The sequence below is a fragment of the Shewanella inventionis genome, assembly GCF_019931735.1.
Classification (GTDB): domain Bacteria; phylum Pseudomonadota; class Gammaproteobacteria; order Enterobacterales; family Shewanellaceae; genus Shewanella; species Shewanella inventionis.
Window position 1 is genome coordinate 4,152,345 of the sequence record NZ_CP082926.1, and the last position, 57,671, is coordinate 4,210,015.

The 57,671-nt window shown below is 43.4% G+C and carries 51 protein-coding genes, 1 tRNA gene and 1 pseudogene (2 of these 53 cut by a window edge); 17 read left to right on the top strand and 36 right to left on the bottom strand.

What is annotated here, in order from left to right; translation table 11 throughout:
• Both K8B83_RS18535 and K8B83_RS18540 read right to left on the bottom strand, forming a co-directional pair.
• A protein-coding gene (locus K8B83_RS18535; RefSeq protein ID WP_223418626.1) for a general secretion pathway protein GspB crosses the window boundary here: on the bottom strand, window positions 1–97 show its 5' portion. It extends 938 nt beyond the left edge of the window; only the first 97 of its 1,035 coding nucleotides appear in the window; its start codon is at window positions 95–97; the stop codon falls past the left edge of the window.
• Window positions 97–1,757: pseudogene (locus K8B83_RS18540) on the bottom strand (AAA family ATPase). Before K8B83_RS18540 ends, K8B83_RS18535 begins: the two are co-directional and overlap by 1 nt.
• Before the next feature lie 130 nt (window positions 1,758–1,887).
• Between K8B83_RS18540 and K8B83_RS18545 the strand changes: the two are divergent.
• Entirely contained in the window at window positions 1,888–3,120 is a 1,233-nt protein-coding gene (locus tag K8B83_RS18545; RefSeq protein WP_223418628.1) for a multifunctional CCA addition/repair protein, read from the top strand.
• A gap of 279 nt (window positions 3,121–3,399) precedes the next feature.
• Window positions 3,400–3,666, top strand: coding sequence for an Lpp/OprI family alanine-zipper lipoprotein (locus K8B83_RS18550; RefSeq protein WP_124017059.1), 267 nt, complete (start codon window positions 3,400–3,402; stop codon window positions 3,664–3,666).
• Window positions 3,667–3,965: 299 nt separating this feature from the next.
• Here K8B83_RS18550 and K8B83_RS18555 read toward each other — a convergent pair whose 3' ends face one another.
• The 4 genes from K8B83_RS18555 to folB form a co-directional block, all read right to left on the bottom strand.
• Window positions 3,966–4,805: a putative RNA methyltransferase gene (locus tag K8B83_RS18555; RefSeq protein ID WP_223418630.1), complete on the bottom strand. Its 840-nt coding sequence runs from the start codon at window positions 4,803–4,805 to the stop codon at window positions 3,966–3,968.
• 95 nt (window positions 4,806–4,900) lie between these two features.
• The gene (locus K8B83_RS18560) at window positions 4,901–5,698 is read right to left on the bottom strand and encodes an undecaprenyl-diphosphate phosphatase (protein WP_188740105.1); all 798 of its coding nucleotides are present in this window, start codon (window positions 5,696–5,698) and stop codon (window positions 4,901–4,903) included.
• A gap of 32 nt (window positions 5,699–5,730) precedes the next feature.
• On the bottom strand, window positions 5,731–6,246 hold the full coding sequence (folK, locus tag K8B83_RS18565) for a 2-amino-4-hydroxy-6-hydroxymethyldihydropteridine diphosphokinase (RefSeq protein WP_223418631.1): 516 nt from the start codon (window positions 6,244–6,246) through the stop codon (window positions 5,731–5,733).
• A gap of 45 nt (window positions 6,247–6,291) precedes the next feature.
• Entirely contained in the window at window positions 6,292–6,645 is a 354-nt protein-coding gene (gene folB, locus K8B83_RS18570) for a dihydroneopterin aldolase (protein WP_188740107.1), read from the bottom strand.
• A gap of 266 nt (window positions 6,646–6,911) precedes the next feature.
• On the opposite strand from folB, the gene plsY reads away from it, so the two are divergent.
• Entirely contained in the window at window positions 6,912–7,538 is a 627-nt protein-coding gene (plsY, locus tag K8B83_RS18575) for a glycerol-3-phosphate 1-O-acyltransferase PlsY (protein WP_188740108.1), read from the top strand.
• A 24-nt stretch (window positions 7,539–7,562) separates the two neighbouring features.
• On the opposite strand, the gene tsaD is transcribed toward plsY, so the two are convergent.
• Window positions 7,563–8,579, bottom strand: a complete 1,017-nt coding sequence (gene tsaD, locus K8B83_RS18580; RefSeq protein WP_223418632.1) for a tRNA (adenosine(37)-N6)-threonylcarbamoyltransferase complex transferase subunit TsaD — start codon at window positions 8,577–8,579, stop codon at window positions 7,563–7,565.
• A 321-nt stretch (window positions 8,580–8,900) separates the two neighbouring features.
• Here tsaD and rpsU point away from each other — a divergent pair, with 321 nt between their 5' ends.
• From rpsU to K8B83_RS18605, 5 genes are all read left to right on the top strand, one after another.
• Window positions 8,901–9,116 carry a 30S ribosomal protein S21 gene (rpsU, locus tag K8B83_RS18585; protein WP_006080725.1) on the top strand — a complete coding sequence of 72 codons (216 nt, stop codon included), beginning with the start codon at window positions 8,901–8,903 and terminating at the stop codon, window positions 9,114–9,116.
• A 7-nt stretch (window positions 9,117–9,123) separates the two neighbouring features.
• Window positions 9,124–9,567: a GatB/YqeY domain-containing protein gene (locus tag K8B83_RS18590; protein WP_188740110.1), complete on the top strand. Its 444-nt coding sequence runs from the start codon at window positions 9,124–9,126 to the stop codon at window positions 9,565–9,567.
• Between the two features lie 89 nt (window positions 9,568–9,656).
• Window positions 9,657–11,384 (top strand): DNA primase, encoded by a 1,728-nt coding sequence (gene dnaG / locus K8B83_RS18595; RefSeq protein WP_223418634.1) that lies wholly within the window; start codon window positions 9,657–9,659, stop codon window positions 11,382–11,384.
• Between the two features lie 150 nt (window positions 11,385–11,534).
• A complete protein-coding gene (gene rpoD, locus K8B83_RS18600) occupies window positions 11,535–13,388 on the top strand; it encodes an RNA polymerase sigma factor RpoD (RefSeq protein ID WP_223418636.1) in 1,854 nt (617 codons plus the stop codon).
• A gap of 517 nt (window positions 13,389–13,905) precedes the next feature.
• Window positions 13,906–13,982: transfer RNA gene (locus tag K8B83_RS18605), tRNA-Ile, on the top strand.
• A gap of 323 nt (window positions 13,983–14,305) precedes the next feature.
• On the opposite strand, the gene K8B83_RS18610 is transcribed toward K8B83_RS18605, so the two are convergent.
• The 14 genes from K8B83_RS18610 to K8B83_RS18675 all read right to left on the bottom strand — a co-directional run bounded on the left by K8B83_RS18610 (window position 14,306) and on the right by K8B83_RS18675 (window position 31,625).
• Window positions 14,306–15,028, bottom strand: a complete 723-nt coding sequence (locus tag K8B83_RS18610; RefSeq protein ID WP_223418638.1) for a DUF599 domain-containing protein — start codon at window positions 15,026–15,028, stop codon at window positions 14,306–14,308.
• A gap of 75 nt (window positions 15,029–15,103) precedes the next feature.
• The gene (locus K8B83_RS18615; protein WP_223418640.1) at window positions 15,104–15,763 is read right to left on the bottom strand and encodes a pseudouridine synthase; all 660 of its coding nucleotides are present in this window, start codon (window positions 15,761–15,763) and stop codon (window positions 15,104–15,106) included.
• A gap of 84 nt (window positions 15,764–15,847) precedes the next feature.
• Entirely contained in the window at window positions 15,848–17,965 is a 2,118-nt protein-coding gene (locus tag K8B83_RS18620; RefSeq protein WP_223418642.1) for a methyl-accepting chemotaxis protein, read from the bottom strand.
• Between the two features lie 128 nt (window positions 17,966–18,093).
• The gene (gene gabT / locus K8B83_RS18625; RefSeq protein ID WP_223418643.1) at window positions 18,094–19,371 is read right to left on the bottom strand and encodes a 4-aminobutyrate--2-oxoglutarate transaminase; all 1,278 of its coding nucleotides are present in this window, start codon (window positions 19,369–19,371) and stop codon (window positions 18,094–18,096) included.
• An 11-nt stretch (window positions 19,372–19,382) separates the two neighbouring features.
• Complete coding sequence (gabD, locus tag K8B83_RS18630; RefSeq protein WP_223418645.1) at window positions 19,383–20,831, bottom strand: NADP-dependent succinate-semialdehyde dehydrogenase; 1,449 nt, start codon at window positions 20,829–20,831, stop codon at window positions 19,383–19,385.
• A 72-nt stretch (window positions 20,832–20,903) separates the two neighbouring features.
• Window positions 20,904–22,190 carry an NAD(P)/FAD-dependent oxidoreductase gene (locus tag K8B83_RS18635; protein ID WP_223418647.1) on the bottom strand — a complete coding sequence of 429 codons (1,287 nt, stop codon included), beginning with the start codon at window positions 22,188–22,190 and terminating at the stop codon, window positions 20,904–20,906.
• A 188-nt stretch (window positions 22,191–22,378) separates the two neighbouring features.
• A complete protein-coding gene (locus K8B83_RS18640) occupies window positions 22,379–23,194 on the bottom strand; it encodes an ABC transporter permease subunit (protein ID WP_188740119.1) in 816 nt (271 codons plus the stop codon).
• Window positions 23,191–24,090, bottom strand: coding sequence for an ABC transporter permease subunit (locus tag K8B83_RS18645; protein ID WP_188740120.1), 900 nt, complete (start codon window positions 24,088–24,090; stop codon window positions 23,191–23,193). Before K8B83_RS18645 ends, K8B83_RS18640 begins: the two co-directional genes overlap by 4 nt.
• Window positions 24,087–25,223 (bottom strand): polyamine ABC transporter ATP-binding protein, encoded by a 1,137-nt coding sequence (potA, locus tag K8B83_RS18650; RefSeq protein WP_188740121.1) that lies wholly within the window; start codon window positions 25,221–25,223, stop codon window positions 24,087–24,089. Before potA ends, K8B83_RS18645 begins: the two co-directional genes overlap by 4 nt.
• Window positions 25,224–25,380: 157 nt before the next feature.
• Window positions 25,381–26,481 (bottom strand): polyamine ABC transporter substrate-binding protein, encoded by a 1,101-nt coding sequence (locus K8B83_RS18655; protein WP_188740122.1) that lies wholly within the window; start codon window positions 26,479–26,481, stop codon window positions 25,381–25,383.
• A 257-nt stretch (window positions 26,482–26,738) separates the two neighbouring features.
• On the bottom strand, window positions 26,739–28,124 hold the full coding sequence (locus K8B83_RS18660; protein WP_223418648.1) for an aspartate aminotransferase family protein: 1,386 nt from the start codon (window positions 28,122–28,124) through the stop codon (window positions 26,739–26,741).
• A 126-nt stretch (window positions 28,125–28,250) separates the two neighbouring features.
• A complete protein-coding gene (locus K8B83_RS18665; RefSeq protein ID WP_188740124.1) occupies window positions 28,251–29,606 on the bottom strand; it encodes a glutamine synthetase family protein in 1,356 nt (451 codons plus the stop codon).
• Window positions 29,607–29,608: 2 nt separating this feature from the next.
• Window positions 29,609–30,373, bottom strand: a complete 765-nt coding sequence (locus tag K8B83_RS18670) for a gamma-glutamyl-gamma-aminobutyrate hydrolase family protein (protein WP_188740125.1) — start codon at window positions 30,371–30,373, stop codon at window positions 29,609–29,611.
• A 703-nt stretch (window positions 30,374–31,076) separates the two neighbouring features.
• On the bottom strand, window positions 31,077–31,625 hold the full coding sequence (locus K8B83_RS18675; protein ID WP_188740126.1) for a cupin domain-containing protein: 549 nt from the start codon (window positions 31,623–31,625) through the stop codon (window positions 31,077–31,079).
• Window positions 31,626–31,855: 230 nt separating this feature from the next.
• On the opposite strand from K8B83_RS18675, the gene K8B83_RS18680 reads away from it, so the two are divergent.
• Window positions 31,856–33,163, top strand: a complete 1,308-nt coding sequence (locus K8B83_RS18680; RefSeq protein ID WP_223418650.1) for an NAD(P)/FAD-dependent oxidoreductase — start codon at window positions 31,856–31,858, stop codon at window positions 33,161–33,163.
• A gap of 1,053 nt (window positions 33,164–34,216) precedes the next feature.
• Here K8B83_RS18680 and K8B83_RS18685 read toward each other — a convergent pair.
• The 3 genes from K8B83_RS18685 to K8B83_RS18695 form a co-directional block, all read right to left on the bottom strand.
• Window positions 34,217–34,375: a hypothetical protein gene (locus tag K8B83_RS18685; RefSeq protein ID WP_188740128.1), complete on the bottom strand. Its 159-nt coding sequence runs from the start codon at window positions 34,373–34,375 to the stop codon at window positions 34,217–34,219.
• A 332-nt stretch (window positions 34,376–34,707) separates the two neighbouring features.
• Complete coding sequence (locus K8B83_RS18690; RefSeq protein WP_188740129.1) at window positions 34,708–34,887, bottom strand: hypothetical protein; 180 nt, start codon at window positions 34,885–34,887, stop codon at window positions 34,708–34,710.
• A 360-nt stretch (window positions 34,888–35,247) separates the two neighbouring features.
• A complete protein-coding gene (locus tag K8B83_RS18695; protein ID WP_188740130.1) occupies window positions 35,248–35,655 on the bottom strand; it encodes a GFA family protein in 408 nt (135 codons plus the stop codon).
• Window positions 35,656–35,821: 166 nt separating this feature from the next.
• Here K8B83_RS18695 and K8B83_RS18700 point away from each other — a divergent pair, with 166 nt between their 5' ends.
• Both K8B83_RS18700 and K8B83_RS18705 read left to right on the top strand, forming a co-directional pair.
• Window positions 35,822–36,061 carry a type II toxin-antitoxin system ParD family antitoxin gene (locus K8B83_RS18700; RefSeq protein WP_188740131.1) on the top strand — a complete coding sequence of 80 codons (240 nt, stop codon included), beginning with the start codon at window positions 35,822–35,824 and terminating at the stop codon, window positions 36,059–36,061.
• Window positions 36,061–36,354, top strand: coding sequence for a type II toxin-antitoxin system RelE/ParE family toxin (locus K8B83_RS18705; protein ID WP_188740132.1), 294 nt, complete (start codon window positions 36,061–36,063; stop codon window positions 36,352–36,354). Before K8B83_RS18700 ends, K8B83_RS18705 begins: the two co-directional genes overlap by 1 nt.
• 79 nt (window positions 36,355–36,433) lie before the next feature.
• Here the strand turns inward: K8B83_RS18705 and K8B83_RS18710 are convergent, their stop codons facing one another.
• The 7 genes from K8B83_RS18710 to K8B83_RS18740 form a co-directional block, all read right to left on the bottom strand.
• Window positions 36,434–37,327, bottom strand: a complete 894-nt coding sequence (locus K8B83_RS18710; RefSeq protein ID WP_188740133.1) for an NAD-dependent epimerase/dehydratase family protein — start codon at window positions 37,325–37,327, stop codon at window positions 36,434–36,436.
• Window positions 37,328–37,465: 138 nt separating this feature from the next.
• Entirely contained in the window at window positions 37,466–37,702 is a 237-nt protein-coding gene (locus K8B83_RS18715; protein ID WP_188740144.1) for a hypothetical protein, read from the bottom strand.
• A 207-nt stretch (window positions 37,703–37,909) separates the two neighbouring features.
• A complete protein-coding gene (locus tag K8B83_RS18720) occupies window positions 37,910–39,622 on the bottom strand; it encodes an amidase (protein WP_188740134.1) in 1,713 nt (570 codons plus the stop codon).
• A gap of 78 nt (window positions 39,623–39,700) precedes the next feature.
• Complete coding sequence (aguA, locus tag K8B83_RS18725; protein ID WP_188740135.1) at window positions 39,701–40,813, bottom strand: agmatine deiminase; 1,113 nt, start codon at window positions 40,811–40,813, stop codon at window positions 39,701–39,703.
• A 391-nt stretch (window positions 40,814–41,204) separates the two neighbouring features.
• A complete protein-coding gene (locus tag K8B83_RS18730) occupies window positions 41,205–42,038 on the bottom strand; it encodes a sulfurtransferase (RefSeq protein WP_188740136.1) in 834 nt (277 codons plus the stop codon).
• Between the two features lie 51 nt (window positions 42,039–42,089).
• The gene (locus tag K8B83_RS18735; RefSeq protein WP_188740137.1) at window positions 42,090–42,506 is read right to left on the bottom strand and encodes a VanZ family protein; all 417 of its coding nucleotides are present in this window, start codon (window positions 42,504–42,506) and stop codon (window positions 42,090–42,092) included.
• A 150-nt stretch (window positions 42,507–42,656) separates the two neighbouring features.
• The gene (locus K8B83_RS18740) at window positions 42,657–44,153 is read right to left on the bottom strand and encodes an aldehyde dehydrogenase (protein ID WP_188740138.1); all 1,497 of its coding nucleotides are present in this window, start codon (window positions 44,151–44,153) and stop codon (window positions 42,657–42,659) included.
• A 347-nt stretch (window positions 44,154–44,500) separates the two neighbouring features.
• Here K8B83_RS18740 and K8B83_RS18745 point away from each other — a divergent pair, with 347 nt between their 5' ends.
• The 5 genes from K8B83_RS18745 (at window position 44,501) to K8B83_RS18765 (ending at window position 49,450) form a co-directional block, all read left to right on the top strand.
• Window positions 44,501–45,853: an aspartate aminotransferase family protein gene (locus tag K8B83_RS18745; protein ID WP_223418651.1), complete on the top strand. Its 1,353-nt coding sequence runs from the start codon at window positions 44,501–44,503 to the stop codon at window positions 45,851–45,853.
• A gap of 29 nt (window positions 45,854–45,882) precedes the next feature.
• Window positions 45,883–47,382: a CoA-acylating methylmalonate-semialdehyde dehydrogenase gene (locus tag K8B83_RS18750; protein ID WP_223418653.1), complete on the top strand. Its 1,500-nt coding sequence runs from the start codon at window positions 45,883–45,885 to the stop codon at window positions 47,380–47,382.
• 9 nt (window positions 47,383–47,391) lie between these two features.
• Entirely contained in the window at window positions 47,392–47,769 is a 378-nt protein-coding gene (locus tag K8B83_RS18755; protein ID WP_223418655.1) for a cupin domain-containing protein, read from the top strand.
• A gap of 124 nt (window positions 47,770–47,893) precedes the next feature.
• Window positions 47,894–48,616 carry a TorF family putative porin gene (locus tag K8B83_RS18760; protein WP_223418657.1) on the top strand — a complete coding sequence of 241 codons (723 nt, stop codon included), beginning with the start codon at window positions 47,894–47,896 and terminating at the stop codon, window positions 48,614–48,616.
• Window positions 48,617–49,105: 489 nt separating this feature from the next.
• Window positions 49,106–49,450, top strand: coding sequence for a DUF3634 family protein (locus K8B83_RS18765; protein ID WP_188739486.1), 345 nt, complete (start codon window positions 49,106–49,108; stop codon window positions 49,448–49,450).
• A 234-nt stretch (window positions 49,451–49,684) separates the two neighbouring features.
• On the opposite strand, the gene K8B83_RS18770 is transcribed toward K8B83_RS18765, so the two are convergent.
• Complete coding sequence (locus tag K8B83_RS18770; RefSeq protein ID WP_188739485.1) at window positions 49,685–51,997, bottom strand: AAA family ATPase; 2,313 nt, start codon at window positions 51,995–51,997, stop codon at window positions 49,685–49,687.
• A 2,509-nt stretch (window positions 51,998–54,506) separates the two neighbouring features.
• Here K8B83_RS18770 and K8B83_RS18775 point away from each other — a divergent pair.
• Window positions 54,507–54,686, top strand: a complete 180-nt coding sequence (locus tag K8B83_RS18775) for a hypothetical protein (RefSeq protein WP_188739484.1) — start codon at window positions 54,507–54,509, stop codon at window positions 54,684–54,686.
• Window positions 54,687–55,369: 683 nt separating this feature from the next.
• On the opposite strand, the gene K8B83_RS18780 is transcribed toward K8B83_RS18775, so the two are convergent.
• The 4 genes from K8B83_RS18780 to K8B83_RS18795 form a co-directional block, all read right to left on the bottom strand.
• Window positions 55,370–55,867 (bottom strand): DUF3833 domain-containing protein, encoded by a 498-nt coding sequence (locus K8B83_RS18780; protein WP_223420116.1) that lies wholly within the window; start codon window positions 55,865–55,867, stop codon window positions 55,370–55,372.
• A gap of 111 nt (window positions 55,868–55,978) precedes the next feature.
• On the bottom strand, window positions 55,979–56,623 hold the full coding sequence (locus K8B83_RS18785; RefSeq protein ID WP_188739482.1) for a chalcone isomerase family protein: 645 nt from the start codon (window positions 56,621–56,623) through the stop codon (window positions 55,979–55,981).
• Window positions 56,620–57,138 carry a DUF2878 domain-containing protein gene (locus tag K8B83_RS18790; RefSeq protein WP_188739481.1) on the bottom strand — a complete coding sequence of 173 codons (519 nt, stop codon included), beginning with the start codon at window positions 57,136–57,138 and terminating at the stop codon, window positions 56,620–56,622. Before K8B83_RS18790 ends, K8B83_RS18785 begins: the two co-directional genes overlap by 4 nt.
• Before the next feature lie 24 nt (window positions 57,139–57,162).
• Window positions 57,163–57,671 carry the final stretch of an SAM-dependent methyltransferase gene (locus K8B83_RS18795; RefSeq protein WP_188739480.1) on the bottom strand. 730 nt of this gene lie beyond the right edge of the window, so only the last 509 of its 1,239 coding nucleotides appear in the window; its start codon lies beyond the right edge, outside the window — the gene reads right to left on this strand; it ends in the stop codon at window positions 57,163–57,165.

The window sequence follows — 57,671 nt, forward strand, 5'->3', positions numbered from 1 at the left end:
AAGGCAAAGAAGGCTGAATCGACGGCATAGATAACAAATCCGCCACATCACCCTGCTGCTGTTTTTTTCGATTAACGGCATCCAATAAAATAGACATTAACGACTTACCTCAGCGGTACTTAATCTCGGCCCCTGCTGACTTAAATATAAATTAAGCTGTACTAACGTTTGATTACCGGCAATGCCATCTGGTTTTAAACCATGTTGGCGTTGAAATGCAATAAGTTGCTGCTCAAGTTCACTATCAAACTGCGTCAACAACCTTGCCGGCCGTTGGTTGACTAATGCCAAGCTGTTTTCAAGCCATTGCACTTGTGACAAGCTCGAAGTCTGGCCAATCTCACGAGGTAAAACACTATCAGGTTGCCACAAAATTTCGAAGGTGCCGCTAAAATGACGATCAAACCAATCTTTATTTACCCAAAATTGTTGCTCACCTAATTGCAATAAAATCTGTTCAGCTTGGCGCTCAACAATAACACCATAAAACACATTGGCTTGACTGTCTTGCAGGTACACTACCGCAGGATAATTAAGTCGCATAATACTGTGCCAATTCCCCTGCTGTTGATAACAGGCCAATTGTTGTTGCTGAGCAGCCTGACAGGCAGATAAACCAATAATAGGTTGCTTATTCCAAAGGCCAAATAATCCGGCAAATGCATTGTCGATACTGCTACTTTGTAACATAGCTTGACGCAAAATTTGCTGTTCGGCATTCGCAGCTGGCGAAGCTTGTACAGGTTGTTGCACCACAGAATCTGCTACATTGGTGGGCTGGGCATCTTTCATCGTTGCCGATGGTACAGACGCTGTGGCTTGAGGTAATACAGCAGCGGTCTGGTTATTGCTCTCATCTGCCGTGTGATTAAACCAATAAAAAGATAACCCAAACGCCAATACCAGGGCTGCGGCGGCAACAAAAGGCCAGCGTTTATCGTTAGAAATATCAATATCGCCAAGCACCTCAATCGCTGCTTGATTGACCATCTTATGATCTATCGGCACTTTAACTTGGCCATAGCCCGCCATCAAAGCGCGTTCACACAATAAGTTAGTTAATCTTGGGATCCCCCCGAATGCTTATGTAATGCAGCAATGGCCTTGCGGGTAAATAAGGGTTCGTGACGACCCGCGACCTGTAATCTATGTTGCACGTATAAGGCTAGTTCTTCTTTATCTAGTGGCAACAAATGATAACGAGCGGTGATCCGCTGTGCCAACTGCCGTAAGTCTTGACGTTTAAGTAACTGTTGAAGTTCAGGTTGACCAATTAAAATAACCTGCAATAACTTTTTGGTATTGGTTTCTAAATTTGTCAGTAAACGCAACTGCTCTAATACTTCCGAACGCAAATGCTGCGCCTCATCAATAATCAGCACTGTATTACGACCATTTTTATGATTATTGAGTAAATACATGCTGATAAGATCAGTCAGCTGCTTGAGGGTTGGGTTTTCTCCATACTTAATTTCAAGTTCATCGCACAAGGTGGCCAGCAACTCAAGTTCGGTCAGAGATGGGTTAAGAATAAAGGCTGTGTCGGTATTTTCTGGAATTTGCTGTAATAAACAGCGTGACACTGTGGTTTTACCTGTGCCCACTTCGCCGGTTAGCAATACGAAACCACCGGTTTCACCAAGTCCATAGGTTAAGTGAGCCAGCGCTTCACGATGGCGGTCGCTTAAGAACATATAATGTGGGTTAGGCGCAATTGAAAACGGATTATCATTTAATCCATAGAAGGCTTTATACATTCGACCAAAAATCCTTATTTGAAACTGACGGCTCACGTTAATGCTTGTGTCATTACTTGTCAAAAGTTAGCCGTGAAAATCTAACTCTGGTAATATTTAAGCCACTTATTATTACACGTTGTGGTACGCCATGAAGATTTATTTAGTCGGCGGGGCCGTACGCGATAACCTGCTAAAACAAACTGTTGTCGACAAGGATTATATGGTTGTTGGCAGTAGTGTAGAAGAAATGCTAGCACTAGGTTATCAGCAAGTAGGCAAAGACTTCCCGGTGTTTTTACACCCCAAAACGCAACAAGAATATGCATTAGCCAGAACGGAGCGTAAAACCGGTAACGGTTATCAAGGCTTTAGTTGCGATGCCAGCAAAGCTGTAACGCTCGAGGATGATTTACTGCGCCGTGATTTAACCATTAATGCCATCGCCCAAGACGAACAAGGCACACTTTATGACCCCTACAATGGCGCGGCCGATATTGAGGCTAAAATTCTTCGCCACGTGTCTGCTGCATTTGTAGAAGATCCATTACGGGTGTTACGGGTGGCTCGATTTGCCGCTCGCTTTAATCACTTAGGCTTTACTATCGCCTCAGAAACCCAGCAATTAATGACCGACATTGCCAACAGCGGTGAGCTTGAGCACCTGACGCCTGAGCGCGTATGGCAAGAATGCGATAAAGCACTTAGCAGCCAAAACCCACAGATCTTTTTTGAGGTATTAAGACAATGCCAGGCACTTAAGGTGTTATTTCCTGAAATCGATTCGCTTTTTGGAGTACCACAACCTGAAAAATGGCATCCAGAAATAGACACAGGTATTCACACATTAATGGTGCTACAACAAACAAGCTTGTTAACACACAATAAAGCGGTACGTTTTGCTGCCCTAGTTCACGATGTAGGCAAAGCACTCACACCAAAACAAGATTGGCCAAAGCACTATGGTCACGGGCAAAAAGGCTTACCTGTCATTAAAAAAATGTGTGCACGGATCAAGGTCCCAAATGAATATCGGGATTTAGCACTACTCGTTAGCGACCAACATCAAAATATTCATAACGCCTTTGAACTTAAAGCAGAAACCATAATCAAATTGTTCGATAAAGCAGATTTGTGGCGAAAACCACAACGTTTGACCGACTTATTAACCTGTTGTCATGGCGATATCAGAGGTCGCACGGGGTTTGAACAAGCATCCTATCCACAAGCTGAATATTTACAGCAGTGTTATAAGCTAGCAGTCCAAGTCGATGTTCAAGCAATCATTGCTGCAGGCCATCAGGGAGCCGCCATAAAAGCCGAATTACAGTTAGCACGAACTCTGGTTGTTAATAACTTTAAATTACAATTGGTTAAACACTAACAAATATGTTACAAAATGCTGTCAGTTTATTTATGATAAAAAGCGAAAAAATGCATTTTTTAACGGTAAATAGGCAATAAATCACTAAGATTTATATAAAATCGATAAATAATAATCCTTTTTAGCCTACATACTTGCAATTTTCATTTATTTCGCTATTTTAAGTGAATATTCTTTTGTTTGCCTATAGCAAATAAAAAAAACTATGACATAATTACGCCGTTGCAAAGGCACACGCCGTTGCACTATTTAACAACCTATATATTAAGGGATTTACCCATGAACAAAAAAGTACTGATGATTGCTGGTGTTGCGATGACTGCTTTATTAGGTGGTTGTGCTAACACTACTGCTTTAGAAGAAAGCGTAGCAAACCTAGGTAACAAAGTTGATCAACTATCAGCAGAAGTTGGTTCTTTAAAGTCTGAGCAAAGCAAGCTATCTGCCGATGTTAAAGGCGCTAAAGCTGCTTCTATGGACGCACAAGCCGAAGCTAAACGTGCTAACGACCGTTTAGACAACATGGCTTCTTCTTACAAAAAGTAAGAATTGCTATTAAAAATTAGCTTATATTAATAGGTTGATTATTAGGGCTTGATTGTTGATTTACTACCTAGGTAGCTTTCAACATCAAGCCTTAATTATTTGTGGCGTTAATTATTTGTGGCGTTAATGACTTCTGCAAATGAAACATGTCTAAGCATTACCTCTCAGCACCTGCATTACGACGTCATCCATCTCAATTTTTTACTTTATCTATCCTGCATTATTCAGCTATATTCATGACAAACAACCATTAACCAGCCATAAGAGTATCTACATATTGGCTGTTGTTAAGCACGTTACTATTGTTGACGTTTTTTCAATACAATCACTTGCCAATCAAACTCCAGTGAAGATATCGCGGTAGATTTGATTTGATGGATTAACTCATCATTTGCTCGCCATCCAAACACCGACATATCCAATAAAGTGAATGCTTGCTCGCCTGTTACAGGTTGAGTGAAAGTGACCTGCTGCAAAGATTCAACTTCAAGCTCATTCGGTAAATTTAGCTGCAATGGCTTTTCAATTAAATCTGGATAAACTTGCTGCTTTATTTGCCATAAATGACGAACGCCTGGCTGTAACAACACAATTCGGCCATCATCTTTAAGCACTCTAATGCACTCTTTACCCTTTATTGGAGAGTCTAGTACGGTGATCAAATCAATCGACTGGCTTGCAAAAGGGAGCTTCTTCATTGCTGCTAAGATTAATTTTGCCGGAGTTTGTGCCTTAGCTGCTGCAAATATTGCATTCTCAGCATCGGTTATCCCCCAATGCTCACACACAATCCCTGCCTCGGAGACAGCCGGCACCAATTGACGAAGGTAGTAACCGTCTGCACATTGATAATCAAGATGCTCAAACGTATGTCGCTCTGTGCTATGTAACACACTTAACAGGCTTGCATCTAATTGGTTAATCAAGGGTGCAAATAGCCCTGACTCTAACAAAAAATGCCTGGCACGCATTTGCTGGCGCGACAAAACTTGAGGTTTAGTTTTTCTATTACTCAATAACGGCCAATAACCTTGGGCATGTTTATCAAAGTGGTGTTTATTGTCACAATAAAACCCTAACGAAGCTTGATGTTGTTTTATGGGCGTTGCGCACACTGGACATAATAGCGGTAGTGTCATTGTTGACCTTTACTCGAAAATTCGATTATCTGAAATAAAAACAAAAAACGGGTCTGATACCCGTTTTATTAATTTAACAACTGCCTAAAAATGGCCTAAAGGTAAAGCATTCCCAGCAATAAACCACCTAATAATAGGCGATAAATCACAAAGGGTGTCATACCTATCTGGCTAATAAACTTTAAGAAATAATGAATACATAAATAGGCTGCAATAAATGACACCACAATACCTAGGCTAAGGGCTTGGTAATCAATCAATGCTGGGCTTTCGACTAAATCTTTTGTGACCAATAAGGCCGCCCCAAAACTCACAGGGATCGACATTAAAAACGAAAAACGCGCTGCGGCCTCACGAGTTAACCCAAGCATTAATGCTGCGGTCATTGTTGCACCTGAACGCGATGTTCCAGGGATTAATGCCATTGCCTGGGCAAGTCCGATTAACAAGGCCTTTTTCCACCCCATTTGAAACTCATTCAATTGCGCTTTTGACATGCGATCGGCCACCCAAAGCAATATACCAAAAACGATAGTCGTGATGGCAATCACTAAGGTGTTCCTGAAATGGGTTTCGATAAAATCTTTCGCCATAAAACCTGCAATTACAGCAGGAATAGTCGCCAAAATAATCCACCAGGCCAGTTTACTTTCTTGGCTATGAGAGCCAGCCAAACTGCCAAACCAAGATTTAGCTAGAGTCACAATGTCATGGCGAAAATAAATTACTACTGCAAACAATGAACCGGTATTAACTGCAACATCAAATGATAATCCTTGATCAGACCAGCCTAAAAGTTGTGACGGTAAAATTAAATGTGCCGAGCTAGAAATCGGTAAAAACTCAGTTAAGCCTTGAATTAATGCCAGCAGAATAACTTGAAGCGTTTCCATATTTGTCCTTGTGGAGAATCACGATTAACGGGTTATAAAATCATTGTTGTTTGCAGTTCACTTGGAAAATCAAATTCAATGGGCCACAGCTTTTGACTTTGTTTGTCAAATGCCAGCCAAAGAGATTGATAACTTTTATTCACTATTGGGTGGTTTAAATTAGGGGCTATTTCGGCTAATGGCCATAATACAAAGGCATTAAATAAAATTTCACCTCTAGGCAACTCTATTGGTTCATCGCAAACCAAATTGTCATACAGCAGTAAATCGATATCTAAGCTTCGCGGGCTAAACTTTTTTTCACTTTTAATACGGCCATTTGCTTGTTCAATACGCTTAAATGTCGCAACCACGTCAGTAATACTCAACTCAGTTTCTGCAGCTGCTACCATGTTTAAAAAATTGGTGCCTTTAAACCCAACAGCTTCGCTTTCAAATACTCGAGATAATTGCAAGGAGCCGAAAGAGTCTTGCAAATCAAGCAAGCCTGCTTTGAGGTGTTGCTCAGGCGAAATATTTGTCCCTAAGCTGATGTAAATACGTGCCATTGGCGAACCTAAATTGCTAATACGAAAATATAAATAGAAACACTGTTAAATACGGCCACGTTCAATCTCCACCCCAACAGAGGTAGCATGAGGAACCGCACCCGGCTTCATCACAACAACTTTAACCCAGGGCACATTGAACTCATCTTGCAAACACTGGGCAATCATTTCTGCCACAGTTTCTATTAATTCTATTGGTTTTTCAGTGATTAATGCTATCAAACGATTAGACACTGTCTCGTAACACAAAGCGTGTTGATAGTCATCGCTTGCTGCTGCAAGACGATTATCCCATGCCATGTCTAAATCAATTAATAATGTTTGATGAAGCTTTTTTTCCCACTCATAAATACCAATTACGGTTTCTATGGCTAACTGACGTATGAGCACTTTATCCATGCAACTATCCACCTTAAACCACTCAAAAAGACCTTAAGATCAGCCTAATCAAACTTAATTATCAATTATATGCTTAATAATACACATTTGGCCTTTTTCCTAATCAATTTAAACAGTAGGATAGGCGCTATTGTGCAATTAACATCACCTGAATCAATTTATTTGAGCCAATAATGTTAACGTGAAGACCGCATCAGTAGATACTGAAAACTTCGGCCTAATAAACGAATGCGCGATGATACCCTAAGAAGAGTAAGGAAACCAATTTGAACACCGTTATTGTCACAATATTGATGATCATCGCCGCGTACTTAGCAGGCTCGATCTCAAGTGCCGTACTGGTTTGTAAAATAAGAGGTTTGCCAGACCCTAGAACCAGCGGCTCAGGCAACCCTGGTGCCACAAACGTGCTGCGTATTGGTGGAGGGAGCTCTGCTGCATTAGTGCTTTTTTTTGACATGCTAAAAGGTGCCCTGCCCTCTTACCTTGGCTACAAAATCGGTCTTGATGCTGCATCATTAGGTTTTATTGCCATAAGTGCTTGTCTTGGTCATATTTTTCCTATCTTTTTTGGGTTTAAAGGCGGTAAAGGCGTTGCCACTGCATTTGGCGCAATGGCCCCTATTGGTGGCGATTTAGCCCTGTGCCTTATTGTCACCTGGATTGTCTTTTTACTGCTTACACGATATTCATCTGTTGCTGCAATGGCAGCAGCGACTTGTGCGCCTTTTTATACCTGGTGGTTAGACGATAGGTTTATTCTTCCTGTTGCAATGCTTTCAACCCTGATTCTCATTCGCCATAAAGACAATATTGGCCGTTTGCGTATTGGTGAAGAGTCTAAAGTTTCTCGAAAAAAATCCATAAAAAAACCTAACTCCACCAAGAGTTAGGTTTTCATATCGCCAAGCTCAAGTTTAATCAACAGCAGGTAAGGTATCTAAAGGCCAGCGAGGTTGTCCTTTCACTGACAATGGCTCAATCTGCCCGGCACGTAAACGCTGTAGCCCCGCAAAAGCAATCATGGCGCCATTATCGGTGCAAAACTCTCCACGAGGATAATACACTTTGCCACCTAAATTGGTCATCATAACCGCCAGTGACTCGCGTAAACGCGTATTTGCACTCACACCGCCAGCAATAACCAAACGCTTATAACCTGTTTGTTTTAAAGCGCGTTTACACTTAATTGCCAATGTATCTACCACGGCCTCTTCAAAAGCACGGGCAATATTAGCACGGGTTTGATGGTCGTCAGGTTCTGCGGCAATGGTGTTAGCCGTAAAGGTTTTTAAACCTGAAAAACTAAAATCTAGACCAGGCCTGTCGGTCATTGGGCGAGGAAACTTATATCCCGCAGGTAATCCTTGTTGAGCCAGTTTGGCCAAACGTGGCCCGCCAGGATAATCTAAACCCATGAGTTTGGCTGTTTTATCAAAAGCTTCACCAGCGGCATCATCAACCGACTCACCTAACACCTGATAACGACCAATGCCTTTCACTTGCACCAACATTGAGTGGCCACCAGACACTAACAGGGCAATAAACGGAAATTCTGGCGCGTCATCTTCAAGCATAGGCGCCAATAAATGGCCTTCCATATGATGAACCCCTACTGCCGGCTTATTCCAAGCGTAAGCTAATGATCGCCCAACGCATGCGCCCACTAATAAGGCACCTATCAGCCCAGGGCCTTTAGTATAGGCAACACCATCAATTTCATTGAGGCCAGAATTAGCTTCTGCTAAAGCCTGCTTAATCAGTGGTACGATTTTACGAACATGATCACGAGATGCGAGCTCAGGCACGACACCACCATAGTCGGCGTGCAATTTAACTTGGCTGTATAGCACATGCGACATTAAGCCTAATTTATCGTCATACACTGCAATCCCAGTCTCATCACAAGATGTTTCTATACCAATAACCCGCATAATCTCTCGTCTTCATCAAAAATATGGCCGCTAATTCTACCTGTGTCAGCATAAATACTCCAATATTTCGGTGTGTAAGCAATAGCGTGTTGATAAATTAATAAAAATGAAAGCATTAAGGCACCGTCAAAGAGAAAATCAATCAGGGGTTTACAAATGGTCGCTGCTCGGTGTAAAATTCCGCACCATTTTAAATAGCCTTTGGTTTGAGTTGAGACACTGCTGTTTAATGTGCTGGCATTTGTTTTTTAACTCATGACAGACAGTGTTGAACTGTAGACTTAGCCAACCAACATAACTACACCTAAGGGGTGATGGCGTATGCCAATTATTAAAGTACGTGAAAACGAACCATTCGACGTAGCTCTTCGTCGTTTCAAGCGCTCTTGTGAAAAAGCTGGTATTTTAGCTGACGTGCGTGCTCGTGAATTCTACGAGAAGCCAACTACTGCTCGTAAGCGTGCCAAAGCTGCTGCAGTTAAGCGTTTAGCTAAAAAGCTTTCTCGCGAAAACGCACGTCGCGTACGTTTATACTAATCTCATTATGAACTTAACCGATCAGCTAAAAGACCAAATGAAAGACGCCATGCGTGCTAAAGATAAAGTGCGCTTGGGGACAATTCGTATGGCACTTGCCGCCATCAAGCAGATTGAAGTGGATACCCGCGAAACGCTGAATGATGAACAAGCGATAGCTGTATTAACCAAAATGGTCAAACAACGTCGTGACTCGATTGCTCAATATGAAGCAGCCAGTCGCCCGGAGTTAGCCGCAGCAGAAGCTGAAGAGATTCAAGTTATTGAAACTTTTCTGCCAAAACAACTTACCGAAGAAGAAGTCGCAACGATTATCGATGAGACTATCGCAGAAGTAGGTGCTGCAACCATGGCGGATATGGGTAAAGTAATGGGAGCATTAAAATCGAAAGTTCAAGGTCGTGCAGATTTAGGTGCCATTGGTACTTTAATACGCGCTAAATTGAAGTAATCGTTTTTTAATGTTGAATAAGCCGTGCACTTGCACGGCTTGTTTGTTTAAATTAGTTGATAAAGTAAATTCGAGAAACATAGCAATCAATGGCGATACCTCGTGATTTTATCAATGAGCTAATAGCTCGCATTGACATTGTCGATCTAATAGATCGCAAAGTTCCGTTGAAAAAAGCCGGTAAAAACCACTCGGCTTGTTGTCCTTTTCATAGTGAAAAATCACCCTCTTTTACCGTTAGCAGAGACAAACAGTTTTATCACTGTTTTGGTTGCGGCGCCCACGGCAATGCAATTGACTTTGTCATGGAATACGATCGCCTCGAATTTGTTGATGCCATTGAAGAACTTGCAGGACAGCTTGGATTAGCAGTCCCAAGAGAACAAGGCACAGGGAAAAGACCGGATCAAGGACTCAGCCGCGATTTATATGAACTGATGGAAGAAGCCAATCTTTTCTATCAGAGTCAGTTAAGGCAGCATCCAGATAAGAAAAAAGTCGTCGATTATCTCGCATTTCGCGGTCTATCAGACGAAGTAGTGGAACAATTTGGTATTGGCTTTGCGCCAGACGGCTGGGATGGATTGCTTGGGCGTTACCGCCAAAATCAGGCCGCACAAGACAAATTGCTCACTGCAGGCATGTTAATTGCCAACGATAACGGCAAACGTTATGACCGTTTTCGCGACAGATTGATGTTCCCAATCCGTGACCGCAGAGGCCGCGTGGTTGGATTTGGAGGAAGAGTTTTGGGTGACGGTACCCCAAAATACTTGAATTCTCCAGAAACGCCCATATTTCATAAGGGTAATGAGCTTTATGGTTTATATGAACTCAAACAGAAACATCGCGATCCACAGCACGTTTTAATTGTTGAAGGTTACATGGATGTCGTCGCCCTGGCACAATTTGGGGTAGATTACGCAGTGGCCTCACTTGGCACCTCAACCACGGCTGAACAATTTCAGTTGTTAGTGCGTAGTGCAAAACAAGTCATATGTTGTTACGACGGTGACCGAGCAGGACGAGACGCAGCATGGCGCGCGCTAGAAACCGCATTACCGCTGCTAAAACCTGGTGACCAAGTTAAATTTATGTTTTTGCCACAAGGCGAAGACCCTGACACCATGGTCAGAAAAATAGGCAAAGAAGCATTTGAAGCCTTAATGCACAACGCCTTGCTATTACCAGAGTTTTTGTTTGATACATTAAGTAACAATCATGGCTCAGATAAAGGCGCATTGGCCAAACAAGCTATTTCGCTGATCGAAAAAGTACAAGATACTGTACTGCAAAATTTATTGTTAGAAAACCTAGCACACAAATTGGGCATGAACAGTAGCGAAGATTTAAAGAAAAAACTGGGATTTGCCGTAAACAAGGCCAAACCGCTCAACGCAAAAGGCCTACAAGGCCGTGGCACCCCATTAAGGTTAGCCATTGCATTACTTGTTCAAAACCCAAGCCTTGGCTTTGGTTTAATTGAGCAACCGGCATTAGAGCGGCTACAAATGCCTGGTATAGAATTACTAGCACACTTGCTAGAAATAACTCGAGAGCAATCGTTAAACAGCGCACAACTACTTGAACTACATAGAGAGCATGAACAAAAAAGCACTCTAACTAAATTGGCCCAATGGGACCATCAAGTGGCGGATGAAAACGTATTGCCCGAGTTTAAGCAAACCTTGATATGGCTAAACAATCAATATATTGAACAGCTATATCAGGAGCTTAGTCTTAAACAGACGTTAACAAAAGACGAAAAGATTCAGCTAACCAAGCTGATTGCAATAATGAAAGGCACTGCAAAATAGTACCCAATTATTAATCAATAATCTGCGTACAAAACGGTGCCACGGACTAGCTAAGATTAGTCCACACAGTTATAATTGACGATTTGCGCGCCACTTAGCATAGCTAAATGGCCTATCGTTTTATCAGTTACCCAAACTTGGATGATATCTATGGATCACACTCCGCAGTCGCAACTCAAACTGTTGCTCGCTAAAGGTAAAGAGCAAGGTTACCTAACCTATGCTGAAGTGAACGACCACTTACCAGCAGACATGGTCGATTCAGATCAGATTGAAGATATTATCCAGATGATAAATGACATGGGTATCCGCGTTTTTGAAGAAGCGCCAGATGCCGATGACATGATGATGTCGGAAGACAACACAGACGAAGACGCGGCAGAAGAAGCTGCTGCAGCACTCGCTACCGTTGAAAGTGAGTTAGGCCGTACCACAGACCCTGTACGTATGTACATGCGCGAAATGGGTACAGTAGAGCTACTTACTCGCGAAGGCGAAATTGTTATTGCAAAGCGTATTGAAGAAGGTATTAACACAGTACAGAGTTCTGTCAGTGAATACCCTCAAGCTATCGCAATGATCTTAGAGCAATTCGACCAGTACGAAGCTGACGAATTACGCTTGTCTGATATTATCTCTGGATTTATCAATCCTGACGAAGACGATGTTGCACCAACAGCAACAAACGTTGGCTCTGAATTATCTGATGACGATCGTAACGACGACGATGACGACGATGATGATGACGATGACGACGATGACAGCGGTGATGATGAGGATGAAGGCAACAAAGGCCCAGATCCTGAAGAAGCCAAAGAAAAGTTTACTCAACTAAGAGAAGCTTACGAAAAAAGCTTAGCCATTATTGCTGAAAAAGGCCGTGATCACCCTGAAGCTATCGGTTCATTATTTGTTATCGGTGAATTATTCAAAGAATTCCGTCTAGTACCTAAACAGTTTGACCGTTTAGTGAAAAACATGCGCAACATGATGGATCGCGTTCGCGTTCAAGAGCGTCTAGTGATCAAGCTTTGTGTTGAACAAGCTAAAATGCCGAAGAAAAACTTCATTAAAGCATTTACCGGCAACGAAACGAACTTAGATTGGTTTAACGCAGAAAAAGCCAGTACTAAGCCGTACGCTGAAGGTCTTCGAATGATTGAAGACGACGTCGCGCGTTGTGTTGGTAAATTAGCCGCAATTGAAGAAGAAACCGATTTAACTATCGCTGGCATTAAAGACATTAACCGTCGTATGTCAATTGGTGAAGCCAAAGCACGTCGTGCTAAGAAAGAAATGGTTGAAGCCAACTTACGTCTTGTTATCTCTATTGCTAAAAAGTACACCAACCGTGGCTTACAGTTCCTTGACTTAATTCAGGAAGGTAACATCGGCTTGATGAAAGCTGTAGATAAATTTGAATACCGTCGTGGTTATAAGTTCTCAACTTATGCAACTTGGTGGATCCGTCAGGCGATTACTCGCTCGATTGCTGACCAGGCACGTACAATCCGTATTCCAGTACACATGATCGAAACCATCAACAAGCTGAACCGTATTTCACGTCAAATGCTTCAAGAAATGGGCCGCGAGCCGTCTCCTGAAGAATTGGCAGAACGTATGATGATGCCTGAAGATAAAATTCGTAAGGTACTAAAAATCGCTAAAGAGCCAATCTCAATGGAAACCCCAATCGGTGACGATGAAGATTCGCATTTAGGTGATTTTATCGAGGATACCACCCTCGAGTTACCATTAGACTCAGCCACAAGCGAAAGTCTAAAAAACGCAACACACGAAGTCCTAGCAGGCCTAACAGCCCGTGAAGCCAAAGTACTGCGTATGCGTTTTGGTATCGACATGAACACCGACCACACATTAGAAGAAGTGGGCAAACAGTTTGATGTAACACGTGAGCGTATTCGTCAGATTGAAGCTAAAGCGTTACGTAAGTTACGCCACCCTTCTCGCTCAGAAATCTTAAAGTCGTTCTTAGACGAATAAGCTTATTTGAGTTATCTGTGGTAAAAACCTGCTTCGGCAGGTTTTTTTATACTTTTTATTTAAAGCACTAAAAGCTTCTTAACCTCAACTCTGGATAAGAGATGTATTGATAACGATATAAATCAATAGATTGACTAAAATCCACTGTCAAGCTTGTGATTTGTTTTGCTAACAAGGCGAATTAACGCGTCAATAGCTAGCCTATTGCAAGTTAATTCAACGCAGTGAGGAAGGCAAAGGACTGCTTGAAAGGCGTTTGTTATCCAGAGCTGAGGTTTCTTACTCACTTTTAATACAAACAACTCAGCACAATATCATTCGTTGCAGCGAGTTAACGCCATTTACCTTGAGAAAATGGCTATCACAGTTGCCATTATTTGCCTTAAATAGGACAAAACTGCTTAACAGATAACCAATTGAAACAAGATAAGTAAATAGTGCTCAAAACACGGGTGACAAGCGCGAACAAACTTCGTATACTTTCACCCGCTTTCGATAGTGACGACTATCTTAAGTCGGCCCCTTAGCTCAGTTGGTTAGAGCATACGACTCATAATCGTCAGGTCCCCAGTTCAAGTCTGGGAGGGGCCACCAATTCAGATAAGCCGCAGCAATTTATATTGCTGCGGCTTTTTCGTTTATGATTTCTCGGTGCTGTAATAGGTGCTGAAGGCCAAATATACTCTGTATAATCAGTAAACATACCTGTTATATCAATCAGGATAAAAAGCGATCAGAAATTGCAGCAAGCTAATTGTTCTACCTTCAAAATTTATAACAACGTTATAAGCGATGTTAACCAGTAAGAATGATCACATTCTTGTGCTGATTGATATTACTTGGCAACCTAAAAAATCCCCTGTTATTCGAAAATCATTTACCAATTAAACGATAACCATTTATTGAGTGCTTTAACGTTACCCCTTACGCACATACAGTGGGTTTTTCTCTAAATGTGCCTGTGCTGCCGTAATAGCGATAACCGCTTTAGAGTTAAATTCGCGTTGGTATAAGGTGTAAACAACAAATAAGCTGGCCACAATAAACATATATGGATGGATAAACCAGCATAACGCGGCCATTGAATAATAGTAAGAACGCAGGCCATAATTGTAAGAATGAGCGGCCTGATCTTGCACCACCGCCATTTGCCTAGCATAGGCAAATAGGTTTTTATCTGTGCCTGTTTTATCGAGCGGCACGGCCCCAATCATCACGTTAACAAAACCATATTGACGCATAGACCAGGTAAATTGAAAAAACGCTAACACAAAAATACCCGCCAGCATGCCAAGCTTAACTTGGACTAAAGCATGGTTAGGTGGGGCGGTAAACGGAATAGACGCTATAACAGTTTCAAGCTTTTCAACTTGCGAAAATAAGGTCAACACACCCGCGAGTACCAGCAGAGTCGTTGAGGCGAAAAAAGCAATATTGCGCTCTAGGTTTGCCAGTAAAGCAGCTTCAGCTACCCTGACCTCTTTAGCTATCACCTGCGACATCCATAATATTCGCTGTTGGTGCATCACCCTGGCAATACAATTGGTGGTTTTGGCTTTTCGTCTAGCAAAGCTGGTGTATCCAACCCAACTGATTAAAAAAACAATCAAGGCTAATGAGTCAGACCATGAAATCACCATGCAAATATTCCTTTTTAAACTAAATCAATAGATTGATTATGCATCAGTTTTTATCACCCTTAAATGAGTTTTTAGCTAAAAAGGGCTGGTACAAATACATTTCATCTTAGTGTTAGTCACTGGGTGGATAAATTCTAGGGTTGTCGCGTGCAAGAGTAACCGAGATGACATTTGCTGTGATTGCTCATTGCGGTATAAATCGCAGCCTAAAATGGGGTGTCCCATACTCAGGCTATGGATCCGCAATTGATGTGTACGACCTGTCACTGGCGTAAAAATAACCTTTGTCGATTCCCCTTTGGGGTGCCTATCTATTACCTGATATTGGCTATAAGCAGGCTTACCTGTGTTATGGCAAATTTTCATCAACGGAAAGTTGTCGACATCTTTGGCAATGGGTAAATCAATCACCCCCTCATTATCCGCAACAAGTCCTTGCAACATTGCTGTATAGGTTTTGGTAATCGTGCGCTGCTGAAATTGCTGAGTAAGTAAACCGTTTACGTGTTTATTCAGCGCCACCAGCATAATGCCTGATGTGCCAAAATCGAGGCGATGCAATAACGTGGCACTTGGATAATCTTGCACTAAACGATAATGCACTGAGTCTTTATTTAACGGATTTTTACCAGACAGGCTCAATAGCCCTGAAGGTTTGTTGATTAGCAGTATGTGTTCATCTTGGTATAACACCTCAATAACACCGTGACAGGGTGGCGCAATAAATTCAGACATAATATTTTGATCATCAAATTATATCGCGATCATAATTGCAAAGGTGACGACAAGCCACCTTTGCCTTAAGGAATTCGTCACTTACTAAGTACGCAAACGTCCAAGTTGTTGATGCTGCTGACGTACAAGCTCTGCAAGGCTGTCACTGCTTGATTGTGCTTCATCGGCAAGTTGAGATAACTCTGCCGCCGAGTCCGAAATACCGGTAATGTTACGGCTGACTTCTTCTGTTACAGCACTTTGCTGTTCTGCTGCGGTAGCAATATGCGTGACTTGGCTTGATACCTCATCAATTTGCGACACTATTGCATTCAACGACTCCAAAGCCAATTGGGTTTGTTCAACAGCTTTGTTGGCGCCTTGCGCTCCTTTATCAATAATGTTCGACGCGTTTTTCACCTCTTTTTGTAGCGCGTCGATTAAAGTGCTGATCTCATCTGTTGACTGTTGCGTTCTTGAGGCAAGCGTTCTGACCTCGTCAGCCACAACAGCAAATCCTCGGCCCTGCTCTCCGGCCCGTGCAGCTTCAATGGCCGCATTTAACGCCAAAAGGTTTGTCTGCTCTGCAATAGCGCTAATCACGTCTAAAATACGGCTAATGTTACCACTGCTTTGGGCGACTAAATTAACGGCTTGCTGCGCCTGGGCTGACTCTTTAGACATACCTTCAACAAACACCATGGCTTGAGTAAGGCGAGTTTCTCCGGCTTTAACGTTAACCGTCATCGACTCGGTTTCCATTGCGGTTTGCTCAGACGCTTTTGCTACCTCAAGCGCTGTGGCGCTCATTTGATTTACCGCAGTGACCACACTTTCAATTTCGCTGTACTGGCGATTAACGCTTTCACGGGTGTGTTTGGCAATGTCGGCCGACTTGACACTCTCTTGTTGGGAACTGTCTGCCAGTATTTTTAACTCTGAAATTAAATGGCGCAGTTTAGCAATAAAAGCATTAATACCACGGCCAAGGGCGATTAATTCTGCGTGAGCATCCACGTCGACGGTTTGAGTTAAATCCCCCTCTGCACTAGCGAGATTTTCCACTCTGGTTTGGATCATGTTTAGCGGGGCAATAATACTGCGTATTACCACACCAATAATAATCACGGCAATCACAGTCACCGCAATACCAATCATGAGAAGAAGTCCGCCTAACGACGCTTCCATTTCCGTCATGGCGTCATTCATATTATTAACGGCTAAAAAAGCCTGGCTTTTAGGTACTTCAATAATCAAAGACCATGTCGCATTCGCAATCGGTATAGCAATTGGATACCCTACCGCAATGCTGTCTGGCTCGTTGACAAAACCCGATGTGTTATTTAGCGCTAATAATTTTTTAGCGAGTTCTGGCTTAACAGACTCGCTCAATGGACGAGCAAATTTTGTGTAATGGCTTGCAGCAACCACAAAACCTTTTTGGCTAACCAACGTGACTTTAGCTTGCCCTTGATACAGGCTTTTAGACAGTTGCATAATCATGGTTTGAAATAGGGGTAAGTTAATGTCTACGCCAACCAATCCCTTAAATTGATTATCGACCACAACAGGCACAGTTAACGAGGTCATTAATGCATTATTGCCTGGCGTAATTTCATAGAGGTAAGGCTCCATTAAACAAGGCTGTTTTGCATCTTTTGCGCATAAATACCATTCAGCGTCTCTAATGCCAAACTCATTAAGGGTGTCTTTATATTTTTCTGCGGCATCATCAATTTGGATTTGCTCAATGTTGCCATTACTATCTCGGGCATAATATATCTCTAATGTTCCAGAGTTAACCACACTGTGACTGCTCCCCATACGGTAACTATCATCAAGATTATCGTAACCATTAGGCTCAAATTGCGCATACATTGAAGACACTTGTTGGTTTTTTTGCAAAATGGCAGCAAGCGATAGTTCAAGTCGTTCGCGGGTTATCGGATCGGTTTTCGACGTTTGTTCAATTAACCCAGTAAATGAGTATGGAATGCGATACGCCTCGTTAATAAAACCAGCAACGCGCTCACCATATTCACCCGCCCTAGCCGATAACTTATCGTTAATTTCTTGCTGTAAAGCCACTTCAACTTCGGCGGCTAGCGTATTATTTTTCTCTTTGAGCACAACCCACAAACTGATTGAGAGTGTAATGACGGTGGCAATAAACAGTGTTGATGTTATCCATAACAACTTTGACCTAATGGATAATGCTTTCATTTATGCAAACTCCCAATTGAAAATACAGCTAGTACTAAAGTGTAGTCGTGTTTTATATAAAATAACCAAACGGCTAAAAAAAATCCCGCTAAAAGCGGGATTTAATTGATTATTTTTCAAACAGCACCTTAAGACGTAAACACAGCTTGAAATGTGCCATCCATAATCGCTAACCCAACCTCTATTTGCGCATCTGGTGCCGTTAGAGGCACCAAAACGCGAATAACATTACCGTAGGTGCCACAAGACAATAAAATCAAACCACGGCTGCGAGCCTCCGCTAAAATTTTAGCGCTGTATTGCGGTGCAGGCTGGCCATCTTCCATCAATTCAATGGCGATCATCGCGCCTAAACCACGCACATCTGCAATTTGCGGATATTTAGCCTGCATATCGGTTAATGCAGATTTAAGCTTATTGCCAACATCATTTGCACGAGCTAACAGTTGCTCTTCTTCAAACACTTCAATCACTGCAAGGGCAGCAGCACAGGCTAACGGGCTACCGCCGTAAGTGCCACCGAGACCGCCAGCGGTGATAGCGTCCATCACCTCTGCTTTACCAGTAATACCCGACAACGGAAAACCGCCCGCGATAGACTTAGCAAAGGTGGTAATGTCTGCAGCTACACCCATTTGCTCCATCGCAAAAAAGGTGCCTGTGCGGCCAGCGCCGGTTTGCACTTCATCGGCAATAAGCACAATGCCATGGTTGTCGCACAACTCTCGTAAACGCTTCATAAACGATGGCGTAGCAGCGTAAAAACCGCCCTCACCTTGCACTGGCTCTAAAATAATAGCCGCTATGTCACTTGGCTCAGCGTCATTTTTAAAAATACGTTCAATTGACTCAATTGCATCGTCTTCACTCACGCCATGCATTTCACAAGGAAACTCGGCGCGAAACACATTGGCAGACATTAATCCCATACCTTTACTGTATGGCGCGACCTTACCCGTTAGGGCAAGCGCGGCCATGGTACGGCCATGGTAACCTGAGGTAAATGCAATCACACCTGCTCGTTTTGTGTAAGCTCTTGCCACTTTTACGGCGTTTTCTACCGCTTCAGAACCACTGGTAAATAGCGCTGTCTTTTTGGCGAAATCGCCTGGCACTAGGTGATTCAATTTTTCACACACCGCAATATAACTTTCGTAACCTAGTACCATAAAGCAAGTATGCGAAAAGGCATTTAGCTGCTCTGCCACCGCGGCTTTAACTTTAGGATGCAAATGCCCAGTATTGAGCACCGCTATGCCTCCAGCAAAATCAATATACTCGCGACCTTCAACGTCCCACACTGTGGCGTTTTCAGCACGTTCAGTAAAAATAGGGTGAATTTGCCCAACACCTTGAGCTACTGCCGCCTGGCGACGAGCCATTAGTCCATCATTTGTTTTAGTCATTAGCCACTCTCTTAAACTGACATGCAGATATATTTCATTTCAAGGTATTCTTCGATACCAAACTTAGAGCCTTCGCGGCCTAATCCTGAAGATTTAATACCACCAAAGGGTGCCACTTCAGTTGAGATTAAGCCGGTATTCACACCCACCATGCCATACTCAAGTGCTTCTGCGACTTTGTACACAAGGGATATATCACGGCCATAAAAATACGCCGCTAGGCCAAACTCGGTATCGTTTGCTTGCTTAATCACATCATCAACCGTGTCGAACTTAAACAGCGGCGCCAACGGGCCAAAAGTTTCCTCTTTAGCGACCAACATTGTCTTATCGACATCGCGTAAAATGGTAGGCTCAAAGAAAAAACCACCTAAAGTATGGGGCTTGCCGCCAACTACAACACTAGCGCCTTTTGCAACGGCGTCAGCTAAATGGCTTTGCACTTTTGCCACAGCGGCTTGATTGATTAACGGGCCAATATTTACCCCGTCATCTGCGCCGTTACCGACACTGAGCTTGGCTACCGCTGCTGCAAATTTTTGAGCAAACTGCTCGTACACGCCTGCTTGAACATAAATACGATTAGCACATACACAGGTTTGGCCGGCATTGCGGTATTTTGCAATCATGGCGCCTTCAACCGCGGCGTCAATGTCTGCATCGTCAAACACAATAAACGGCGCATTACCGCCTAGTTCAAGTGACAGTTTTTTAAGTGTAGGCGCGCATTGCTCCATTAACTTAATGCCAACGGCGGTTGAGCCAGTAAACGAGAGTTTACGCACTATTGGGCTTTCGCACAGTGTATTACCAATAGCAATAGCGTCACCAGTAACCACACTAAACACACCAGCAGGAATACCTGCACGGTGGGCGAGCTCAGCTAAAGCTAAAGCGGTAAAAGGCGTTTGCGGGGCAGGCTTAACCACCATAGTACAGCCAGCAGCAAGTGCTGGCGCAGCTTTACGGGTGATCATTGCCGCAGGGAAATTCCACGGTGTAATGGCCGCTGTAACACCAACAGGTTGCTTAATTACCGTTAACCTTTTATCAGCTTGATGACCAGGGATCGTATCGCCATATACACGCTTGGCCTCTTCTGCAAACCATTCGATAAACGAGGCGGCATATGTCACCTCGCCTCTGGCTTCAGCTAATGGCTTGCCTTGCTCTGTTGTCATCATGAGCGCAAGGTCGTCGGCATGTTGGTTTATTAATTCAAACCAGCGCCTCAGTTTTTGGCTGCGCTCTTTTGCAGATAGCGCGCGCCAGGCTGGTAGCGCCTTGTTAGCGGCATTGATAGCGACTTGAGTTTCAGCAGCGCCCATAACAGGCACATGGCCAATCAACTCTTGAGTGGCAGGGTTGAGGATAGCAACAGTTTCACCACTGTCTGCACCAACCCAAACACCATCGATATAACATTGCTGGTGCAATAAACTTGGATCATTTAAAATCACAACGCACTCCTACTCAATTTGATAAACAACTTAATTCCTTGTAAATAATCTCAACTTAGTGGTGCGCTTAGACTAAATGCCCAATTTATCGCGCATGGTGTAATACCAGGCCCCTAACGCACTAAAAGGAACACGTAAAGCATGCCCACCTGGGAAGGGGTAATGAGGTAATGCAGCAAAAGCATCAAAACGGGTTGCCTGACCATTGAGCATTTCGGCAATTAATTTGCCAGCCAAATGAGTATAGGTAACACCGTGACCACTGCAGCCTTGAGAGTAATAAATGTTATGCCCAATTCGACCCACTTGCGGTAAGCGCGATAAGGTCATTAAAAAGTTACCCGTCCAGGCGTAATCCACTTTAACGCCTTTTAATTGCGGAAAGGTTTTTAGTAATTTAGGCATAATCAAGGCTTCAACGTTAGCAGGATCGCGAGCGCCATACACAACACCACCACCAAATATGAGTCGTTTATCTCCACTTAAGCGGTAATAGTCTAGGAGGTAATTACAGTCTTCTACACAATAGTCTTGTGGTAACAAGCTGGCAGCAACATCGTCAGATAAAGGCTCAGTGGTGATAACCTGAGTGCCACAAGGCATTGATTTAGCCTGTAACTCTGGCAACAACTTACCTAAGTAAGCATTGCCCGCCACCACCACAAATTTACATTTAACCTGCCCCTTGGCAGTGTGAACCACTGGCGATGCGCCATCGTCGACTTTAATCACTGCCGAGTCTTCAAAAATCAATCCACCCAATGATTCAACGGCACGGGCTTCACCTAATGCAAGATTGAGTGGATGAATATGACCACCGCTTTTATCGAGTAAACCACCAACGTAGAGATCAGTGTCGACCACCTTGCGAATGGCATCTTGATCCATTAACTCTAGGTGATTGTGATGACCATGAGACTCCCACAGTGCTTTTTGAGACCGTAAATGGCCCATTTGCTTGGCGTTCATTGCGGCAAACACGCCACCATCTTTTAAGTCGCAGTCAATATTGTACTTAGCAATACGATCACGAATAATTTGGCCGCCTTCAAATGCCATTTGTCCAAATAATTTAGCCTGCTCTTTACCGACCACTTTTTCGATGCTGTCGATGTCACGGCTAAATGAGTTAACAATTTGTCCGCCGTTACGCCCCGAAGCGCCCCACCCAATTTTGGCCGCCTCAAGGATAACCACTTTCATACCGCTTTCTAATAAATGCAGCCCAGATGACAGCCCGGTATAACCCGCACCAATGATACAAACATCGGTTTCTATTGACGATTCTAAGCGTGGGCGTTCAACTTTATCGTTAGCCGACGCAGCATAATATGAGCTAGTGTGAGGTGTGGCGGACATAGCACTTCCTTTATGGGTTCTAAACAAAAAACAACTACTTCATCGTACACTTAAGCCTATTTAAAAACTAGCTTATAAAACATAATTATTGACACTTTGTAGAATATATTTAACACCCTAGGCGTTGCTGTAGCAAAAAAAAAGCCACACTCAAGGAGCGTGGCTTTTATTCAATCTACAAGGCGACATTACTCCATCGCTTCTCTGGATTTTTTTTCTGATCGACGTGCCAAGTACCAAGATAAGAACGCCACCAAGGACACACTTAAAATGATAATCGTCGCCAACGCGTTAATTTTAGGTGATACCCCTAAACGCACCGACGAAAACACCACCATAGGTAATGTTGTCGAACCAGGACCTGATGCAAAGCTGGCTATCACTAAGTCGTCTAACGACAAGCTAAACGACAAAAACCAACCAGCAACGAGAGCTGGAGATATCATCGGCACGGTTATCAAAAAGAAGGTTTTTAACCGCGTCGCACCTAAATCCATTGCGGCTTCTTCAATCGATAAATCCAACTCGCGCAACCTAGACGACACAACAACAGCAACGTAGGCAGCACAAAAAGTTGAGTGCGCAATCCACACGGTTACCATGCCCCGCTCAGCAGGCCAACCAAGCAAGTCGGCCATTTCAACAAACAGGAGTAACAGCGACAAACCGGTAATCACCTCTGGCATAACCAAAGGAGCGGTGATCATGTTAGACAAGGTGAGTTTTGCCCACGAGCGACGAAAACGCGTCATCACAAAAGCAGCCATGGTGCCAATAATGACCGCCATTGTGGCACTGTAAAACGCAACTCTTAAGCTGGTCCACACTGCCTCAAGGATTTGGGTGTCTTGAAACAGTTCACCGTACCATTTTGGCGAAAACCCACTCCATACGGTTACCAGTTTGGATTCGTTGAATGAGTAAATCACTAAAATAAACATTGGTGCATATAAAAACAGCAAGCCAAACCACAGCATCACTTTAGAGAAACTTAACTTCTTCATACATCGTTCTCCATATTACGTGACTGATAGCGGTGGAATAAGGTAATTGGAATAATTAACAGCGCTAACATTACGATGGCTAACGACGATGCGACTGGCCAATCACGGTTGTTAAAGAACTCTTGCCACAACACCTTACCAATCATTAATGAATCTGGGCCGCCTAACAACTCAGGGATAACAAACTCACCAACAGCAGGAATAAACACCAACATTGAGCCTGCGATCACACCGCCCATAGATAAAGGTAAGGTGATTTTCCAAAAGGTATTAAAACTGCTTGAGCCCAAATCAGATGCGGCCTCAATTAAGCTTAAATCTAATTTCACCAAGGTGGCATATAAGGGCAAAATCATAAACGGCAAGTAAGCGTAAATAATCCCGATATACACTGCAAAGTTAGTATTAAGCATTTGAATGGGTTCAGAAATCACCCCTAACCACATTAACGCATTATTGATTAAGCCATTGTTACTTAAAATGCCCATCCAAGCGTAAATACGAATTAAGAATGACGTCCATGACGGTAACATCACCAATAACAAAAATACGGTTTGCAACCGAGCAGGGGCTCTGGCAATGGCGTACGCCATCGGAAAACCTAAAATAAGGCAGCCTAATGTAGCGACAAACGCCATTTTTAACGACGTGAGATACGCCATGTAATACATTGAATCTTGCAGTAACAAAAAATAGTTACTTAAATTCAAAGTAATATTAAGCATCTCGTCGACGTAACTAAAGGTGGCTTCATAGGGCGGAATCGCAATCGCCGCAGACGAAAAGCTCAGCTTTAATACAATGGCAAACGGCAGCGCAAAAAACATTAATAACCACAGGTAAGGCACACCCATGGTTAAATAGCGCCCTTTGATTATTTTCAGTGGATTCTTCATGAGTTTAATACAACCCCGCTGCTGTCTTCCCAACTGATGTACACCTCTTCCTCCCACGTGGGGTGGTCAGCACGGCGCTCACGGTTAATCATTGAACATTGCACTATTTGGTTGTTTTTAAGCTTAATGTAATACACAGATAAACCGCCAAGGTAGGCAATATCGTGAACAACACCATGGGCCCAGTTGTATTCACTGGCAGGTTTTTCTCGGGTAATAATGGTTTTTTCTGGGCGCAATGCTAAAAAGATATTTTTATTTTCAAGGCTAGTTGAAATCCCGTGACCAATATAAAACTCACGATCTAATGTTGTTGATTTAATAATGGCATGATCGACTTCGTCGGCAATAATCTCACCTTCAAATAAGTTCACAGTACCAATAAATTCAGCCACCATGCGGCTCACTGGCGACTCGTAAATATCGGTTGGGCTACCAGTTTGGGCAATCCAGCCTTCATGCATAATAGAAATACGGCCAGCCATGGTCATGGCTTCTTCCTGGTCGTGGGTTACCATCACGCAAGTTACGCCTACCGCTTCTAAAATATCAACCACTTCTAACTGCATTTGAGTACGCAGCTTTTTGTCTAACGCGCCCATTGGCTCGTCGAGCAATAATAATTTTGGACGTTTAGCAAGAGAGCGAGCTAACGCCACACGCTGACGCTGACCACCCGATAACTGATGCGGCTTACGCTTGCCGAATTTTTCCATGTGCACCAGTTTAAGCATTTCTTTTACACGTACTTCAATTTCTGCTTTTGGCATTTTGTCTTGCTTAAGACCAAAAGCAATATTTTGCTCTACCGTCATGTGCGGAAACAAAGCATACGATTGAAACATCATATTAATAGGACGTTCGTACGGTGGCATATCAGTTATGTCGACACCATCAAGAAAAATACGCCCGGCAGTCGGTTTTTCAAAGCCAGCTAACATACGCAGCAAAGTAGACTTTCCAGAGCCTGACCCACCTAACAGAGCAAAAATTTCGCCCTTGTTAATGGTCAAAGACACATCATCTACCGCACGTACATCGTCAAATAGCTTACTAACGCGATCAATCTTAACCAGGACTTGTTCTTGCGTCTTTGTGCTTGGTTTATTAGTGACGCCCGAGGTGTTTCCCATAATACTGCTCCGCCTTTTGGAGTATGTGTTGCATAACAGTCGAAAAGTGTTGTTACACACACAGTTAACCATTGTGTAAACAGGCTAAATTAGCCAAATAAAGTATACAAACAAGTGTAATAAAGTAGGGCGAGTTACCTCGCCCTAGTGCATCAGATTATTTGCCTGACTTCACTTTGGTCCAAGCGCGTGTTACCACACGTTGAATTTTCAATGGACGAATGTCGCCAATGTACAGATTGTCAATTACCGCCTGTGGTGGGTATATGGCAGGGTCGTTACGAATGGCTTCGTCTACAAGCTCTTGCGCTGGTACGTTAGGGTTAGCATAAGCAACATAGTTACTAATAGGTGCTATAACGTCTGGGCGTAATAAGTAGTTAATCAGTTTGTGTGCGTTTTCTACGTTAGTGGCATCTTGTGGAATGGCTAACATATCAAACCATAAGTTGGCACCTTCTTTAGGGATAGAGTAACCAATTTTGTTTCCGTTACCGGCTTCATCTGCACGAGCCGCTGCTTGGAATACGTCACCCGAGAAACCAAATGCCACACAAATATCACCGTTCGCTAAATCAGAAATATAACGAGAAGAATGGAAATACGTCACGTAAGGACGAATTTTTGCCAATACTTCAGCGGCTTTTTCATAGTCAGCTGCATTTTTACTGTTAGGATCTAGCCCTAGGTAAATTAACGCCTGTGGCAACATGTCATCCGCTGAGTCGAGCATCGCAAAACCACACGAGCCAATCTTCTCTGCATACTTAGGGTTAAAAATAAGTTCTAGTGAATCAAATGGAGCGTCTTCGCCAATAACGGCTTTCACTTTATCAACGTTGTAACCAATACCATTGGTACCCCACAAGTAAGGTACAGCGTGCTCGTTGTTAGGATCCGCTTTTTGCAACTGCTTCATTAAATCAGGCTTTAAGTTGGCATAATTAGTCAACTTAGTGCGGTCTAACTTTTGGAATGCGCCCGCAATAACTTGCTTAGCTAAAAAGTGATTTGAAGGCACAACAATATCGTAGCCACTGCGGCCAGACAGTAACTTAGCTTCTAGCACTTCGTTGCTGTCAAACACGTCATAAATGACTTTGATGCCGGTTTCTTTTTCAAAATTAGCCAATGTATCTTCGGCGATATAATCTGACCAGTTATACATTTTGACCACTTCCTCGGCCTGAATCGCAGTGCTTGCAAACACACTTGCAGTGATGAGGGCCAATGTGGATAGTTTGTTTCGTAGCTTCATACTTTCTCCCTTTTGGATAATGGTCAGATTGTACTGACATTCGTTTTTTTCGCTGTAATACCAGCGTGTAAAATCTTCCTTCTACTGAAAGAAATTATCCAATGCTACAACTTAACTATGCATCGGTATGATTACAGCAACGGCATCCGCTCCTATAATTTTGCGGATTTTATCAAAAACATTTTCGATTACTAGATCGCAGAAATGTTTTTGGTTAAAAAATCACAAATTTACAATATTCATTCATCACCCAAGTGTCACTTATCTTGAACATATTGGTATGTATCATTCAACGCTTGGGTTGCCATGGCCACTAACGCATCTATTTCTGCGTAATTAATGGTCAATGGCGGTGAAATAATCATGGTGTCGCCTACAGAGCGCATCACCAAACCATGCTTTATGCAGGCGTCGCGACAAAACGTGCCAACACCTAAATTTGAATCAAATCGTTGATGCGTGGCTTTATCTTTTACTAACTCAATGGCCGCAACCAAGCCAATACCACGCACTTCACCCACTAACGGATGCTCGGCTAATTGCTGCAATGCCGATTGTAAATACGGCGAAGTGTCTTTGGCCACGCGCTCAACGAGCTTTTCTTGCTCAATAATACGAATATTTTCTAATGCGGCAGCTGCCGCAACAGGATGCCCTGAGTAGGTAAAACCGTGAGTAAACTCTCCGCAATCTTGCTTTATCACATCGGCGACGCGATCTGACACTATGACGCCACCCATGGGTACGTACCCCGAGGTCATGCCTTTAGCAATAGAGATTAAATCTGGTTGTAAATCAAAATAATCGGCGGCAAACCATTTACCAGTACGGCCAAAACCACTAATCACTTCATCCAGAATAAATAAAATATCGTACTTAGCTAAAATACGTTTAATTTCAGGCCAATATGTCGATGGTGGAATAATCACGCCGCCAGCACCTTGAAAAGGCTCTGCGATAAATGCCGCGACATTGTCTTCACCTAATTCAACAATTTTAGTCTCAAGTGCTTGAGCCGCTTGCAAACCAAAATCTTCAGGTGATAATCCTTTACCTTCTGCGTACCAATAAGGTTGGGCAATATGCACAACACCAGGAATAGGTAAATCACCTTGCTCATGCATACCCGACATGCCACCTAAACTGGCACCGGCAACAGTAGAGCCATGGTAGGCATTAATACGGCTAATAATGGTTTTCTTATTGGGTTTTCCTTTAAGATCCCAATAACGCCTCACCATACGCAAATTAGTGTCATTTGACTCAGAACCTGAACCAGTAAAAAACACATTATTCATATGGGGAGGGGCAAGTGACGCTATTTTTTGCGCCAACTCAATAGCCGGTGGATGTGAACACTGAAAGAAACTGTTATAAAACGGCAATTGCTGCATTTGCTTTGCAACAGCATCAACAATGGACTGACGACCGTAGCCAACATTGACACACCACAATCCCGCCATTGCATCGAGCAACTTATGGCCCATAACGTCCCACAAATAAACCCCTTCTGCACGTTCAATAACTCGAGTGCCCTTTTCAGCTAAGCCTTTCGAGTCGGTAAATGGGTGTATAAAATGGTGCTTATCTGCCGTTTGTAAATCGGCGAGTTTTTGCTGCTGTTTTAATGATGGTGTTGGCATACTTGTATCCTTTCAAGCAGATAACAAAAAGTCTTTGTTATCTGCATATCCACAACCAAAAGCACTATCTATATTGGCTTTTTAACGTTGACTCTTGTTAATCTCGGTTTTTATACAAAGCGATAATTACACTGTTAGTAATAAAAACTCACGTTCCCACGAGCTCACTACACGCCTAAAGTTTTCAAGCTCAGCTTGTTTAACTGCCACAAACCCTGTGGTAAATGACTGGCCTAAATACTCAATACAGGCTTCGCTCTCTTGCATAACCATTAGCGCTTCTTCTAATGTGACAGGCAGGTAGTTTTCGTTATTGGTACGGCTTTCATTTGCACGACCACTTACAGGCGTTGATGGGCGTAAGTTTTTATCCATACCAATAAAACCACATAACAGACTCGCTGCAATCGCCAAGTAGCAGTTAGCATCGGCGCCAGGAATTCGGTTTTCGATACGGCGGTTTTGTGGTGATGATTCAGGAATTCGTAATCCGCAGGTGCGGTTTTCAACACCCCACTCCAAGTTTACCGGTGCAGATGTACCCGGTAAAAAACGACGGAATGAGTTCGCATTGGGCGCCATGAGTGGTAATAACTCAGGAATATAGGTCTGCAAGCCTGCAATGTAATTTAAAAATAACTGGCTTTGGGTGCCGTCTTCTTTGGTAAAAATATTTTTACCGGTTTTTTTATCAATCACGCTTTGATGAATGTGCATTGCACTGCCCGGCTCATCGGTAACAGGCTTAGCCATAAAGGTGGCACACACATCATGCTTTAGCGCGGCTTCACGTAGAGTGCGTTTAAACACAAACACCTGGTCGGCTAACTCAAGCGGATTACCATGGCTAAAGTTGATTTCCATTTGTGCGGGGCCATCTTCATGGATCAAGGTGTCAATATCTAACCCCTGGGCTTCACACCAATCGTACATGTCTTCAAATAACGGATCGTATTCATTGGCAGCATCAATTGAAAACGACTGACGGCCAGCCTCAGGACGGCCAGAGCGGCCAATAGGTGGCTTTAAAGGTAAATCGTGATCATCGGAGCGCTTAGTTAAATAAAACTCCATTTCTGGGGCAATAACGGGCTCCCAGCCTTTATCCTCATACATTTTAAGTACTCTTTTGAGCACATTACGAGGCGACAATTCAATAGGATTACCCATGCGGTCATAACAATCATGAATAACTTGCGCGGTTGCTTCTACTGTCCATGGCAACATGAACACAGCGTTTTCGTCTGGCACACACACAAAATCGATATCTGCATCGTCGAGCAACGAATAAAATATTTCATCATCGATATAGTCGCCGGTCACGGTTTGCAATAACACGCTTTCTGGTAGGCGCATGCCTTTTTCATCGATGAATTTATCAACTGGCGCAATTTTACCGCGCGCAATCCCTGTCATATCACTGATGACACATTCAACTTCGGTAATTTTTTTTTCTTTTAAAAAAGCGATTAACTTATCCATTTTTATCTCACTTGTGTTGCTGCATGTTGCCTGCAAGCTTGCCCGAATGCCTCGAAAATAGCCGAATAAAACGCATTTTCGGTTACTTTCCATTCAGGATGCCACTGGACACCTAATGCAAAATTTTTGGCATTTTTCACTGAAAATGCTTCAACTAATCCGTCTGGAGCAAATGCTTCTGGCTGTAACCCCTCACCTAGACGCTCCACGCCTTGAGTATGAACAGAGTTAACCTCTGCAGTGTCACAGCCCCATGCATCGTGAAGTAGCCCGCCAGCGACCAAATTAATTTGATGTGATGGCCCATATTGCACATCAAGAGCAGCATGCTTGTCTTCTCTATGTTCAATATATGTGCCAACTTCATGTAATTTTTGATACAGACTGCCGCCATACACCACATTCATTTCTTGAAAGCCACGGCAAATACCCAAAACAGGGATCCCCAAATCAATCGCGGCTTTAATTAACGGTAAGGTTGTAGCGTCACGCTTGGCGTCATGGTGAGTGCCTTCTTCACTAGGCAAGCCTTGATAATGATGAGGTTCTACATTGGATGGCGAACCTGTAAACAAAATGCCGTCGAGTCGAGAAAGTAAGCTTTCTGTTGGTAAATCAATACCTAAAGATGGGATAACTAAAGGAAAACCTTTAGCACCATTGACAACACTGAGTAAATATTTTTCACCCACGATATTAAACGGATGTAAGCCAATTTGATGATTACAGGCTATTACCCCAATAAGAGGAGGACTTGATTGAGACATATCTCACCTTTAGCAAAGAAGAGTGATGAACTTATTGTTTATGTGTTCATTTTTTCACACACTACACGCATTTTTTTAGCTAGGCAAGAGGAGATAAGATGATAAAAATAAAACCCCACAAAAACACATCAGTAACGTTTAACTGACCTCAGTATTAAAATAATTGTCCAGAGTTAAATGGCCATACTATGGTCTATATTGCACCATAATAGTGCTCAAAATGCACAGTAAAAGGGCTGTCATTGCTTTATATTATTTACACCTTCCTTACCGGCTGTAATGCTATGGCGTCCACTTTATGGAGTAAAAAACGTTATACTCATCAACGCATAAATGAGCAAAAAAATGAGTACATCACAGTAAAACAGTGTGAGTTAATTGCAGAAAAGGTGGGGGATAAAAGCGCTTTATTGTCATACCATTTCCATTAATTATGTGACCAATCAGAGTCGCTCAGACTGTTCAGTTTGAGGCGCATTGTTGAAATAATGGTTATTCCCTTCTAAGGCAATGCAACAAAGAAATGGACTGTCTGAGCGTCTCCTGCAAGGCGGGTTTCTGTGCCTTCTATGCTGCTTAATAGTATTTTGACGTAGAGCAACTATGCCTACAATCCTATTACTTGCCTAGAAGGCACAGAATTCCCGCTGAATGACCAGATAATTAGTGGAATTGGTATCAATTATCCCTTTTTGATGATGAGTTAAAAATCGGCTGGCGTGGTTGCGCTGACTAAACGGCAGGGTTCATCAAATGGATTTCGAAAACGGTGTGGCTGCTGGCTATTAAAATAATAACTGTCACCTTTTTCTAAAATAAACACTTCTTCGCCCACAGTGACTTCTAATTTGCCTTCTACAATGACCCCGCCTTCTTCGCCCTCATGTTGCAGCATGTCTGGACCGGTATCAGAATTAATGGGGTATGTTTCGCTCATTAAAGACATGGCACGATTAGGGTAATCTCGGCCGATTAACTTATAGACAAGATCACCCGTACCGATATCAAGTAATTCATTGGCACGATAAACCACTTTTTGATCGCCAATAGAACCATCATCTATTGAGAAAAAATCCACAAGTGACATTGGGATCCCAGCCAGCACTTTTTTTAGCGAGCTGACAGATGGGCTTACGCTGTTTTTTTCTATCATTGAAATTGTGCTATTAGTCACCCCAGCGCGTTTCGCTAACTCACGCTGTGATAAACCTTTCAACTTACGAACAGCTTTTAGGCTTGCACCAATGTCCAAATTCGTTCTCCTAGATTGGATAGGTAAATAATCATGTAACGTGTTGTAGATTATTAACACTTATACAACACTCAATATCAATTAATCACGTTAGCAGGCATAAATCAAAGGAATTGTATTTTACATCAAATAAGTGTTAAATAAAATGCACACCTTGTGCATCTTTTTTCCTTAATCGCTATTAGTTTTTACGTTATTGACCGCAAGAAAATCAATAACATGGAGTCTTTATGTCAGTAAAATCCCCTATTCACAGCCAACACTATCCAGACTCCTTTTATGTAGCGACGGCTAACAATCTATTTGAATACCCCAAATTAACAGAAAACATCAACGTCGATGTGTGCATTATTGGCGGAGGATTTAGTGGTATCAACACCGCCATTGAGCTAAGACAACGCGGCTATAGCGTCGCGTTATTAGAAGCAAAACGGATTGGTTGGGGTGCCTCCGGCCGCAATGGCGGTGAACTCATCCGCGGAATAGGTCATGATGCAAGCCAATTTAAAAACGAAATTGGTGAACAAGGCGTAAAATCAATTCAACAAATGGGGTTTGAGGCTGTTGAAATTGTGATTGATCGCATTAACGAGCACAGCATCGATTGCGATCTGCACATGGGCTATTGCGACCTTGCAGTAAAACCCAGGCACATGGATGATTTAGCCGAAGAATATCAAGATCTTAAAAACCAAGGTTATCAAAAACCAATTAAACTGCTAAATCGCAACCAAATTGGTGAGGTCATTGGCTCCAACTTTTACCAAGGCGCGCTTGTCGACATGGGCAGTGGCCATTTGCACCCGCTAAATTTAGCTTTAGGCGAGGCACGAGTCGCACGAGAGTTAGGCGCGCAATTATTTGAGTACAGCGCCGCTGAAAAAATCATTAAAGGTGATAAACCCAAAGTGATAACAGCGCAAGGTCAGGTAACCTGTGACTACTTAGTCATTGCTGGCAACGGTTATATCGGCAATACGTTAAGCCCTTACCTTGGCGGTAAAGTATTACCCACAGGCACGTATTTACTGGCTACTGAGCCTTTAACATCACAGCAATGTGCCAGTATTATTCCGCAAAATATGGCATTTGCAGACATGAGGGTAGCGTTAGATTATTTTCATTTATCAGCAGATCGCCGATTATTATTTGGCGGTTTATGCACCTATTCAGGCAAAGACCCCAAAAATATTGAAGCGGCTTTAAGACCCAATCTTGAAAAGGTATTTCCACAACTTAAAGGCGTTAAAATTGATTATGAGTGGGGCGGCATGATGGGTATTGGAGCTAACCGCATGCCACAAATAGGCCGTTTACCTGACGCCGCTAACATCTACTTTGCCCAGGCCTATGCTGGCCACGGCGTTAACGCCACCCACATGGCTGCAAGATTAATTGCCGAAGCCATTAGTCAACAGTCACAACGTATCGATGTGTTTAACGACATTAAACACATCACCTTTCCAGGCGGCCCAATGCTAAGATCACCGATGCTCGCAGCAGGTATGTTGTATCACAGAATGAAAGATTTACTCTAGAGTAGTTGGATTTGCTGCCGGCTGGCAAAGGGTCAACCTTTGCATCTTTTTTATGGCCTACGGCCACTAACATCGTGGCGCTTAGCCCACACCTGAGCAAGAGCAGCCAACGAAAGCAGGACGCTATTTTAGAAGCTACCTAACTCAGACTAAAGTGAGCTGTTTGTAATGGCCTGCGGCCACTAACGTCGTGGCGCTTCGCCCACACCAGACCAAGAGGAAACCAACGGCTGTTCCCTCTTGGAACTCCCAGCCGCCACATCAAAATTATCTGAAAAGCGATAATTTCGCGACGTGGTCAGATCCAGCTTTTAACTTCGTCTGAGTGTTCTTGAGCCTTATTCGTAATATGCTAACGCTTCAGATGGGGCGTCCCTTCCCCTCCAAAGCTAGCCAGACATCCATGTCTGGACTCACGTCATTTTCTTCAACGGCCTCAAGTTCAGAGTTGAATTTTGGCATTTCAAGCTGAAGCTTCTAACGCATTTATGGACAAAGCTTATTTGCTACTTTCACATCATCCAACTCTCACGTCGTCCCGGTAATGCTCTTGAGCCGGGACCCAGGTGTTTTACTTTTTATGGTTTTCGACCACTAACACTTCAGGCTGCAATTCCACCCTGAACGGCCAAATACGGCGTCGTCCCGGCAATGCTCTTGAGCCGGGATCCAGGTGTTTGTTTTACCACTAGGTATCAATACTCAAATGAAATCACTTCTATGACACGCGGTAAACCCATCCCTGGGCGCTCTGCGAAAACATCCATGTTTTCGAAGGTCATAGCCGCGATTACATCCGCCGTATGGTTGTCTACGATGCAACCTTGTTTGTTCTGAAAAATTTGACGTATTTATGGACAAAGCTTATTTGCTACTTTCACATCATCCAACTCTAACGTCGTCACGGTAATGCTCTTGAGCCGGGACCCAGGTGTTTTACTTTTTATGGTTTTCGGCCACTAACACTTCAGGCTGCAATTCCACCCTGCACGGCCAAATACGGCGTCGTCCCGGCAATGCTCTTGAGCCGGGATCCAGGTGTTTGTTTTACCACTAGGTATCGATACTCAATGAAATCACTTCTATGACACGCGGTAAACCCATCCATGGGCGCTCTACGAAAACATCCATGTTTTCGAAGGTCATAGCCGCGATTACATCCGCCGTATGGGTATCTTCGATGCAACCTTGTTTGTTATTTAAAGACTTCACGCATTTCTGGATAGGGATGTTTTATAACATTTAACTCAAAGAAACTAAGGTTTTAGGTATCGATACACAAATGAAATCACTTCTATGACACGCGGTAAACCCATCCATGGGCGCTCTACGAAAACATCCATGTTTTCGAAGGTCATAGCCGCGATTACATCCGCCGTATGGTTATCTTCGATGCAACCTTGTTTGTTACTGAAAAATCTAACGCATTTATGGACAAAGCTTCTTTGCCACTTTCACATCATCCAACTCTCACGTCGTCCCGGTAATGCTCTTGAGCCGGGATCCAGGTGTTTTACTTTTTATGGTTTTCGGCCACTAACACTTCAGGCTGCAATTCCACCCTGAACGGCCAAATACGGCGTCGTCCCGGCAATGCTTTTGAGCCGGGATCCAGGTGTTTGCTTTACCACTAGGTATCGATACTCAAATGAAATCACTTCTATGACACGCGGTAAACCCATCCATGGGCGCTCTACGAAAACATCCATGTTTTCGAAGGTCATAGCCGCGATTGCATCCTCCGTATGGTTGTCTTCGATACAACCTTGTTTGTTATTTAAAGATTTGACGCATTTATGGGCAAAAGCTTGAAAACTAACTTCTTGTCGTCTCAACTCTAACGTCGTCACGGTAAGGCTTTTAAGCCGAGCAAAATATGGCCACCCAACCCAACTGGTTATTAAAAGCACTAGGTAATGCCTTTGGAATCCTAAAAATAGCTATTTTTCAATAACAAGAGAATTTCTACAGTCTCAACGGATCTGTAATAGGTGTTTTTGTGGAACCTAGTTTGGGGGAAAGTGGCGAAGCCATCCTAAACGAAATGTATGCAAAAAAGCCCTTTTGACAGCCTTGTTAAAGTGTTACTTGGGAAAGCCACTGAAGCTCTCAGCCTTAAATCCCGATTTTAACCAACATGCCTCTTCAGAGGTAAATATGTTGGCCTGTGGTGCCATAGTTGGCAACTCATTAAGAGAACCTGCTGGCACAATTAATGAGGTTTTTGTTTTATTTATAAAAGGTACAGCTGAGCCACACACACTGCAAAAGGACTTTGAAAATTCCCTTGTCTCATGTTCATATTCAGTCACTTTCTCTTTACCCGCCAACCACTGAATATTATCAGGTTCAGTGAAGATGTTTGAAGCAAAGGCTGAGCCAGTTAGTTTCTGACATTGTTTGCAATGGCATTGATAGAACGCTTTAAAGTGATTCTCAACAGAAAACTTTACTGCTCCGCAAAGGCATTCTCCAGTTAATTTTTTACTCATTGATCATTCGTCCTATATTTCATCGGTGCCTTAAGCGGTGAGTAATTGCTGGCTAAAGGAAACGACGACGCAGCAAAAAGCCGACTGTTTTTTGTCCGTTTAATTGCCTTGTTATATTTTTAGTACCATAATCCAATATATATTGGTACTGCAAAGGTTTTACATTATGGCTAAGAATACAAGCGTAACATTAGGCGAACATTTTGATCAATTTATAAATCAGCAACTTAAATCAGGTCGTTATGGCTCAGCAAGTGAAGTTGTGCGTGCTGGTTTACGAGTTTTAGAAGATCAAGAAACAAAGATAATGAATTTACGCAATATGCTAACTGAAGGTGAAAACAGTGGCGTTACAGATTACTCGTATGATTCTTTGATTTCAGAGCTGGACCAAGATAGCCACTAATGTCGAAATTCGAATTATCAGGTAAAGCTAAAAGCGATTTAATAAAAGTAGCCAAGTATACTCAGTTAACTTGGGGAACAGCACAGCGAAATGATTATTTAAAACTGTTAGATAATACTTTCCATCAATTAGCCGATGAACCTATGCTGGGAGTTAATTGTGACTATATAAGTGAAGGTTATCGAAAACAGCCTCAGGGTAGTCACATAATTTATTATAAAGAACATAAAACAAACCAAATTTTAATTGTAAGAATATTACACAAAAGTATGGATGTTAACCGCGCTCTCTGAAATATAACGCCCCAAACAGCGCTGACATACACGTGCGATGTTTGAGCGTAAGCGAGTCGGCACGCACATTGAATCCGACTTAATTGCTTTGTTTGCGTGGTTTCAACATTGGTAATACTTCTGCTGTTTCGGTATCTAGCATTTCCAAAACGCTTTCAAAACCATGTATGGGTGACCAACCTAATTTGTCATGTGCGGACGATGAATCATACACACGGTCTAAGCTTTGAGGTAATTGCCAATTTCTTTGTCTAAATGCTAAGGCGATTTCAGGGCACTTACGTTTGATGACAGATCCAGCTTCAGTATATAGAGCTTGGCAATCAGAAAGATGAAAAGGTGTTCTACCTGAGATTATAAAACGATTAAAACCACTTAAGCGTTTTTCCGCAGCACATAAATGAGCATTTGCTACATCACGAGCATCAATACCACGAGTCAGACGAAATACTGCCATTAAATCCGCAGGCTCAGGAAAGCACCTCGACATTTGCAGCACAGTCACTGGAAGCTGAAACAGCTTTGAAATTTCTTCTAGCTTAGTTTCAGCAGCAATTTTACTTTTATGATAAATCGACTTGGGTTGCGGAGTAACTTGTTCATTAACCCAACCAGCAATACCTTTAGGCGTCGAAGCATAACCGTACAACGCAGTTGTACTGGTAAAAATAAAGTGCTTAATACCTGCTTTTACGCCAGCCAAAGCCAGTTTCTCAGTTGCGTCTACGTTGATTGATTGAAACTCTGAATCAGGCACTAAGCCAACATGAGGAGCATGAAGAGCGGCGGTATGAATGATCACATCAATATTTTCAAGAGCCCCACCAATCAGAGCACTATCACGAATATCACCAATGTAATCAGCTGTTGAGCACGGCGTTTTATCAATGCCGACTACGTCATGTGTTCGCATTAATTTAATATAGATTGCACGCCCTACTCTACCCGCAGAGCCTGTTACCAATATTCTCATTCACGGCACCTTACTAATTATTGACATCAAAGTAGCTAACGCCCGCGTCAACTGCCGGAGGCTACTGGCGCCTTTTGTGCGGCTTTTTTCACAAAAGGTGGCTGTGGCCGGAGATCAGATTGCACGAGCTTGTTAGACTCACTCACTTACATTCTCTTTTGCTTTTGTCTTATGAAAGAGAATCAATGCAGCTATAGTAGACACGCCCAGCACAAACATCATTTTAATTCGTTGGTCTTTCAGTTTTGCATTCAGATCTTCATTGTCATCCATATATAAAATGAAATCATCCATACTATCAAATAGCAGTTCACTTTTTTGCTTGGGTGTTCGACCCTCTAGCCAGTCGATGCCGTTAACATGATGGATAAACATTGAGTTTCTCGGTAATTCTGATGCGAAGATTTTAACATTATCGGGGAAGTACGTAGTAGAGATTTAGTCATTGCGTGCAATTTACGCTCTAGGCCAATTTTAAAAATCTAAATTTCAATATCTTAAAACAACCAAGTGCTAATGTTAAAAAACGGGATTAACTCATGCAAGCTAATCCCGTTTTGCTATTGTGCAAAGCACTTAAATTTAACGCTGATGACCTAGCACGGGTGTGCGTGGCGGTATAACACGTTTGTTACCCGTAGCCTCAAATGCACCGGCAAACTTGAGTAAGTTATTGTCGTCATAGGCTCGGCCTGCAAAGGTTAACCCAACAGGCATGCCAATATCGGCCATAATCCCCATTGGCACGGTTACCGTGGGTACGCCTAAATGACGGATAGCAAGGTTACCGTTAGCCACCCAGATACCGTTGCTCCAGGCGATGTCAGCAGATGCAGGATTAACATGCGCATCGGCTGGCCCTACATCGGCCACTGTTGGAAATAACACGGCATCAAGCTTCAGTTCGTCCATCCAGTCTTCTAAATCGAGCTTACGGGTTTTTTCTAAGCCGCGCAGACCATCGGGTACACTGTCGATTTGGTTATACGACTTAAGCCCTCTTTTGGCCATGTTGACGTACTCATCCATGCCTGCTGCAAGGTCGCCCTCACGGTTTGGCAAAGTGCCTAGATCATGTGGAAATATCAAATGGCCGTTTACATCAGCTAATTTGTTCAGTTTAGGGTCATTGTTGGCTCGCAAAAACTCATCAAAAGCCCAACCAGATAATGCCCAAAGCTCATCTTCAAGAAACTCTGGAGACACAATGCCGCGGTTAAATACCGTCGGAGCGCCAGGGCGATCGCCTTCGCAGTTAGACACTAACGGAAAATCGACTTCAATGACCTCTGCGCCAGCCGACTCAAGCGCCTTGCGGGCAGCTTCCCATAAGTCGATAACCGAAGCACGAGTATGAATACGTTGGCCAGTTGGGCCACCAATACCCGGATTTTCACTCGTGCCAGCCAACTCATCTTTATTAATGTACATACGCGGCACACCAAAGCGCTTGCCTTTGAGCGAGTCGGCACCGGCGGCAAGGTCTAAATAAGATGACGGGCGCACAGCTGATGCTTTAGGGATCTCAACCCAAGGTTGCAGACGCCATAGATCGCCGCGAGTGATAGGGTCGTCTGCCACAATAACATCGAGCACTTCAAGCATGTCAGCCATAGTACGAGTGTAAGGCACTACAACGTCCATAGTAGGGGTTAATGGCCAATTACCGCGTACTGAAATAACCCCTCGAGATGGGGTGTAGGCACATAGACCATTGTTTGATGCAGGCCCACGACCGCTTGACCATGTCTCTTCTGCTAAACCAAACGCAGAATAACTCGCCGCAGTCCCTGTGCCGGCACCGTTAGATGAGCCTGAAGCAAAAGGAGCGGTAAGATAATTAGCATTGTATGGGCTTTCGGCGCGGCCGTAATGACCACGCTGCATGCCACCATTTGCCATAGGCGGCATGTTAGTTTTACCTAAACAAATCGCACCCGCTCCGCGCAAACGCTCAACGGCAAAAGCATCGTATTGAGCAAGCAAGTCTTTAAATGCTGGGCTGCCAGATGCTGCAGTCAACCCTTTAACTAAGTAGCTGTCTTTAGCCGTGTAAGGAATACCATCAAGCGGGCTAAGGGGTTCACCACGCGCACGGCGGGCGTCAGATTCTTCTGCTTCCTTGAGCGCATCAGGATTACGAACCACCAGCGCATTGAGCTTGGTTTCTGTTGCTGGGCCGTCATATGCATCTGCCCGGGCAAAATAAGACTTCACCAACTCAACCGCCGTGGTGCGGCCAGATTCGAGGGCTGCACGCAACTCGGCAATAGAAACCTCAGTGACTTCAAACATGTTACGACCTCTCCTTGAAAGCCAATTGTGATGAAACAACAGTGACATAATGGGTCATTGCGTTCTCCTTGGGTTTACTTATTTTCCAGAGGGGATTTGTTGAGTAATACAATGGATATTACCGCCACCTAATAAAATCTCACGGGCAGGCACACCAACAATGTCATACTCAGGGAAAATCTCTTGTAATTTTTGTGCCGCAATATCGTCAGTTGCAGGGTCAAGTAGCGGGAACACAATACGATTATTGGTAATTAAAAAGTTCGCATATGAACCAGCTAAACGCTCACCTGCCATACGCGGTACACCAGTACCCTGTTCAACCCCTTGTGCTTCTTCTTCTGTGCAATACAAAGGGCCTGGTTGTGGCAATAAATGAATTTTCAGCTTACGGCCTTGTGCATCGACAGTGTTTTGCAAAATATCGAGCGCAGCTTTTGAACGAGGATATTGCGGATCGTTTTGATCATCGGTCCAATGTAAAATCACTTCACCTGGGCGAGCAAAACAACACATATTATCGATGTGTCCGTCGGTTTCATCCATGTATACGCCATCGGGTAACCAGATAAATTGCTTTACATTTAAATAGTCAGACAATAATGCTTCTATCTGCTCACGGCTCAAATCTGGGTTGCGGTTACTGTTAAGTAAACACTCAGCAGTGGTCATGCAGGTGCCTTCACCATCAACATGAATAGAGCCACCTTCAAGGATCAGCGGCGCTTGATAGCGCTCAAAACCATGCTGCTTTATCATTTGCTGCGCAACGAGTTCGTCTTTATCCCAAGGAAAATATAAGCCGCCGTTATGGCCGCCCCAGGCATTAAAACCCCAATCGATTCCACGACATTCACCTTTGTCATTAACGACAACGGTTGGGCCTGTATCGCGGGCCCAACAATCGTTACTGTCTATTTCGACTAGGGTAACGTGAGCAGGCATGACTGTTTTAGCCTCTGCTAAAAATGCCTTAGGCACCCCCATGAATACGGGAGTCACTGCGCCTATCGCATCGGCTACTTTGGCAAATGTTGCCTGAGCATAAGCGCCTGCAGAGCGCCAGTTATCAGGGCGATATGGCCAAAGCATCCACACAGCTTGTTGCGCAGCCCACTCGGCTGGCATGCTAAAACCATCCTGTACAGGCTTAGTGGTTAACTGCGTGGCTTGCATAGTCACGTTTGTCATGAATTTTGTCTCCAGTAATGCTTAAAACTATAAAGGTGTGCGCCACTGCGTGGGCGCAAAAATTGAAATACACCAAACATTAATCAAATGAATCAATCGAATTTCCGCATTTACCACGCGGGTCTAAGCCACATTAACGCATCCTACTAGAAGTCGCTTAGCGTTTTAAAAATACAGTTGCATATCATATCATTTAAGGCGGCTTACACTAAATAGTTGTGTGCCAAAATGGGTAGGCTAAAACAGGCGATACAGCATTAATACCACCACAAATAGCCAAGATGATATTAAGCAGATGTGGCTAACCTTGGTTTATACCAGCGAGGTTTTGCAAAGAGGGAGATAACAAGCCAAAAGCGCCCTCTTTGCACTCAACACTATTTACAAATACTTACTCGATTGGCAGCGTGGCATCACCGCCCCATACCGCCCATGAACCATCGTATAATGCGGCTTGGTGATGGCCTGCAACATAGGAGGCTAAAATCAAAATACATGCAGTGATACCAGAGCCACAACTAAACACCCGTTGGGCATTATTGCTGGTATCAAGGTTGGCAAAAATGGTGTGTAGCTCTTTAGTCGACTTCATTTTAAAGCCGCTTAGCACCTGGGCAAACGGTAAGTTTAACGAGCCAGGAATATGCCCACTGCGCATACCAACACGCGGCTCAGGTGATGTGCCATTAAAACGCCCTGCTGCGCGAGCATCAATAATATCCACATTAGCGTGGCCAAGGTGAGTTAATACAAATTCGGTGTCGCATACTTTATGTTGCAATAAACGCCCTTTTATATCGCCAGCCTGAGTTGGGCTGGCAAATTGGCGAACCGTGTCTTTACCTTCAGCGCGCCACTGCGGCAACCCGCCATCAAGCACAAACACTTTTTCAAATCCCATGGCTTTAAACGTCCACCAGGCGCGAGGGGCAGAATAGATCCCCTGATCATCGTAAATCACCACTGTGCTGTTATGAGTAATACCCAATGTTTTAGCCGCCTCGGTAAATTGTTCAGGCGTTGGCATGGCATGGGTTTGCGGTGAGTGATGCTCGAAAAAAAGCTTATCCAGTTGGCATGATATTGCACCAGGTATAACGTATAGCTCATCATAAACAAGGGGCTCTTTACCTAATACAACTTCCATGCTGGCATCGAGTATAACGAGATCGGGATCTTCAAGATGTAACGCCAGCCAATCTGTGGTCACTAAAGGAGAATTCACATTAAACCTCTCTATTAATTACGATAAAAACTCAACCCAATTAACCCTAACTCAGGCAGCAACACCTCGCTTTTTGTCGAGGATACCTTGAGTTAAGCCACTTAAATAACTAAATAAAATAATCCCAACTGCATCGGCAGCTAAGTCGATGATGTCTAACGTTCTTGATGGAATAAAGCCCTGACTAATCTCTTCAAACAGAACAAATATTGACACTAGCACAGCACCGTAATAAAGCGGAATACGTCCAAGCGTAAAGTGTCGACTCTGTAACGCTAAATTGGCCACAAAAGTTAACAGTCCAAATAACAGCATATGGCCCAGTTTATCGCCATATGGAATGTGGCGGATTAAATCAAAAAACATACTGTGGCCACCAGTGTTGGCTAAATAAATGATCCAAATGATAAAACAGAAAAAAATCACTGCTACCGCGAGTGATAATCGAGAAAATTGAGTATGGGTCATGTCGCATCATCCATGCATAACGGTTGAAGTTTTAGATAAGGATCGAAATTTGAGTCTACGCGAATACAACAAAAAGAGGCGTTAATTTTACTTAATAAAAAAGCCCTTTATTGCTAAAGGGCTTTGTTTACATCACAGGCAGAATGATGACTATAAAGCAATCCAGGTCGCTTTGATTTCGGTGTATTTGTCAAAGGCATGTAATGACTTATCACGGCCATTACCCGACTGCTTATAACCTCCGAATGGTGCTGTCATGTCGCCGCCATCGTAATGGTTAATCCACACCATACCACTACGTAACGCCTTAGCGGTTTTATGCGCCTTACTTAAATTTGATGTCCACACCCCTGCGGCTAAACCGTAAATGGTGTCGTTGGCAATCTTAATTGCTTCGTCCATGCCATCAAATTCAATAACCGATAATACGGGGCCAAAAATCTCTTCGCAGGCAATGCGCATGTCATTTTTAACATTACTAAAAATGGTTGGCTGTACATACATACCGCCGGTGTCAGACATCACCTGCTTACCGCCATCAACCAAAGTAGCACCTTGCTCACTACCGGCTTTAATGTAATTAAGTACATTAGTTAACTGTTGCTGATCAACCATCGCGCCACACGTGGTTTTGGGGTCGAGCGGATGTCCGGGTTGCCAGCCTTTTAATTCGTCAATAATCAGTTTAATTAACTCGTCTTTAACGCCCGACTCCACTAATAATCTAGAGCCTGCGGTACAAACTTCACCCTGGTTAAACGCAATGGCCACTGCGGCAGCTTCTGCGGCGGCTTTTAAATCTGGCGCATCGTTAAACACTATATTGGGGCTCTTGCCACCAGCCTCTAACCACACGCGCTTCATGTTCGACTCGCCAGCGTAAATCATTAATTGTTTTGCAATTTTAGTTGATCCAGTAAACACTAAGGTATCTACGTCCATGTGTAAGGCTAATGCTTTACCCACGGTATGACCAAAACCGGGTAACACATTTAATACGCCTGCTGGGATCCCCGCCTCTAGGGCTAACTGAGCCATACGAATGGCCGTTAATGGCGACTTTTCTGATGGCTTTAAAATAACACTGTTACCGGTTGCGAGTGATGGGCCTAACTTCCAACATGCCATAATCATGGGAAAATTCCATGGAACAATCGCAGCAACCACTCCCACGGCTTCGCGGGTGATCATGCCAATCTCGTTATGTGCAGTAGGGGCTATTTCATCGTAAACTTTGTCGATTGCTTCACCAGACCAACGAATGGCCCGCGCCGCGCCCACAACATCAACGCCTTTTGAATGCTGAATGGGTTTACCCATGTCTAGGGTTTCAAGTAGTGCGAGTTCGTCGGCATTGGCTTCGAGTAAATCAGCAAATTTTATCATGACTTGCTTACGCTTAACCGGCGGTAAATTTGCCCAGGTACCGGCTTCAAATACCTCGCGAGCTTTGGCAACAGCTAGATTGGCGTCTTCTAAATCACAACTGGCCACTTTGGCCAGCAATCTACCATCAATTGGGCTAATGCAATCAAACGTTTCGCCAGACGCAGCAGATTGATATTGACCATTAATAAAGGCATTACCATTAATTTGTAAGCTGGCTGCCAGTGCTTCCCAATCGCTACGACTTGTTGGAGTACTCATTGTGACCTCGAAATAATATATAGATTGATAAGCACCGCGCCATGTGATGCTAAACAAGAATGCAGTGCCGAGTTATACCAATCAGCAATCTCTGAGCACTTATTTATCCTGATTGGTATTAAATAGCGCTATTGAGCACAACACCTTACTGAATACTGTCATCTGATTATGCTTAACAGCAAGAGATTTTCAATATATTTTACAAAATCGCCCTATTTAGTTTAAATAAATGCACAAAACACTTTTACGTTCATTATTTTTGACATAGCATAGCAAATATTCATCACTCATTATTTAACCAGTATGCGGTGAATAAACCATTGTAGCTACCAATTTAGAGTCAAAATATGAGCGAATATCAGCAAAATGGAACCGGCGATCCATCGCAAATAAGACCTAACATGGCCCATTTTTGGATGCCATTTACCGCAAACAAACAATTTAAAGCAAATCCACGCTTGTTAGTGTCGGCCCAGGGAATGTATTACACCGACATTGACGGCAATAAAGTGCTCGATGCAACAGCAGGATTATGGTGTTGTAATGCCGGGCACGGTAGAGCAGAAATCTCTGAGGCGGTCAGTAAGCAAATAATCCAGATGGACTATGCACCCTCGTTTCAAATGGGTCATCCATTGGCGTTTGAATTAGCGCATAAACTCAGTGAAATGAGCCCTGATGGCCTGGACCATGTGTTTTTTACCAATTCTGGATCAGAGTCTGTTGATACGGCCCTCAAAATGGCACTTTGTTATCATCGAGCCAATGGTCAAGCAAGCCGAACACGCTTTATTGGCCGCGAGTTAGGCTACCACGGTGTTGGTTTTGGCGGAATTTCTGTTGGTGGTATCAGTAATAACCGTAAAACCTTTAGCCAGCAACTTCTGCCCGGTGTAGATCACCTACCTCATACCCTCGACATTGCCAACAACGCCTTTAGCCATGGCCTCCCGCCGCACGGTTTAGATAAGGCCGACGTGCTTGAGCAGCTCATTACCTTACACGGCGCTGAAAACATTGCCGCCGTCATCGTTGAACCCATGTCTGGTTCTGCCGGGGTTATTTTACCTCCACAGGGATACCTTAAACGCCTGCGCGAAATCACCCAAAAGCACGGTATCTTATTAATATTTGATGAAGTCATTACCGGCTTTGGCCGTGTGGGAGCCGCTTTTGCCAGTGAGCGCTGGCAAGTCACGCCAGACATTATCACCACCGCCAAAGCCATAAACAATGGCGCGATCCCAATGGGCGCCGTGTTTGTCAGCAATGCCATTCACGACACCTGCATGGCAGGCCCAGACGAGTTAATTGAGTTTTTTCATGGTTACACGTATTCCGGCCACCCCGTTGCCGCAGCATCAGCACTAGCCACCTTGTCTATTTATGAAAACGAAAAGCTGTTTGAACGCGCAAAAAGCCTCGAAGCTTACTTTGAGCAGGCAGTACATAGCCTTAAAGGCTTGCCCAATGTGATTGATATTCGCAACACAGGCCTGGTTGCCGGCATTCAATTTGCCCCAAGTGATAAAGGCGTGGGTAAACGGGGCTACGCCATATTTGACCATTGCTTTAGAAACGGCGCGCTAGTGCGCGCAACGGCAGATATCATTGCCCTATCGCCGCCATTAATTGTCGAAAAATCACACATAGATGACATGGTCAATCAACTTGCCGACGCCATCATCGCAGCCGGATAAGCCATTAAATACCGATAAGGACAGAGTTCATGCTTACCATCAGCCATTATTTAAATGGGCAATGCACCCAAGCTAGTCAGCGCACGCAAACGATTTACGACCCAGCAACAGGTGAGGCTCGCGGCCAGGTGTCGCTAGCAAGTCAGGCAGAAGTAGCCGCTGCTATTGCTGTTGCTAAAACCGCGTTTGACAGTTGGTCACAAGTTACCCCGCTTAATCGGGCTAGAGTGTTATTTAACTTTAAAGCGTTAGTTGAGCAGCATGTCGATAAGTTAGCAGAACTGATTACCCTAGAGCATGGCAAAGTGCTTGATGACGCCAAAGGCGAAATTACCCGCGGGCTTGAAGTGGTTGAATTTGCCTGTGGTATTCCGCACTTATTAAAAGGCGAACACACCCAACAAGTCGGTGGCGGCGTTGACGCATGGTCGGTTAATCAAGCATTAGGTGTTGTGGCCGGTATTGCGCCATTTAATTTCCCGGTAATGGTACCGATGTGGATGTTCCCGATTGCTATCGCCTGCGGCAACACCTTTATTATGAAACCGTCTGAAAAAGACCCTAGCTCAGTCATGTTCATTGCTGAATTACTCAAACAGGCAGGTTTACCAGATGGAGTGTTTAACGTCGTCAACGGCGATAAAGAAGCGGTCGATGCCCTGCTCACTCACCCAGATATTAAAGCCGTGAGTTTTGTAGGCTCAACCCCAATTGCCGAATACATCTACACCACGGCATCTGCTCACGGTAAACGAGTGCAAGCATTGGGCGGAGCAAAAAATCACATGTTATTAATGCCCGATGCTGATTTAGATCAAGCTGTTAATGCACTAATGGGTGCAGCATATGGTAGTGCGGGTGAACGATGCATGGCCATTTCTGTCGTGCTGGCAGTGGGTGATGTGGGCGACAAACTGGTCGATAAATTATTACCGCAAATTAGCGCCTTAAAAGTGGGGAGTGGCATCACACCAGAAATGGACATGGGACCACTTATTTCAGCGCAGCATTTAGCCAAAGTTCGCAGCTACGTTGAAGCCGGTATTAATGAAGGGGCAACATTGCTGGTCGATGGGCGCGACATCAGCATTAGCGATCATCAGCAAGGTTACTTTTTAGGCGCCTGCTTATTTGACCATGTCACCCCGCAAATGAGCATTTACCAGCAAGAAATTTTTGGCCCTGTGCTGGCCATTGTGCGAGTAGACAATTATGCCGACGCATTAGCACTCATTAATCAGCACGAGTTTGGTAATGGCACGGCCATTTTCACTCAAAGTGGTCAGGTTGCACGGCATTTTTGCCATCATGTTGAAGTGGGTATGGTTGGGGTAAACCTGCCAATCCCTGTGCCAATGGCCTTTCATAGCTTTGGTGGCTGGAAGCGCTCACTATTTGGGCCGCTACACATGCATGGGCCTGATGGTGTGCGTTTTTATACTAAGCGCAAAGCCATTACCGCCCGTTGGCCACAAGCGAAAATCGACAGTAACGAACCATCGGCCTTTATTATGCCGACCATGAAGTAAGTGAGCATCATGAATAAATACATAAGCGATATCACCCTATTTAGTGGCCAATCTACCGAGGTTGAGTCGTATTACTTAGCCGATGAAAAACGTATCACAGGTAACCCACTTCAGTCAGTACAAAATCATTTCGAAAGTCCCTGCAAACAATTTAATGTTGGGATATGGCAAAGCGAAGCTGGCAGTTGGAATGTAAATTACAGCGAATATGAATATTGCGACATACTCGAAGGTAGCAGCATGATCACCGACAGCCAGGGCAAGAGTTTAACGGTTAAAGCTGGCGATAAATTTGTTATACCCGCGGGCTTTATTGGCACGTGGGAAGTCATTGAACATTGTAAAAAAATCTACGTAATGTTTGAGCAGCAACCTGCACAAACATAACGTTTAACCGCCATGCGGTACAGACAAAACCTAGGTATGAGTTTTGCTTCTGATATGTGGCATACGCAGTGGCTAAAAATCATCAATACTAGCTGCTGTACTTTATGTAAATGGAGATAATATCGTGTCGACAACATTTAAAAGAACGCGAATTGCACTGTTAAGCGGATTAACACTATCAGCTACCCTGCTTGCACCTCTTGCTATGGCAGAAGTGTCTGGCGCGGTAAGCGTGACTAACGATTACCGCTTTCGTGGTGTATCACAAACTGCAGGCGACCCAGCACTGCAAGCCAACATTGACTGGAGCCACGATAGCGGCTTTTTTGTAGGTGCCTGGGGCAGTAATGTCGACTTTGATGAGCCAGGTTATAATGGCCCGGACGTTGAAGTAGATCTCTATGCAGGTTACTACGGCGAAATTAACGATGACACCAGTTATGACCTAACGCTTTACCGTTACAACTACCCAGGTGACAGTGAGTTAGACTATTTAGAAGTCAGCGCGGGTATCGATTTTAATGGTTTTAGAGCCGCATACTGGTATACCGATGATTATGGCGGAAGTGATTTAGCCCTTCATTACACTGAAATTAACTACAGCTGGGGATTTGCCGAAGATTGGAGCCTAGACTTACATTATGGCTATAACTTTGGCGACGCCATTGATGACGGTGAAGGCTTTGACAGCTACTCAGATTACTCTATTGGCGTATCAACAGAGTTTAGCGGCTTTGCGGTTTCTGTGGCGTACCTAGACACGGATATCGATGGTGATTATGAAGTTAACTCTGGGGTTTATAAAAACTCTGGCACCTTATTAGCTAGCGTGAGCTATGCATTTTAAGCGTAATGAATAAGCCCATGGGCTATATGGTATATCGATAAAAACCGCCATTGGCGGTTTTTTATCAAGTTTAGCATTACTTTACTGCCACACCCTGGCCTTGTGCCTGTTGCTTTACCCCTTGCCAACCATCAGCAATGTGATTGAGTTGCTGGCTACGTTGTGGAAATTGGTGAGCAAGCCCGCGCATTAATTTAGTTTAAATTTCACAGATTTCGGTCCAACGCGCTGCATTAGAGATAGGCATAAATTTGTCCTTAAATTAATTATAACGTCCATATTGACCTAATAAATGTGTCACAAAATATTTACTTGATAAGCGGTTTTTATCAGTATTCGATCTTGCTCATAGATTTCAACAAAATAACATTGCATACAGGTGTTACGAGAGTATCTTACCCTTACATAGTATCGCAGAAGATGCATGGTTTGAGCATCTTCTGGTTGATTGGGTATAGTAAAAAAATAAACGCCACAAAGGAGCGAACAATGGCTGACAACATCATAAAAATCCTCATTATTGTTGGGCTGTTCTTTTTAGCCTATAAACTCATTTTTAGCGGCAGTCGCGGGCTAACACTGTTTGAAATGCATTTTAAAGACGGAAAGCTAACAAGCCACAAAGGTAAAATCCCAGAGCGCTTTGAACGCGAATGCCGCACAATTGCCAAAACAAATAAACTCACTTGCACCGTGAGGGCTGAAAAATCAGGACACGTGCGCCTGCATGTTTCTGCCAACGTGGGTGACAATTTAACCCAACAAATTCGCAATCAATTTCCGTTTGAGTACTACGATAAAAAACAACAAGACTCATCAAAATTAAAAGGTTAATCGTTATTGACCACCAATAAAAATGGACTCAATTGAGTCCATTTTTTACAACTGCGAAGATTAATCATCTTGCAGTGCGCACATGTTAAAGTTTGGTTTTTGCACTTTTGGTGAAGAACTCATTAAGGTCTAACATATGTCTGCCCCAAACCTTGTTACGGTCGTTTACTGCACTATGAGAAAACCTAATACAGAAAAACTCTACCGATAAGGCAGAGCTTTTTGAGGTGTTTTTTAAATACCAGTAACGAATAGCAGCGTTTCTTGAGCGTACGATTGAACGGTTTGTAGATCTAAGCTTTGAATCTTAGTATCAAAACCATCAGCGTGATGAAACGCCTTAGAAAATTCATTAATTTTAGTGATTTGGCTTATCTGATTGTGTTTATCGTAGAAGTGACTATTAGGATCTGTCTCATCTCGAATAATCGTAATCATATTACCTAGCCAAATACCTCCGTTAAACTCTCTAGGGTATAAGAAGCGTAGGTGTGCTTCTAAAATAGGGCGAATAGAACGAGCCACTTCAACCTTTGATTCATCTTTGGCGTCAGCAACAAAATCATAGAGCTTATTATATTCTTTGTGGTAGGAGTGAAGAACGTGAGAGTCATAGTCGCTTCTTTCTACCATTTGACTAGATATGTATTGAGAACTGTCAGGCTTAAGAGGATCTGACTTTTTATATGTCACATCAATCTCAAAGCACTTGGTATGTTGAGATAATATCGAGTATTTTTGAATCTCAGATAAAAAGAATGGATCGTGACTAAATACGATGGTTTGATAGCCGTTGTTAATCAGCTTTTCGATCTCAACGATAGTTGCGTCTTTGCGGTAGTTATCTAAGGATGACATAGGATCATCTAAAACAACGATGGAATCGTCGCTATTAGGCTTGGCAAACTTAGATAAGAAAAATGCTAGAGCGAGAGCAGATCTATCACCGAGACTCAGAACGTGCTCAAAAATGTGTTTGTTATCATCCACATTTTCAACTGAAAGTTCTTTGTCGATAAAGGTTATTACATACTTAAGACGAGTTGAACCGCCTCTACCTTTATTGTCCTTATCAAGCTCTTTGATTCGTATCATTGAGTGAAAGTTTTTCAATAGCAGGTTAATAGAATCTTTATGTGTTTTAATGCTATCTTCCTGATCTTTATCAATTTCTTCTTTTAGTTCTTTGATCCTCTTAGTCTTGTCTTTTTTGTCATCAGACAGAGACTTGTGATTAACCAAATCTTCAACTATTTCAGTCTCAAAACGCTTTTTGGTTTCTTCAATGTTGTCGATCTTGGCTTGGAGATCTTGAGTTGAACCAGTTGCTAGTTGGTTCAAAAACTTAGTAACTTGCTCGTTAAATTCTTGCACTTCACTGTTGTATGCCGAGAAATCAAACCTATTGAAAAGACTATCAAATAGTTGATTGAACTTGGTGAAATTAGTTTTTAACAATAAGTCTTTTTTCTTCTCTTTGATCAGGTTGACACATTCAAATACGATTGATGTTGATAAAGAATTAAGGTCTTTAAAATCATATTGAGGATTGAAGCCTGTGATGCGATCTGACCAAGTTTTGATAATCTCACTATTGGATTTCACTAGAGCTTCTAATTCTTCAATTTTACAACCAATGTCTCTTACATCTAATTCGAACTGGTCACTATCATGTTCGAACTTATCACTAGCTTTAGTGTACGAATCATTAATGAAGTCCTGATACAGCCTAAAGATATTGGAGTTTACAAGAGGTTGAGCGCAAAAAGGGCAATTGTCTGATTCGTTTACCAGTTGAGTGCCTGTTTCAAGCCACATAACATCACGCTCTTTAAGATTACTAGCAATGTGCAGCTCAACTTTTTCTTGTGCTTCTTTTGACAGACTCTCGATGTTTAGTGTGAAGATGCTTGTATCTAAATCTGGCTTAGTCAGAGCCAGGGGGGTAGGCTTTTTACGGCTCTTGTAGTGTTCTACACTCTTCAAATCTTGGATTTGAGCTTCAAGACTTGCAATCTCAGCATCAGCGTTAGGAGTAGCTTTTATACCACGGATTTTAGCAACTGTTTTGCTGGGAAATGTCGTAGTAAGTCTTGTATCAATTGGGCTTAGCTGAACGTTGATAGCGTCAATTTCTGCTTTAAGTGTATCAATCTCTTGTTCCTTTAATACTGATACTTTACCTAATGAAAACTCATAATAATTAGTGAGTTGACTACGATCTTTAGCATTAGGAATATAAAGGTTACTATCAATGAACTCTTGATTGAATACTTGAAAATTAAACGGTGTTTGAAGCGAGTTTAGCGTTATGTTTTTACCGCCAACTCGAAGGTTGAGAGCTGGTACACCATCAGATTCTTGAGGCTTTAACGCTTCTATCGCAGCTTTGTCGTTTTCATTGATAAAATTAAAGACCTTACTTAGCGTAGACTTACCAGAGCCATTTCGGCCGTAGATCAGGTTTAGCTTATCAAACCCTTGAGTCAATGCTCTCTTGTGTTGCCATTGCTTGATGTTTTCAATTTTTATTATTCTTTCTAGCATTTCTAATTTTTCAGTTAGTTGCGTTTATTTGCGCAAGGTTAATATGGGATTAAAGGCATACTAACATGGTTATGTTGTCCAGAACTGTGATATGTGGGGTCAGTGTAAACTTTTGATATGTGGGGTCAGTGTAAACTTTGATATGTGGGGTCAGTGTAAACTTTAACTGATACCAATACATTTACTAATCCCACTACCCATTTTTAGACCCTTTGCACTAACGCACTTCTGTCCATAAATGCGTTAAATCTTTAAATAACAAACTAGGTTAAATCGAAGATAACTATACGGCGGATGTAATCACGGCTATGACCTTCGAAAACATGGATGTTTTCGCAGAGCGCCCAGGGATGGGTTTACCGCGTGTCATAGAAGTGATTGCATTGAGTATTGTTGCCTAGTGTGACAATAAAGCAGTAAAGCAGAGTCACTCACAGCAAATCCTGCACAAATGTTCAAAGCAAAAATAACACCTGGGTCCCGGCTCAAGAGCATTGCCGGGACGACGCCGTATTTGGCCGTTCAGGGTGGAATTGCAGCCTGAAGCGTTAGTGGCTGAAAACCATAAAAAGCAAAACACCTAGGTCCCGGCTCAAAAACACTACCGAGACGACGTAAGAGTTGGGACGACAAGAAGGTAGTTTTGTCCATAAATGCGTTAGATCTTAAATTACAAACTAGGTTGAATCGAAGATACCCATACGGCGGATGTAATCGCGGCTATGACCTTCGAAAACATGGATGTTTTCGCAGAGCGCCCAGGGATGGGTTTACCGCGTGTCATAGAAGTGATTGCATTGAGCATCGTTGCCTAGTGGTAAAACAAACACCTGGATCCCGGCTCAAAAGCATTGCCGGGACGACGCCGTATTTGGCCGTTCAGGGTGGAATTGCAGCCTGAAGTGTTAGTGGCCGAAAACCATAAAAAGTAAAACACCTAAATCCCGGCTCAAAAACACTACCGAGACGACGTTAGACTTAGGACGATGCGAAAGTAGCAAATAAGCTTTGTCCATAAATGCGTTAGATTTTTCAGTAACAAACAAGGTTGCATCGTAGACAACCATACGGCGGATGTAATCGCGGCTATGACCTTCGAAAACATGGATGTTTTCGCAGAGCGCCCATGGATGGGTTTACCGCGTGTCATAGAAGTGATTTCATTTGAGTATCGTTGCCTAGTGTGACAATAAAGCAGTAAAGCAGAGTCACTCACAGCAAATCCTGCACAAATGTTCAAAGCAAAAATAACACCTGGGTCCCGGCTCAAGAGCATTGCCGGGACGACGCCGTATTTGGCCGTTCAGGGTGGAATTGCAGCCTGAAGCGTTAGTGGCTGAAAACCATAAAAAGCAAAACACTAGGTCCCGGCTCAAAAACACTACCGAGACGACGTTAGAGTTGGGACGACAAGAAGGTAGTTTTGTCCATAAATGCGTTAGATCTTAAATTACAAACTAGGTTGCATCGAAGACAACCATACGGCGGATGCAATCGCGGCTATGACCTTCGAAAACATGGATGTTTTCGCAGAGCGCCCAGGGATGGGTTTACCGCGTGTCATAGAAGTGATTGCATTGAGTATCGTTGCCTAAAATCTTAGTTTTGTTTGAGTTAATAGCTCTAGTTGGCCTACTTCCATAGGCCACTCTTGATCTCGTTTGGCCTAAATCATAAAAAGCAAAACACCTGGATCCCGGCTCAAAAGCATTGCCGGGACGACGTCCTATTTGGCCGCGCAGAGGGGGATTGCTGTCTCAAGTGTTAGTGGCCGAAAACCATAAAAAGCAAAACACCTGGATCCCGGCTCAAGAGCATTGCCGGGACGACGCCGTATTTGGCCGTTAAGGGTGGAATTGCAGCCTGAAGTGTTAGTGGCAGAAAACCATAAAAAGTAAAACACTAGGTCCCGGCTCAAAAACACTACCGAGACGACGTTAGAGTTGGGACGACAAGAAGGTAGTTTTGTCCAGAAATGCGTTAGTTCTTCCAATTACAAACAAGGTTAAATCGAAGATACCCATACGGCGGATGTAATCGCGGCTATGACCTTCGAAAACATGGATGTTTTCGTAGAGCGCCCATGGATGGGTTTACCGCGTGTCATAGAAGTGATTTCATTGAGTATCGTTGCCTAACATCTTATTTTTGTTTGAGTTAATAGCTCTATCTGGCCTATTTCCATTGGCCACTCTTGATCTGGTTTGGCCGAAAACCATAAAAAGTAAAACACCTGGATCCCGGCTAAAAAGCATTGCCGGGACGACGTCCTATTTGGCCGCGCAGGGGGGGATTGCTGTCTCAAGTGTTAGTGGCCGAAAACCATAAAAAGCAAAACACCTGGGTCCCGGCTCAAAAGCATTGCCGGGACGACGTGAGAGTTAGGACGATATTAAAGTTAGGACCATGAGACAGTAGCTAACATGCCTTTGTCCATAAATGCGTTAGATCTTTAAATTACAAACTAGGTTAAATCGAAGATAACTATACGGCGGATGTAATCGCGGCTATGACCTTCGAAAACATGGATGTTTTCGCAGAGCGCCCATGGATGGGTTTACAGCGTGTCATAGAAGTGATTTCATTTGAGTATCGATACCTAGTGGTAAAACAAACACCTGGATCCCGGCTCAAGAGCATTGCCGGGACGACGCCGTATTTGGCCGTTCAGGGTGGAATTGCAGCCTGAAGTGTTAGTGGCCGAAAACCATAAAAAGTAAAACACCTGGGTCCCAGCTCAAAAGTACAACCGGGACGACGTTAGAGTTGGATGATGTGAAAGTAGCAAATAAGCTTTGTCCATAAATGCGTTAGATTTTTCAGTAACAAACAAGGTTGAATCGAAGATACCCATACGGCGGATGTAATCGCGGCTATGACCTTCGAAAACATGGATGTTTTCGCAGAGCGCCCATGGATGGGTTTACCGCGTGTCATAGAAGTGATTTCATTGAGTATCGTTACCCAGTGGTAAAATAAGACTTTGATAAAACAGAGCCACCCACAGTAAATTCTGCACAAAAGTTCAAAGAAAAAAATAACACCTGGATCCCGGCTCAAGAGCATTGCCGGGACGACGCCGTATTTGGCCGTTCAGAGTGGAATTGCAGCCTCAAGCATTCGTGGCCGCAGGCCATAAAGAACAAAACACCTGGATCCCGGCTCAAGAGCATTGCCGAGACGACGCCGTATTTGGCCGTTCAGGGTGGAATTGCAGCCTGAAGTGTTAGTGGCCGAAAACCATAAAAAGTAAAACGCCTGGGTCCCGGCTCAAAAGCATTGCCGGGACGACGTGAGAGTTGGACGGCGAGAAAGTAGCTAAAACACTTTTACCCATAAATCAGTTAGCAAATGCTCAACGAGATCATTCTCTTACATTTGCTTTGATATCACTAACGTTACTTGCGCAACTGTCACGCCAAACTTGATAATGTCGCTTTTATTAATGATGGTATTTTGGTCAACCAAAAACATCCAATCGTCAAAATGCACTTCGTATTCGCTGCCATCGACTGGCAAAATCATATCGTAACGCCAGCGCAATGCACTGCCCTGCGCTTCGCCTTGGGCAATACCTAAAATGTCATTGGCGGAGCCTTGATATTTACCGTTGCCTTTATCGATGATAGTCCACACTCGTGTTTGCTTTTCTCCATCATCATAAACAAACCACTCATTGATCACCCCTTGTTTACCTTGTGGGGTATCGCTCCAATGTGCTTCCATGGTTACGGTAAATTTACGTGTCACCTTGCCTGAGAAATCTTGCACAATACCGGCAGCGGTTAGCTTACCATCAAAAAATTCTGCTAGATCGAGCCCTGGAGTGGTATCTGCATAATCATCTATCGATGCTGACGAACATGACATAACGCATAGCACTAATAGTGAAAATAACGCTGTTTGACGCCAATTTTTTAGCCACGATGTTGTGCGCACAAATGGAGTGATTTTAGCTATCATATTTCAACCTTAGTTTGTTCAGTTCATGCCAATCAATTGCTGACGCAGTTTAGGCCGACTGGTTTTTTCAGATAACCATATCGCCAAAAAATCAGCAGGAAAGTCTGCATTTGTCACGCCAAAGTAAGGCTTATCATTAAATAAAAACTCAGCTTGAGTGGCTGAGTTCACCATAAACGTTAACCTGTCGCCCTCTTTCACATCGGGCCATGCCTGAGCTAACTGGTCGTGATACTCATCAATTTTTTGCTTTGATAACCCTATGTGCAACCATTGATCAACAGTGGCGTCGATTAAATCTTTGGCTTCAATGTCGCGGTGATATTCTATTTCAAGCTTAATTGGCAGTTGGTTGGCTTGGTATTTACCGTCGAGGCTGTATAAAGTTGCACTGTAAATATCTAACCACAGCACGCTCATACTCGCAGCCCCAACTTGCAATAAAGCCGTTGGTGCTGTTGACATGCTAACGCTATTTTTTACACCATTGGAACTTTTAAGGCTACTCGCATTGTTTGCTAAGGTTTGATTAGCCATAGCATCGCTTATGCTTAATGCCACAACAAGCATCACTACCACGGCCCCTACAACACCAAATAGCAACTCAACTAACCATTGATAGGCATTACGGGTCACATTAACTGCTTCATTTACCGATTTCATTGCCGAGTCCTCTGTGTAATGTTAGGCATGTATTCACCGCGACTTATTAACAATAATACGGGAAACAACACACTCCAGATCACCGCAAGCACAATACCGCTAAACCAATGACCGTGTGGTAACACTACCGCGCCAAACTCAGCACCTGCGATATAGCTTAGCGCCCCAAATATGCCACCAAACAATGCTTGTAATACTAAATTAAGCTGCTGAAAAAACACTAAACTGTAACCCAAACTTAATGCGAAAATTAACCAAAGCAACGCTAACCAATAAGGCGTTTGAGCAAACACAAACAGACCAAACCAGGTTAATAATGTATCGACACTCATGCCAACTAAAGCACAAAAACACATTAACTGGGCGTCTTTTTGGGGCGATTGCGATAACAGAAAGTGCCCAGCAATAAGCAGAATAGACAATAAAATAAGCTGATTACCCGCCAGCACACCTGCCCACCAAACTAACTGAAACGATAACGCGTTTAGGATAATAAATAGCTTGGGGTTAGGCATAAGCACCTCGTCGCATCAGCAAGTTTATTTCAAGCGATATTGCGGCCTAACGGCAACCAAGTGCACAGTACTGGTTGTACGTTCTAAAAAGCCGCCTTCGCAGTAGCTTAAGTAAAACTTCCACATTCTGATAAAGTCATCGCCGTAATTTAACGCTTTAATTTTATCGTAAGCTGCATCAAAATTTTCATGCCAGTGTTTTAACGTACGAGCGTAATCTTTACCCATGTCACTCACAGACCAGGTGACCATGTCTGTTTTTTTGGCAATGTGTTTGGTCATTTCGCTCACTGAGGGTAAGCAACCACCAGGGAAAATATAACGTTGAATAAAATCAACACCCTTGCGGTAGCTGTCGTAACGCTGATCTGCAATGGTAATGGCTTGAATAAGCATAAGACCATTGGGCTTGAGTAGGTTTTGTAGCTTTTCGAAGAACCCAGCGAGGTATTCATGACCAACCGCTTCAATCATTTCGATTGATACCACACGGTCGTATTCGCCCGTTAACAGGCGATAATCTTGCTTAAGCA

What these genes read in the sequence shown, in the direction of transcription:
- K8B83_RS18545 (WP_223418628.1), top strand. Translation starts at nt 1,888, where the DNA reads ATGAAGATTTATTTAGTCGGCGGGGCCGTACGCGATAACCTGCTAAAA.
- K8B83_RS18550 (WP_124017059.1), top strand. Translation starts at nt 3,400, where the DNA reads ATGAACAAAAAAGTACTGATGATTGCTGGTGTTGCGATGACTGCTTTA.
- K8B83_RS18555 (WP_223418630.1), bottom strand. Translation starts at nt 4,805, where the DNA reads ATGACACTACCGCTATTATGTCCAGTGTGCGCAACGCCCATAAAACAA.
- K8B83_RS18560 (WP_188740105.1), bottom strand. Translation starts at nt 5,698, where the DNA reads ATGGAAACGCTTCAAGTTATTCTGCTGGCATTAATTCAAGGCTTAACT.
- folK (WP_223418631.1), bottom strand. Translation starts at nt 6,246, where the DNA reads ATGGCACGTATTTACATCAGCTTAGGGACAAATATTTCGCCTGAGCAA.
- folB (WP_188740107.1), bottom strand. Translation starts at nt 6,645, where the DNA reads ATGGATAAAGTGCTCATACGTCAGTTAGCCATAGAAACCGTAATTGGT.
- tsaD (WP_223418632.1), bottom strand. Translation starts at nt 8,579, where the DNA reads ATGCGGGTTATTGGTATAGAAACATCTTGTGATGAGACTGGGATTGCA.
- rpsU (WP_006080725.1), top strand. Translation starts at nt 8,901, where the DNA reads ATGCCAATTATTAAAGTACGTGAAAACGAACCATTCGACGTAGCTCTT.
- K8B83_RS18590 (WP_188740110.1), top strand. Translation starts at nt 9,124, where the DNA reads ATGAACTTAACCGATCAGCTAAAAGACCAAATGAAAGACGCCATGCGT.
- dnaG (WP_223418634.1), top strand. Translation starts at nt 9,657, where the DNA reads ATGGCGATACCTCGTGATTTTATCAATGAGCTAATAGCTCGCATTGAC.
- rpoD (WP_223418636.1), top strand. Translation starts at nt 11,535, where the DNA reads ATGGATCACACTCCGCAGTCGCAACTCAAACTGTTGCTCGCTAAAGGT.
- K8B83_RS18610 (WP_223418638.1), bottom strand. Translation starts at nt 15,028, where the DNA reads ATGGTGATTTCATGGTCTGACTCATTAGCCTTGATTGTTTTTTTAATC.
- K8B83_RS18615 (WP_223418640.1), bottom strand. Translation starts at nt 15,763, where the DNA reads ATGTCTGAATTTATTGCGCCACCCTGTCACGGTGTTATTGAGGTGTTA.
- K8B83_RS18620 (WP_223418642.1), bottom strand. Translation starts at nt 17,965, where the DNA reads ATGAAAGCATTATCCATTAGGTCAAAGTTGTTATGGATAACATCAACA.
- gabT (WP_223418643.1), bottom strand. Translation starts at nt 19,371, where the DNA reads ATGACTAAAACAAATGATGGACTAATGGCTCGTCGCCAGGCGGCAGTA.
- K8B83_RS18635 (WP_223418647.1), bottom strand. Translation starts at nt 22,190, where the DNA reads ATGTCCGCCACACCTCACACTAGCTCATATTATGCTGCGTCGGCTAAC.
- K8B83_RS18640 (WP_188740119.1), bottom strand. Translation starts at nt 23,194, where the DNA reads ATGAAGAAGTTAAGTTTCTCTAAAGTGATGCTGTGGTTTGGCTTGCTG.
- K8B83_RS18645 (WP_188740120.1), bottom strand. Translation starts at nt 24,090, where the DNA reads ATGAAGAATCCACTGAAAATAATCAAAGGGCGCTATTTAACCATGGGT.
- potA (WP_188740121.1), bottom strand. Translation starts at nt 25,223, where the DNA reads ATGGGAAACACCTCGGGCGTCACTAATAAACCAAGCACAAAGACGCAA.
- K8B83_RS18655 (WP_188740122.1), bottom strand. Translation starts at nt 26,481, where the DNA reads ATGAAGCTACGAAACAAACTATCCACATTGGCCCTCATCACTGCAAGT.
- K8B83_RS18660 (WP_223418648.1), bottom strand. Translation starts at nt 28,124, where the DNA reads ATGCCAACACCATCATTAAAACAGCAGCAAAAACTCGCCGATTTACAA.
- K8B83_RS18665 (WP_188740124.1), bottom strand. Translation starts at nt 29,606, where the DNA reads ATGGATAAGTTAATCGCTTTTTTAAAAGAAAAAAAAATTACCGAAGTT.
- K8B83_RS18670 (WP_188740125.1), bottom strand. Translation starts at nt 30,373, where the DNA reads ATGTCTCAATCAAGTCCTCCTCTTATTGGGGTAATAGCCTGTAATCAT.
- K8B83_RS18680 (WP_223418650.1), top strand. Translation starts at nt 31,856, where the DNA reads ATGTCAGTAAAATCCCCTATTCACAGCCAACACTATCCAGACTCCTTT.
- K8B83_RS18690 (WP_188740129.1), bottom strand. Translation starts at nt 34,887, where the DNA reads ATGACCTTCGAAAACATGGATGTTTTCGTAGAGCGCCCATGGATGGGT.
- K8B83_RS18695 (WP_188740130.1), bottom strand. Translation starts at nt 35,655, where the DNA reads ATGAGTAAAAAATTAACTGGAGAATGCCTTTGCGGAGCAGTAAAGTTT.
- K8B83_RS18700 (WP_188740131.1), top strand. Translation starts at nt 35,822, where the DNA reads ATGGCTAAGAATACAAGCGTAACATTAGGCGAACATTTTGATCAATTT.
- K8B83_RS18705 (WP_188740132.1), top strand. Translation starts at nt 36,061, where the DNA reads ATGTCGAAATTCGAATTATCAGGTAAAGCTAAAAGCGATTTAATAAAA.
- K8B83_RS18710 (WP_188740133.1), bottom strand. Translation starts at nt 37,327, where the DNA reads ATGAGAATATTGGTAACAGGCTCTGCGGGTAGAGTAGGGCGTGCAATC.
- K8B83_RS18715 (WP_188740144.1), bottom strand. Translation starts at nt 37,702, where the DNA reads ATGTTTATCCATCATGTTAACGGCATCGACTGGCTAGAGGGTCGAACA.
- K8B83_RS18720 (WP_188740134.1), bottom strand. Translation starts at nt 39,622, where the DNA reads ATGTTTGAAGTCACTGAGGTTTCTATTGCCGAGTTGCGTGCAGCCCTC.
- aguA (WP_188740135.1), bottom strand. Translation starts at nt 40,813, where the DNA reads ATGACAAACGTGACTATGCAAGCCACGCAGTTAACCACTAAGCCTGTA.
- K8B83_RS18735 (WP_188740137.1), bottom strand. Translation starts at nt 42,506, where the DNA reads ATGACCCATACTCAATTTTCTCGATTATCACTCGCGGTAGCAGTGATT.
- K8B83_RS18740 (WP_188740138.1), bottom strand. Translation starts at nt 44,153, where the DNA reads ATGAGTACTCCAACAAGTCGTAGCGATTGGGAAGCACTGGCAGCCAGC.
- K8B83_RS18745 (WP_223418651.1), top strand. Translation starts at nt 44,501, where the DNA reads ATGAGCGAATATCAGCAAAATGGAACCGGCGATCCATCGCAAATAAGA.
- K8B83_RS18750 (WP_223418653.1), top strand. Translation starts at nt 45,883, where the DNA reads ATGCTTACCATCAGCCATTATTTAAATGGGCAATGCACCCAAGCTAGT.
- K8B83_RS18755 (WP_223418655.1), top strand. Translation starts at nt 47,392, where the DNA reads ATGAATAAATACATAAGCGATATCACCCTATTTAGTGGCCAATCTACC.
- K8B83_RS18765 (WP_188739486.1), top strand. Translation starts at nt 49,106, where the DNA reads ATGGCTGACAACATCATAAAAATCCTCATTATTGTTGGGCTGTTCTTT.
- K8B83_RS18770 (WP_188739485.1), bottom strand. Translation starts at nt 51,997, where the DNA reads ATGCTAGAAAGAATAATAAAAATTGAAAACATCAAGCAATGGCAACAC.
- K8B83_RS18775 (WP_188739484.1), top strand. Translation starts at nt 54,507, where the DNA reads ATGACCTTCGAAAACATGGATGTTTTCGCAGAGCGCCCATGGATGGGT.
- K8B83_RS18780 (WP_223420116.1), bottom strand. Translation starts at nt 55,867, where the DNA reads ATGTCATGTTCGTCAGCATCGATAGATGATTATGCAGATACCACTCCA.
- K8B83_RS18785 (WP_188739482.1), bottom strand. Translation starts at nt 56,623, where the DNA reads ATGAAATCGGTAAATGAAGCAGTTAATGTGACCCGTAATGCCTATCAA.
- K8B83_RS18790 (WP_188739481.1), bottom strand. Translation starts at nt 57,138, where the DNA reads ATGCCTAACCCCAAGCTATTTATTATCCTAAACGCGTTATCGTTTCAG.